Below are 57,671 nucleotides of genomic sequence, written 5' to 3' on the forward strand. Positions count from 1 at the left end.
TGTGTGATGCTTCTGTTATACTACCTGTTCGCTCACAATAGGAGAGAACTTTTTTACGAAAATCTATTGAATATGCCATAAGAAGATTATACCACATTATGTACTGTTTTAGGTTCATTTTACTATATTATGAAGATAAATAGTGAATTACAAACTGATATTTCATTTTTTGAATTCTATAATAATTCTTCAATCAAAAAAATTTGTGAGCTAATTTGTAAGAAAAAAGAAAATTCTGATTCTAAAAAATCTGATTTTTGCGAATTAATCAAATTGAATGATATTAAAGATCATAAAAAAATATTTTTTATTCATGGGGGAAATGCAAGAATAAGTACTTATTTAGAACTTGTTAAATCGAATTTTATTAATTGGGAAATGTTTGGAATTGAACTATATAGGGGATGGAAGCTTACAAATAATGAAATTGTTTGTTCAGACCTTGCATCGAGTTATGTAGAGTTGATTAAAAATAAACAAAAATCAGGTCCCTATCACATTTTTGGAACATGTATTGGAGGAACGATTTCTTTTGAGGTTGCTAGACAGTTAGAAAAAGTTTATAAAGAAAAAGTCTTTCTTTATTTAGCCAGTTCGGAAGCTCCAGAAAAGCAACCTGAAGATTGGAGTTATAAGAATGAGCTCTCATCTTATTTGAATCAAACTTTTACCAAGTTTAATTTAACTCCTAATGATGGTTGGGCGAAACTAGAAGTATATCTTGAGAACAATGGAGAAAGTTTGGAAAAGTTAGCGAAAGATTTGGAACATGATATTCATAATCTTGAAAAAAATACCATCAGTGAGTTACTTTACAGAAAAAATTTAACATTTGATTTATTACAGATGAGAAAGAGCTACTACCCTAATGATGTATTGGAATCTAAAGTTATATATTTCAATGCTATTGAGCAACCTATTGATAATAGAAAAAACTGGAGTAAACATTGTAAAAATATTTATTATATAGATGTTGATGGAAACCATGATTCAATGTTTCAAGCAGATTATTGTAAGAGTATAGGTTTAAAACTAAAAGAAGAATTGCAAGAAAATGAGGTTATATAGTGAGAAAAGCTTTGTTATTTCTATATGATTATCCACTAATGAATGATGCCGTAAGAGTTTATAAAGAAAAATTTGAATGCATCTTAGTATTACAAAGAGATGAAATAAATTCTGATGTAGATGAGCTAAAAAAAAATTATAGTAAATGCGTTTTTGTTGATTCTTTAATTAATTATGACAATTTAAGATATGAAATTGAACAATTAATGGAAGAATACGATGTGTATCGAATAATTACGGTATACGAACCAATGGTTGAAATTGCTGGCAGACTAAGAAGTGACTTTCATATTCCAGGTTTGAGTTACGAACAAGCTATCTTAGTTAGAAATAAGTTCGAAATGAAAAAATTTTTATCTAAGCAGGGTATTAGATGTGCCAATGTTGAAAAAGTCAATTCTAATAAAGATTACGATTATTTTTTTAATAAAAACGGATTTCCAATTATATTTAAACCTATTGATGGTGCAGCGACTGGTCGTACACATACAGTATATTCTAAAAATCAACTCATTGAAATAATAACTAAATATGACCAAGGTGATTATATCATTGAAGAGTTTATTGATGGAGAGGAATATCATGTAGACGCTATAATCCAAGATAATAAAGTAGTTTTGAACTCAGTCGGGAAATACAGTGACAATGTTCTAAACTGCATTGAGGGAGATTCAAAAGTTGGTTCAGTGATTTTTTCTAAAAATACTCAATCTGAATTGATTGATAAACTTAAGAATACTCACATTGAGGTAATTAAATTATTAAATCTAAATAATTGTATTTGTCATTCAGAATTTTTTGTAACAAAAAGTGGTGAAATTATTTTTAGTGAGATTGCTGCTAGAATTGGGGGAGGAAAACTAATCGGACCGGCAATTAAATACATTTATGGCATAGATGTTTTTCAAGCAGCAATTGATTTAGAAATTGGGGAAAAAATAAGTAAAACTTTGGATCATCCTGATGATTTTTGTGGCTTTACAACATTTGATATAACAAATATAAACGGAAAAATAGTAAGGATTGCTACGAGTGATGATTTTAAAATTAAGGATATAATTGAATTAAAAATAATAAATAAAGTTGGAGATTTAGCTCATAAAGCAGTAAATTCAGCTCAGCGATTAGGATATATAATATTTAGTGGAAAGAGTTTCAGAGATATTGTACAAAAAATTGATAGTGCACAATTTATTTTTAACTGTAATACGGAGATTATTGAGAAGGAAGACAAAAAATGAGACAGATTAAGCTAAGGTTACTATTAAATTTTATAAGTAAATTAGCCTTGTTTACAATATTACCGTTTACAACACTTTATTATTCAATAAATTTCGGACTTCAAATTGCAGGGATACTAGTTATCATTTCTACTATTTTTCAAGTTATCGGAACAATTTATGGTGGTTTTTTTAGTAGTAAATATAATAGGACAAGTATTATCAAAATCGGAGAAGTGTTAAAATTAATTTTTTTCATTTTATTATTCTTTTTCGACAATTCTATAGTTTTTACAATTTTTATTATTCTTGTAAATATAATTCAGGGTATCCTTAATCCTTCAAATGATTCTATACTATTAGATTTAACTAAAGAAGATAACGCAACAAAGATTGCCTCGTTTAACTATTGGTTAAATAATATTGCAATTCTTTTAGGTACAATTATTGGTGGTAGTTTATATCATACAAATATTAGAGTACTGAAATTAGGGCTAGTTATGAGCTCAGTGATTATTTGCATTCTATTGCAGTGGTCGAAAGAAGTAAGTAAGCAAAATAATTCTCTGAATATTATTCAGAGTTACGGACAAGCAGTTCGTAACAAAAAATATTTTGCTTACCTGATTGCTATTATATTTATATATGCTGTTGAACTTCAGCGTAATAATTACATCTTAACTGTTTTACCGCAAAAGTCGATTTTTCTTAATTATGTTTTTTCAAATACCACGCTTTTAAGTTTTTTAACAACGATAAATACAATTATGGTTATTACTTTATTACCAATAACGATTAAAATGTATAACAGCGATAAGTTAAAAAAATATCTTAATATTGGAGTTGTTACATTTTCTTTGGGGTATACTGTTTTATCTTACTCTGACAATATGCTTGTTCTAGTGATGGCATCTGTTTTTATTGCAAGTGGTGAGATTTTATTTACTCCTGCATCTCAAAATTTGTTTTTGAATTCCACTGCTTCTGAAGACAAAGGTAGGTATGTCGCACTAAATAATATAAGTGTTCAAATTGCCCAAATGATTTCAGGATTTTATCTAGTTATTGCAGTTTATTTACCTGAAATAGTGAATTCATTATTGATTTTTGTAATGGGAATCATTGGGTTAATTATGATGAATAAAAGTAATGAAAGGAGCAGATATGAAAAAAACTAATTTTTTAAAACTTATTATTATACTATTTTTCTTTCTTATGGATATTCCAATTTGGTAAATTATTTTGATTTTTTGTGAGAGTTGCTTTAACTTACAAATACTAAATAAAGATGCTGGGACAAAAAGATTTTGATTTTAGTAATTCTTTATTATAAATTGTTAAAATTGATAGATTAGACAAAAAAGCGAACAAGACAGTATTCTGGGTGTCAGATAACTTGTTTTGTTCGCTTTTTATATTTAAGGTTAGACTTTTGTCCCAGACTCTTTTAATATATCTTATTGTAATTGAGATTGATCTGGTAGGTAAGAACCACCGAGATAAGTTTTGCTGAGTTTTTCAAGGGTTCCATCTTGGTAGAGTTCTTTGAGAACCTTGTCAAATTGTTCTTTAAATTCTTTTTCGTCGCTTGAGAAGATGATGTAGTTGTTTGGATTGTCATTGCTTTCCAAGTCGACTAGGTTCAAGTCTAAACCTCGGTCTTGGATAATTTTTTGAACAGAGATTTTATCAAAGATTAGGAAATCAAATTCACCGTTGGCGAGATCAGTCAGACGCTTAGCCACATCTTCGCCAGAATATTGGATGGTAGCAGGATTGTCGGAGTGGCTTTGATTCCAGTCGGTAACAACCTTGGCAGTAGAAGTTCCAGTGTCATCCTGGGTTGTTTTACCAGCGATATCTTGAAGAGAGGTAAGAGCTTTGTCTTTTCTGCTCACAAGAACCAAAGGATTTTTTGCGATAGGTAGCGAGTAGAGGTATTTGTCTGCTCTTTCTTTGGAGTAGCTCAAGTTGTTGGCAGCAACTTGGTAACGGCCAGCATCCACTCCAGGGAAGATACTTTCCCAAGCTGTTTTTTGAAATTCAATCTTGTATTGATCCAGTTTTTCATCGACTGCTTTTAAAACCTCAACATCATATCCGGTCAAATTACCATCTTGTTCAAAGTCAAAAGGTGGGATGTCTCCGGCAGTGGCTACGACAATGGTTTTAGGACTAGTAGTGGCAGTAGAAGTGCTATCTTGTTTGGCTTGTCCACAGGCTACCAACAAGGGACTGATGGCTAATAATAAGAATAATTTTTTCATAAGATAATGGTATCTAGTTTACCAGACAATCAATCAGATATCTAATATATATTTTTTATGGAGATGATAGAGAAACATTATAATTTTAAAACGGAGCCTAGAACTGACAGTTGAATTTGGGAAAGATAATTTGTTTCACTAATGAAAAATCTCTGCAAGCTCTTTCAGAATGTGGTAAAATGGAAGCAGTAGAAATAGAAAAGGAAATCAATTATGAAATTTCTTGAGTTAAATAAAAAACGTCATGCGACTAAGCATTTTATTGATAAACCAGTTGATCCCAAGGATGTTCGAACAGCTATTGAAATCGCAACCTTGGCACCGAGTGCTCACAACAGTCAGCCTTGGAAGTTTGTTGTGGTTCGCGAGAAAAATGCTGAACTAGCAAAATTGGCTTACGGTTCAAACTTTGAGCAAGTAGCATCTGCCCCTGTAACCATTGCCTTGTTTACAGATACTGACCTAGCTAAACGAGCTCGCAAGATTGCCCGTGTTGGTGGAGCAAAGAATTTCTCAGAAGAACAACTTCAGTACTTTATGAAAAATCTTCCAGCAGAATTTGCACGTTATAACGAACAGCAAGTCAGTGACTACTTGGCTCTTAATGCTGGGCTTGTAGCTATGAACTTGGTCCTTGCATTGACTGACCAAGGAATCGGATCAAATATTATCCTTGGTTTTGACAAATCAAAAGTCAACGAAGTCTTGGAAATCGAAGAACGCTTCCGTCCAGAGCTCTTGATCACAGTAGGATACACAGACGAGAAGTTAGAACCAAGTTACCGCTTGCCAGTAGATGAAATTATCGAAAAAAGATAGGAAGAAAAAATGACAGTTATTAATTTTACAGCAGAAGTAGAAAAACGTAAAGAAGACCTCTTGGCTGACTTGTTTAGCCTTTTGGAAATCAACTCAGAACGCGATGACAGCAAGGCAGATGCGCAACATCCTTTTGGACCTGGTCCAGTAAAAGCCTTGGAGAAATTCCTTGAAATCGCAGACCGCGATGGCTACCCAACAAAAAATGTCGACAACTATGCAGGACATTTTGAGTTTGGTGAAGGGGAAGAAGTTCTCGGTATCTTTGCCCACATGGATGTGGTACCTGCAGGTAGCGGATGGGATACTGATCCTTACACTCCAACTATCAAAGATGGTCGTCTCTATGCGCGTGGTGCTTCTGACGATAAGGGACCGACAACAGCATGTTACTATGGTTTGAAAATCATCAAAGAATTGGGACTTCCAACTTCTAAAAAAGTTCGTTTTATCGTCGGAACTGATGAAGAATCAGGTTGGGCAGATATGGACTACTACTTTGAGCATGTAGGACTTGCGAAGCCAGACTTTGGCTTCTCTCCAGATGCTGAATTCCCTATCATCAATGGTGAAAAAGGAAATATCACAGAATACCTCCACTTTGCAGGTGAAAATACTGGTGCAGCTCGTCTTCATAGCTTTACAGGTGGCTTGCGTGAAAACATGGTACCTGAGTCAGCAACGGCAGTTGTTTCAGGTGACTTGGCTGACTTGCAAGCTAAACTAGATGCCTTCGTTGCAGAACACAAGCTTAGAGGAGACATTCAAGAAGAGAATGGTAAGTACAAGGTTACGATTATCGGTAAATCAGCTCATGGTGCTATGCCTGCTTCAGGTGTCAATGGTGCAACTTACCTTGCTCTTTTCCTCAGCCAATTTGCTTTTGAAGGACCTGCAAAAGACTTCCTTGACATTGCTGGAAAGATTCTCTTAAATGACCATGAAGGCAAAAACTTGAAAGTGGCTCATGTTGATGAAAAGATGGGTGCCCTTTCTATGAATGCTGGAGTCTTCCGCTTTGATGAAACAAGTGCTGACAATACCATTGCCCTTAACTTCCGTTATCCAAAAGGAACAAGCCCTGAGCAAATCAAATCAGTTCTTGAAAACTTACCAGTTGTTTCAGTTAGCTTGTCTGAACACGGACATACACCTCATTATGTTCCAATGGAAGATCCACTTGTACAAACCTTGTTGAGCGTGTATGAAAAACAAACAGGCCTTCAAGGCCACGAGCAAGTTATCGGTGGTGGAACATTTGGACGTCTCTTAGAACGTGGTGTAGCTTACGGTGCTATGTTCCCAGACTCTATCGACACTATGCACCAAGCCAATGAATTTATCGCCTTGGATGATCTCTTCCGTGCAGCAGCCATCTACGCTGAAGCTATCTATGAATTGATCAAATAATGCTATAGAAGTCTGAGATTTTATGCTTAGACTTCTTTTTGGAGGGAAAATAGATGTCTCAGATCGAAAGAATCAAGCAAGCCATCATGGCTGATCCACAAAATCAACATTATACTGATCAAGGTATCGAGCCTCTTTTTGCAGTACCAAAAACGGCTCGTATCAATATCATTGGTCAAGCGCCTGGTCTCAAAACCCAAGAAGCTGGGCTTTACTGGAAGGATAAAAGCGGAGATCGCTTGCGAGAGTGGTTGGGCGTGGATGAAGATACTTTTTACAAGTCAGGTTATTTTGCAGTCATGCCCATGGATTTCTATTTTCCAGGACATGGCAAGTCGGGTGACCTGCCCCCTCGTCCAGGTTTTGCAGAAAAATGGCACCCTAAACTTTTGAAAGAATTACCAGATATTCAATTGACGCTCTTGATTGGTCAGTATGCCCAAGCCTACTATCTACATGAGAAAGTTAGTGGCAAGGTGACAGACCGTGTGCATCGATTTAAAGATTATTTGCCTGATTATTTCCCTCTGGTACACCCATCACCACGTAATCAAATTTGGATGAAAAAAAATCCTTGGTTTGAGGAAGAAGTGGTTCCAGATTTGAAAAAAAGAATTAAAATTATTTTAGGAGAAAAAGAATGAACGAAATTACTTTTGACGATTTTTATCAGCTTTATCAGAGAGAGTCGCTTTCTGTATTGGATGTGAGAGAAGTAGAGGAATTTGAGGCTCTTCATTTAGAAGGTGCTCTTAATTCCCCTCTGAGTCAACTGGCAGATACTTATGAGCAACTAGATAAAACCCAGCCTTACTACGTGATCTGTAAGTCAGGAATGCGTTCAGCACGCGCTTGTCAATTTTTAGCAGAACAAGGATATGAGGTTATCAATGTCCAAGGTGGCATGGATGCCTTAGAATAAGAAAATCTCCCTTTGAGACCGAAAATAAGAAAGGTTTTAAAGGGAGTTTATTTGCTGTAAAAATCAGAAAATTGAAAACATTTTAGAATTATTTTGTGATAGCCTTTTCATGCTTTTAATCATGGTATACTAAGAAAGTATTTTATTTTTATAAGGAGAGTTTATGGCTAAAAAAGGTGCTTTAACAGGGTTACTCCTGTTTGGAATATTTTTTGGTGCGGGTAACTTGATTTTCCCCCCTACCCTAGGTGCTCAATCTGGAGACCACTTTCTCCCTGCCATTGCAGGATTTGTACTTTCAGGTGTCGGGCTTGCCGTCTTGACATTGATCATCGGAACCTTGAATCCTAAGGGATATATCTATGAGATTTCTAAGAAAATTTCTCCATGGTTTGCGACAGTTTATCTAGCAGTTTTGTACTTGTCGATTGGTCCATTCTTTGCGATTCCACGTACAGCGACAACTTCTTTTGCAGTAGGGATTAGTCCACTCTTGGCCGAAGCAGATAAGGGATTAGGCTTGATTGTCTTCACCATTCTCTACTTTGTAGCTGCCTACCTAATCTCGTTGAATCCTTCAAAAATCTTGGATCGTATCGGTCGAGTCTTGACTCCAGTTTTTGCCATCTTAATTGTTATTCTGGTTATTCTTGGAGCTTTCAAGTATGGCGGGAACGCACCACAAGCAGCGTCAGGAGCTTATCAAGCATCAGCCTTTGGTGCAGGTTTCCTTGAAGGATACAATACGCTTGATGCGCTTGCATCGGTTGCCTTCAGTGTTATTGCAGTACAAACCTTGAAACAACTTGGTTTCTCAAGTAAGAAAGAGTACATTTCAACCATTTGGGTTGTTGGAATCGTTGTAGCACTCGGATTTAGTGCTCTCTACATCGGTCTAGGTTTCTTGGGCAATCATTTCCCAGTAACAGAAGAAGCAATGAAGAGTGGAACTCCTGGAGTTTATATCTTGTCTCAAGCGACTCAAGAAATCTTTGGTTCTACTGCTCAGCTTTTCCTTGCGGCTATGGTAACCGTTACTTGCTTTACAACGACTGTAGGGTTGATTGTATCAACTGCCGAGTTCTTTAACGGACGTTTCCCACAAGTCAGCTACAAGGTTTATGCGACAGTCTTTACCTTGATTGGTTTTGCCATTGCAAATCTTGGTTTGAGTGCTATTATTAAGTACTCTGTACCAGTTCTCGTTATTTTGTACCCAATTACGATTGCCATTGTCATGATTGTGATTGTGAACAAGTTTGTTGCTCTTTCAAAACCAGGAATGCAATTAACGGTTGGTATTGTCACAGCCATTGCTATTGCAAGTGTTTTAGGATCTACTTTTAAAGTTGAGGTCCTTGCAAATATCGTGAACGCTCTACCATTTGCGGAGGCTTCTCTGCCATGGTTGGTACCAGCTATTATCGGTATTCTGCTTTCTCTTGTTCTTCCAAATAAACAAGAAAGTGAAGCTTTTGAAATGGAATAATCACTAAAATCACTTTTGTAGCTAAGTCTACAGGAGTGATTTTCTTTTTTTATCCGATGATAAATGTGTTATAATAGGTAGCAAAAGAGGTGAAGAAATGAATCAAACTGTAGAATATATCAAAGAACTAACTGCTATTGCGTCACCAACAGGTTTTACGCGTGAAATTACGAATTATTTAGTTGAGACGCTTGAAAAACTAGGCTATCAACCTATTCGTACTGCTAAAGGTGGAGTGAATGTTACCATTAAAGGTAAAAATAATGAGCAACATCGCTATGTAACTGCCCATGTGGATACCCTGGGAGCTATCGTTCGCGCTGTTAAACCAGATGGTCGTCTCAAAATGGACCGTATCGGTGGTTATCCTTGGAATATGATTGAGGGTGAAAACTGTACGGTCCATGTAGCTAATACAGGGAAAACTATTTCAGGTACGATTTTGATCCACCAAACTTCTTGTCACGTTTACAAAGATGCGGGAACAGCGGAACGTACACAGGACAATATGGAAGTTCGTTTGGATGAAAAAGTGACCAATGAAAAAGAAACACGCGCACTCGGTATCGAGGTTGGTGATTTTATCAGCTTTGACCCACGAACTGTCGTGACTGAGACAGGCTTTATCAAGTCTCGTCATTTGGATGACAAGGTCAGCGCAGCTATTCTCCTTAATCTCCTCAAAGTCTACAAAGAAGAAGGAATTGAACTTCCTGTCACTACGCATTTTGCCTTTTCAGTCTTTGAAGAAGTGGGGCATGGTGCTAACTCAAGCATCCCTAGTCAAGTTGTCGAATATCTAGCTGTGGATATGGGAGCAATGGGAGATGATCAGCAGACAGACGATTACACAGTCTCTATCTGTGTCAAGGATGCTTCAGGTCCTTATCACTATGAATTCCGTCAACACTTGGTTGCCCTTGCAAAAGAGCAAGACATTCCATTCAAACTAGATATCTATCCATTTTATGGTTCTGATGCTTCTGCAGCGATGTCAGCTGGAGCAGAGGTTAAGCACGCTCTTCTAGGAGCAGGTATTGAGTCAAGTCACTCATACGAGCGTACTCATACTGATTCTGTAGTGGCTACTGAGCGTATGGTGGATGCTTATCTCAAGAGTGGGTTGGTGGACTAAGATGTGCTTGATTTGTGATCGAATTGAACTCATCAAGACTGGTGACAATCCCTACTTTGTAAAAGAACTGGAAACAGGATATGTTGTCATTGGTGACCACCAGTATTTTGAAGGTTACACTCTGTTTTTAGCAAAGGAACATGTCACAGAACTACATCATCTAGATCCAAGTGTTAAACTTCGTTTTTTAGAGGAAATGAGTATGGTTCAGGAAGCTGTCTCTAAAGCCTTCTCTGCTGAAAAGATGAATGTAGAGTTGCTTGGAAATGAGGATGCCCATGCCCACTGGCATATTTTTCCGAGACGTGAGGGTGATATGAAGGGGCACGGTCTTAATGGTCGTGGTCCAGTCTGGTGGGTTCCTTGGGAAGAAATGGCAGCAGAAGATTGCCAAGTGCAACCGAAACAATTAGAAAACTTAATCCAAACTTTATCCGTTGAATTGGATAAAGTTATCATATGAAAGGATAAATCATGAAAAAAAGATACCTTATCTTGTCTGGACTACTAGCCCTAACATTGGCGGCTTGTTCGCAAGAAAAACCAGCAACTTCTGACGCAAAAGCTTCTTCAGAGCAAAAGACTGTACAAGAAGGAACCGCGGGAAGTAAATCTCAGGAAGCTAGTCAAAAGAAAGCGGAAGTGGTCAATAAGGGAGATTACTATAGCATTCAAGGCAAGTACGATGAAATTGTTATCGCTAATAAACACTATCCCTTATCTAAAGATTATAATCCAGGAGAAAATCCTACCGCTAAGGCAGAACTGTTGAAGCTTATTGCTGCTATGCAGGAAGCAGGTTTCCCAATCAGCGACCACTATAGTGGTTTCAGAAGTTATGAAACTCAAACTCAACTTTATCAGGACTATGTCAACAAAGACGGAAAGGCAGAGGCTGACCGCTATTCTGCTCGGCCTGGATATAGTGAACACCAAACTGGACTAGCATTTGATCTTATCGGTACAGATGGAGATTTAGTGACAGAAGAAAAAGCTGCCCAATGGCTTTTAGATCATGCTGCAGACTATGGTTTTGTCGTTCGCTATCTCAAAGGTAAGGAAAAAGAAACAGGCTATATGGCTGAAGAATGGCACCTTCGCTACGTCGGAAAAGAAGCCAAGGACATCGCTGCAAGTGGTCTCAGCTTGGAAGAGTATTACGGCTTTGAAGGTGGGGACTATGTTGATTAGTCGCAAAATATCTTGCAAGAATGCTTGAAATTTGATAAAATGAATAATAATTAAATAGGAATCTGCAAGACTAGTATCTCAGGGGAAGTATATCAGGGAGGAGAGCCGTGACTGAAAGCTCTCTATATGAAAGCTGGGTGAATTCACTTGCCTATGGATTCAGAAATAAAGGTCTGACTTGTCAGATAAAAACGGATGGTACCGCGTGTCAACGCTCCGAGTGTGGAGTTTTTGGCATGTGGTTTTCTTTTTATCTACGAGAGACTGATGGAGGAATTATGTCAACTATTGGAGAACAATTAAAAGCGCTTCGTGAAGAAACGCTAGCTAGCTTGAAGCAGATTTCTGCTGAAAATGAAAAAGAGCTGCAAGAATTGCGCGTCTCTGTCCTTGGTAAAAAAGGTTCCCTTACTGAAATCCTGAAAGGGATGAAAGATGTTTCTGCAGAAATGCGTCCAATTATCGGGAAACACGTCAATGAAGCGCGTGATGTTTTGACAGCTGCATTTGAAGAATCAGCTAAGCTCTTGGAAGAAAAGAAAGTTGAAGCTCAACTAGCAAGTGAGAGCATTGATGTTACGCTTCCAGGTCGTCCAGTTGCGACTGGTCACCGTCACGTCCTCACACAAACCAGTGAGGAAATCGAAGACATTTTCATCGGTATGGGTTACCAAGTCGTGGATGGATTTGAAGTGGAGCAAGACTACTACAACTTTGAACGTATGAACCTTCCAAAGGATCACCCAGCTCGTGATATGCAGGATACTTTCTATATCACAGAAGAAATCTTGCTTCGTACTCACACGTCTCCAGTTCAGGCGCGTGCTATGGATGCCCATGATTTTTCAAAAGGTCCTTTGAAGATGATCTCACCAGGGCGTGTATTCCGTCGTGATACGGACGATGCAACCCACAGTCACCAGTTCCACCAAATCGAAGGCTTGGTTGTCGGGAAAAACATCTCTATGGCTGACCTTCAAGGAACACTTCAGTTGATTGTGCAAAAAATGTTTGGTGAAGAGCGTCAAATCCGTTTGCGTCCATCATACTTCCCATTCACAGAGCCTTCTGTTGAGGTCGATGTTTCATGCTTTAAATGTGGTGGAGACGGCTGTAACGTATGTAAGAAAACTGGTTGGATTGAAATCATGGGTGCTGGTATGGTTCACCCACGTGTCCTTGAGATGAGTGGTATCGATGCGACTGTTTACTCTGGTTTTGCCTTTGGTCTTGGTCAAGAGCGTGTAGCCATGCTTCGCTACGGAATCAATGATATTCGTGGATTCTACCAAGGAGATGTCCGTTTCTCAGAACAGTTTAAATAAGATTGAAAGCTGAAACACAATCCTATACAGTTCTAGTCATTTCCTCTCGGTGAGAAATGGCAAGAGCTTACTCGAAGAAAAAGAAAGGAATTGAAAAGGTCTCGATTGATGAGATCTTACGATCAGAATTATGTTAGTATCATACAAATGGTTAAAAGAATTGGTGGGCATTGATGTGCCATCGCAAGAGTTGGCTGAAAAAATGTCAACTACAGGGATTGAAGTGGAAGGTGTAGAATCACCTGCTGCTGGTCTCTCAAAAATTGTTGTCGGAGAAGTCTTGTCTTGCGAAGATGTGCCAGAAACTCACCTCCATGTTTGTCAGGTTAACGTTGGCGAAGAAGAAGCCCGTCAAATCGTCTGTGGAGCACCAAATGTGCGTGCAGGCATCAAGGTTATGGTGGCACTTCCGGGAGCTCGTATCGCTGACAATTACAAAATCAAAAAAGGGAAAATCCGTGGTTTAGAATCTCTCGGAATGATCTGTTCACTTGGTGAATTGGGTATTTCTGACTCAGTTGTACCAAAGGAATTCGCAGATGGCATCCAAATCTTGCCTCAAGATGCCGTTCCAGGTGAGGAAGTCTTCTCATACCTAGACTTGGATGATGAAATCATCGAGCTTTCTATTACACCAAACCGTGCGGACGCTCTTTCTATGCGTGGAGTAGCGCACGAAGTGGCAGCCATCTATGACAAGGCAGTTAACTTTAAAGAATTTGCTCTTTCAGAAACAGACCAAGCTACAGCCGATGCTCTTTCTGTCAGCATTGAGACAGACAAGGCGCCTTACTATGCCGCTCGTATCTTGGACAATGTGACCATCGCACCAAGTCCACAATGGCTGCAAAATCTTCTCATGAATGAAGGCATCCGTCCAATCAATAACGTGGTGGACGTGACCAACTATATCCTTCTTTACTTTGGTCAGCCTATGCATGCCTTTGACTTAGATACCTTTGAAGGAAGCGAGATCCGTGTGCGTGAAGCGCGTGCTGGTGAAAAATTGGTAACTTTGGACGGTGAAGAACGTGAGTTGGAAACAAATGACTTAGTCATCGCTGTTGCTGATAAACCAGTAGCCCTTGCTGGTGTTATGGGTGGTCAAGCTACAGAAATCTCTGAAAAATCTACTCGTGTCGTCCTTGAAGCTGCTGTTTTCAATGGCAAATCTATCCGTAAGACTAGTGGTCGCCTCAACCTTCGTTCAGAATCTTCTTCTCGCTTTGAAAAAGGCATCAACGTGGCAACTGTCAATGAAGCCCTTGATGCGGCAGCGAGCATGATTGCAGAGCTTTCAGGAGCAACTGTTCGTAAGGGGATCGTTTCAGCAGGTGAGCTTGACACTTCTGATGTGGAAGTTTCTTCAACTCTTGTTGACGTCAACCGTGTCCTCGGTACAGAGCTTTCCTACGCCGATGTAGAAGATGTCTTCCGTCGCCTTGGATTTGGCCTTTCTGGAAATGCAGAAAGCTTTACAGTGAGCGTTCCACGTCGCCGTTGGGATATCACTATTGAAGCTGATCTCTTTGAAGAAATTGCGCGTATCTATGGTTATGACCACTTGCCAACTAGTCTTCCAAAAGACGATGGGACAGCTGGTGAATTGACTGCGACACAAAAGCTCCGTCGTCAGGTTCGTACCATTGCTGAAGGTGCTGGATTGACAGAAATCATCACCTACGCTCTAACAACTCCTGAAAAAGCGGTTGAATTTACGATTCAGCCAAGTCATTTGACAGAATTGATGTGGCCAATGACTGTGGATCGTTCAGTCCTTCGTCAAAATATGGTTTCAGGTATTTTGGATACAGTTGCCTACAACGTAGCACGTAAGAATAAAAACTTGGCTCTTTATGAGATTGGAAAAGTCTTCGAGCAAACTGGTAATCCAAAAGAAGAATTGCCAAATGAAATTAATAGCTTTGCCTTTGCCTTGACTGGCTTAGTCGCTGAAAAAGACTTCCAAACTGCGGCAGTTCCTGTTGACTTCTTCTATGCCAAGGGAATCCTTGAAGCCCTCTTTGCTCGCTTGGGTCTTGAAGTGACTTATACAGCAACTTCTGAAATTGCTAGTCTTCACCCAGGACGTACAGCCTTGATCTCACTCGGTGACCAAGTCCTTGGTTTCCTCGGTCAAGTACATCCTGTTACAGCCAAGGCTTACGATATTCCAGAAACTTATGTAGCAGAGCTCAACCTTTCAGCTATTGAGACAGCTCTTCAACCAGCCGCTCCATTTGTGGAAATCACCAAATTCCCAGCGGTGAGCCGTGATATCGCCCTTCTCCTCAAGGCAGAAGTCACTCACCAAGAAGTTGTAGATGCTATCCAGGCTGCAGGCGTGAAACGATTGACAGATATCAAACTCTTTGACGTTTTCTCAGGCGAAAAATTGGGACTAGGTATGAAGTCTATGGCATATAGCTTGACCTTCCAAAATCCAGAAGATAGCTTGACTGATGAAGAAGTCGCACGCTACATGGAAAAAATTCAAGCATCACTTGAAGAAAAAGTGAATGCAGAAGTGCGTTAACAGTCTAAAATCCATCCTTAGGGATGGATTTTTTAGTAGAAAAAATCATCAAGCTTTAGCCTGATGATTGAATCAAATTGACGGGGAAACAACTCCTTTTTAATACTGTTACAAGATGATTAGACATCGGTATTTTTTGTCATCCAATCAGCTATGAAGTGATAGGTATCGTTTCGATTGTTCTCGTTTAGAATTTCGTGACGAGCCTCTTCAACTAATCGGAGGCTTACTTTCGAATGTGAAGCCTTTAGGAGTTTTACAAATCTCTCTATACCTTTGCCATTTTCACCTAGAGGGTCTTCTTGTCCCGAAATCACAAGAATTGGGAGTTGGGTTGGAATCTCTTCGATCACTTGTTTACTCGCTACTTGGTTAGAGAAGTAAAAAATAGATCTGTACATAGGAATAGTAGGTATGAATTGACAGAATGGATCCTTCAGATAAGCTTGGTTGGATTCTTCATTTTTTGAGAGCCAATCGACAGATGTTTTAGGATTTTTAATAGTTCGATTAAAGCTATCAGTTGATAGATAAGTCAAGAGTTTACTACGGTGTTTATTCCCTTTTATAAGTCGGATGCATTCTGTTAGGATGAGAGCAAACCGAGTTAGAAACTGAGGTTGTTGACCAGTCGCCATGATAATTAAGGCATTGATAGGTGGTTTTCGCTTAGCTACATAATAGCGACACATAAGAGAACCCATAGAATGCCCTAGAAGGACGATTGGAAGTTCTGGATAGCTTTCTTGAATAAAAGAGGACACTCTTTCAATATCATCGATGAGTTCCTCGGGAGATTCAGGAAATACTCCGAGTTGACTTGGATTCTGAGCAGTATAGCCGTGGCCGAGATGATCATGGCCGATAACAGTAAAGGCTTCGTTATTCATGGCTAGAGCAAATTCTTCATATCGTTCCACGTATTCTACCATGCCATGTACAAGCTGAAGAACGGCTTTTGGCTGTTCAGCTTCCCAAATGATTAAGTTATTGTTGTTTGGTTCGAGTTTAAGTCTTTTTTTCATATCAGATTCCTTGCTTATGATAATCTATAGTCTATCAAAAATATACCATAAAATAGCACGATAAGCTAGGCAGAATGATGAAGATTAGTAGTAACAATTCAGGACTGAAAATGAACATTTGAGGACATAGCCAACGGATTTATCAAGAAATGAGTATAATAAATTTATCACTTAAAATCTGGAGGACTAAAATGCTTGGTGATAAGCTAATAAAGTTCCTATCCAGTAAATATCCTTCTTGAAATTAAAATTTAAAAATGTACATAAATCATTGTAAATGCTATCAAAAAGGAGTATAATGAGTGCAATAAATTTCGGAGGTGGATGATGCTCGAAGTAAGAAATCTAGAGAAAAGTTTTGGGCCTAAGCAAGTTTTGTTTGGTGTTGCCTTTCAAGCACGACCAGGGCGTATTTTGGGACTAGTCGGGAAAAATGGAGCTGGGAAAACAACTATTTTTCACAGTATTTTGAAATTTTTAGACTATCAAGGGGAGATTGAGCTTGATGGTCAAGACATTCGTCAGGAGACCTATGCTCGCATTGGTTATCTCCCTGAAGAACGCAGTCTTATGCCTAAATTGACAGTCCTTGAACAAGTTCGTTATTTGGCGACTTTAAAAGGAATGGACGCTAAGGAAATCAAAGAAAAACTCCCTCAATGGATGGAAAAACTGGAAGTCAAGGGGAAACTGACGGACAAGATTAAGAGTCTCTCAAAAGGAAATCAACAGAAGATTCAGTTGATTATCACTTTGATTCATGAACCAGATTTGATTATCCTAGATGAGCCTTTTAGTGGCTTGGATCCAGTTAATACCGAACTTCTTAAGCGGGTTATCTTGAAAGAAAAAGAACGTGGCGCGACCATTATCTTTTCTGACCATGTCATGACCAATGTCGAAGAACTTTGTGATGATATCCTCATGATTCGTGATGGGCGTGTGGTCTTGCATGGACCGGTTCAAGAGGTCCGCAATCAATATGGCAAAACACGACTTTTTGTTTCAAGTGAACGAAGCAAGGAAGAACTGGAGAGCCTTCCTCATGTCAAACAGGTTAGCTTGACCAAGCAAGGTAGTTGGAAGTTGATTTTAGATGATGAAAGTGCAGGTAGAGAACTCTTCCCAATCTTGACTCAAGGTCAATATATCGCGACGTTTGATCAACAAGCTCCAACAATCGATGAAATCTTTAAATTAGAATCAGGGGTGGAAGTATGAGAAATATGTGGGTTGTAATCAAAGAAACCTATCTAAGACATGTCAAGTCTTGGAGTTTCTTCTTTATGGTGATTTCGCCTTTCCTCTTTTTAGGTCTATCTGGAGGAATTGGTGTTCTCCAAGGTTCTTCCTTGGCTCAAAATAGTAAGGTAGCAGTAGTTAGTTCTGTTTCTCTTGTTACAGAAGAACTTAAATCGACCAATGGTCTTAACTTTGACTATAAGGATGAAGCAAGTGCCCAAGCCGCTATCAAAGATGATAAAATAAAAGGTTATCTAACCATTGACCAGGAGAATAGTGTCCTCAAGGCAGTCTATCATGGTGAGACTTCACTAGAGAGTGGCATTAAGTTAGCAGTGACCGCTAAGTTGAATGAACTTCAATCCCAACTCAACCGTTCAGAAGCAAATTTGTCTCAGGAACAGGAAAAACGCTTGGCTCAAACGGTTCAATTTACAGAACAGATTGATGAAGCCAAGGAAAATAAAAAGATGGTCCAAACCTTTGCGGCTGCAGGACTAGGTTTCTTCCTTTATATGATTTTGATTACTTATGCTAGTGTCACTGCTCAAGAGGTAGCTAGTGAAAAAGGAACCAAAATCATGGAAGTGGTCTTCTCAAGCATTCGTGCTAGCCATTATTTCTACGCCCGCATGATTGCCTTACTTCTAGTCATTTTGACTCATATTGGTATTTATGTTGTGGGTGGTCTTGGAGCTATTTTCTTCTTTAAGGATATGCCTATATTGGCAAATTCAGGTATTCTAAATTACTTGGGAGAAGCCTTCTCGCTTAACACCTTATTATTTATCTTAGTCAGTCTCTTTATGTATGTGGTCTTGGCTGCCTTCTTAGGTTCTATGGTTTCTCGACCTGAAGATTCTGGTAAGGCCTTATCGCCTTTGATGCTTTTGATTATGGTAGGTTTCATTGGGGTAACAGTATTAGGAACTTCTGGTGATAATTTAATCTTGAAAATCGGTTCTTACATCCCATTCGTTTCAACCTTCTTTATGCCTTTCAGAGCTATCAATGGTTACGCAAATGGACTAGAAGCATGGATTTCGCTTGCTATAACGGTTATTTTTGCAGTTACTGCAACAGCTTTTATTGGACGTATGTATGCTAGTTTGGTTCTTCAAACGGATGATTTGGGGATCTGGAAAACCTTTAAACGAGCTTTAAGTTATAAATAAAGTATCGGACCTGTGGGTGTATCTCCCAGGTCTTTTATACTCTTCGAAAATCTCTTCAAACCATGTCAGCTTCCATCTGCAACCTCAAAACAGTGTTTTGAGCAGCCTGTGGCTAGCTTCCTAGTTTGCTTTTTGATTTTCATTGAGTATTAATTAGCTGAAATATTTCACATTTATTTCTCCTAAACCTTTGACTATTAGGCAAAATTATCGTACAATAAAGAGTACATGATAAAATGAGATCAGAGTTTATCCACTCTGGCGTTAGTAGTAAAAAATGAGGAGAAACGCTTTGGAATTAGAAGTATTTGCTGGGCAAGAAAAAAGTGAACTATCTATGATTGAGGTGGCTCGTGCCATCTTGGAACTCCGTGGTCGTGATCACGAAATGCATTTTAGTGATTTGGTTAATGAAATCCAAAACTATCTCGGTACCTCTAATAGCGATATTCGTGAAGCTTTGCCTTTGTTCTACACAGAGTTGAACTTTGACGGTAGCTTTATCTCCCTTGGGGATAACAAATGGGGCCTTCGTTCATGGTATGGAGTCGATGAAATCGATGAGGAAATCATTGCTCTTGAAGAAAGTGATGATGAAGAAGTAACACCTAAGGCTAAGAAAAAACGTGTCAACGCCTTTATGGATGGTGATGCAGATGCTATTGATTACAGTGCAGATGATCCAGAAGATGAGGATGCATACGAAGAAGATCCAGCTCTTTCTTATGATGATGAAAATCCAGATGATGAGAAGAATGAAGTGGAAGCCTACGATGCTGAAATCAATGAAATCGCCCCAGATGATCTAGATGAAGAAGTCGATCTTAATGAAGAGGACGACGAAGACTCTGAAGAAGAGGAAGAATAAAAATAAAAAGGAGTTGGAGCTGGAATCGGTCTATCAAGTCTCGATTTCCTAGTCCAGCTTTTTTGTATTAGTCTGAACTAGTTTTGTAAGCTGGAATGGCAAGTCAACGATTTGTTCTATTTGACAAATGCTTCATTTTGAGGTAATATATTGTTCGGGCACCTCTTTTAGAGGTCGGAGCTCCCTAGTTATTAGGGAGCTATTTTTGTTTTTTCCAGGAAGCTTTTCTTCTTGGGGTGTAGTTATTGATGAAGGTCTTGTTTTCTCAATCCCCTATTAGTGAACAAGACCTTGAGCATTTTAGAAAGAGGAATCTATGTCTACGAAATATATTTTTGTCACTGGTGGTGTGGTATCGTCAATTGGGAAAGGGATCGTTGCAGCGAGCCTTGGGCGTCTTTTGAAAAACCGTGGTTTGAAGGTGACCATTCAAAAATTTGACCCTTATATCAATATTGACCCAGGAACCATGAGCCCTTACCAGCACGGAGAAGTATTTGTAACAGATGATGGGGCTGAGACAGATTTGGACTTGGGTCACTATGAGCGTTTTATTGATATTAACCTTAATAAATACTCAAACGTGACAACTGGTAAAATCTACAGCGAAGTTCTTCGTAAGGAACGCCGTGGAGAGTACCTTGGAGCAACTGTCCAAGTTATTCCTCATATTACAGATGCCTTGAAAGAAAAAATCAAGCGTGCTGCTCTAACGACTGACTCTGATGTCATTATTACAGAGGTTGGTGGAACAGTCGGGGATATCGAGTCACTTCCATTCTTAGAAGCTCTTCGTCAGATGAAGGCAGATGTGGGTGCAGATAATGTCATGTATATCCATACGACCTTGCTTCCTTACCTCAAGGCAGCTGGTGAAATGAAAACCAAACCAACTCAACACTCTGTCAAAGAATTGCGTGGTCTGGGAATCCAGCCTAATATGTTGGTCATCCGTACTGAAAAGCCAGCTGGACAAGGAATTAAAAATAAACTAGCCCAGTTCTGTGATGTGGCACCAGAAGCTGTCATCGAGTCATTAGATGTCGATCATCTTTACCAAATCCCACTTAATCTGCAAGCACAAGGTATGGATCAAATCGTTTGTGACCATTTGAAAATAGATGCACCTGCAGCAGATATGACAGAGTGGTCAGCTATGGTTGATAAGGTCATGAACCTCAAAAAACAAGTCAAGATTGCCCTTGTTGGTAAGTATGTTGAGTTGCAAGATGCCTACATTTCTGTCGTAGAGGCCTTGAAACACTCTGGTTATGCCAATGATGCAGAAGTGAAGATTGATTGGGTCAATGCTAACGATGTGACAGCTGACAATGTGGCAGAACTCCTATCTGATGCTGACGGAATCATCGTGCCAGGTGGTTTTGGTCAACGCGGAACAGAAGGTAAGATTGAAGCGATTCGCTATGCGCGTGAAAATGATGTACCAATGCTGGGAGTCTGCTTGGGTATGCAGTTGACCTGTATCGAATTTGCCCGTAATGTCTTAGGTCTTGAAGGAGCTAATTCAGCAGAGCTAAATCCTGATACCAAATACCCTATCATCGATATCATGCGTGATCAGATTGATGTTGAGGACATGGGTGGTACCCTTCGTTTGGGACTTTATCCTTCTAAGTTAAAACGTGGTTCTAAGGCAGCGGCAGCTTATCATAACAAAGAGGTGGTGCAACGCCGTCACCGTCACCGTTATGAATTTAACAATGCCTTCCGTGAACAGTTTGAAGGAGCAGGTTTTGTCTTTTCAGGCGTTTCACCAGACAACCGCTTGGTAGAAATTGTGGAAATTCCAGAAAACAAATTCTTTGTGGCTTGTCAGTACCACCCAGAGCTTTCAAGTCGTCCAAACCGCCCAGAAGAACTCTACACTGCTTTTGTAACAGCAGCGGTTGAGAACAGCAATTAGCAAAATCAGAACCTTTGAGAACAATCTCAGAGGTTTTAATTTGTTTTCACTATCATGAAAATCTGGAAAAAGGACATTATTTTTGGTAAGATAAGGGTATGGATTTTGAAAAAATTGAACAAGCCTATACCTATTTACTAGAAAATGTCCAAATCATTCAAAACGATTTGGCGACAAATTTTTACGATGCCTTGATTGAACAAAATGGGATTTACCTAGATGGCCAAACCAATTTGGAGCAAGTCAAAAAAAATAACCAGGCCTTAAAACGATTAGCCCTTCGAAAAGAGGAGTGGCTACGGTCCTACCAATTCCTATTGATGAAAGCTTCGCAAACAGAACCTCTTCAGGCTAATCACCAGTTTACACCAGACGCCATTGGTCACTTGATGATTTTTCTCATCGAGCAGCTTTGGCCAACTAAAGCCTTGAGTCTGTTAGAATTGGGTTCTGGGATGGGAATTCTGGGTGCTAATTTCTTGACATCTATGAACAAAAAAGTAGACTACCTGGGGATTGAGATAGACGACCTCTTGATTGATCTGGCGGCAAGTATGGCAGAAGTTATGGATATTCAAGCAGCCTTTGTACAAGGAGATGCTGTGCGGCCGCAGGTCCTCAAAGAAAGTGATGTCATTGTGAGTGACCTACCGATTGGCTACTATCCAGATGATCAAATAGCCTCACGTTACCAAGTGGCAGCTAAGGATGAACACACTTACGCTCACCATTTGATGATGGAGCAATCTCTCAAGTATCTTAAGACGGGAGGGTTCGCGATTTTCCTTGCTCCTAGCAATCTCTTGACGAGTCCTCAAAGTGACCTCTTGAAATCCTGGCTGACTGAACAGGCTCAACTAGTAGCTATCGTAGCTTTACCAGAGGATCTCTTCGCTCAAGGAGCCCAGTCTAAGACCATTTTTGTTCTGCAAAAGAAGCTAGTACAGGATATCGAGCCATTTGTTTATCCACTTGCCAGTCTTCGAGACCCTGAAATTTTGATGGAATTTAAGGAAAATTTTCAAAATTGGTGTCAAGAACATGAAATCTAGTATAAATTTTGATATAATAGTTGAAAACGCTTAAAAAAGGGGAATAAATTATGACAAAAACCATTGCAATTAACGCTGGGAGCTCTAGCTTAAAATGGCAACTGTACCAAATGCCAGAAGAAAAGGTACTTGCAAAAGGTTTGATTGAGCGGATTGGATTGAATGATTCAGTTTCCACAGTTAAGTTTGATGGTCGTTCAGAGCAGCAAGTTCTTGATATTGAAAACCATACCTTGGCTGTAAAAATCTTGCTTGATGACTTGATTCGTTTTGAAATTATTAAAGCTTATGATGAAATTACTGGTGTTGGACACCGCGTCGTTGCAGGTGGAGAATACTTTAAAGAATCTACAGTTGTTGAAGGGGATGTTCTAGAAAAAATCGAAGAACTAGGTCTTCTAGCACCTTTGCATAACCCTGCAAATGCTGCGGGTATTCGTGCCTTCAAAGAATTGTTGCCAGATATTACGAGTGTCGTTGTTTTTGATACTTCCTTCCATACAAGTATGCCAGAGAAAGCTTATCGCTATCCTCTACCAACAAAATATTACACAGAAAACAAGGTTCGTAAGTACGGAGCGCACGGTACAAGCCATCAGTACGTTGCTCAAGAAGCAGCAAAACTCTTGGGACGTCCACTTGAAGAGTTGAAGTTAATCACTTGTCACATCGGTAATGGTGCCTCTATTACAGCTGTTAAGGGTGGGAAATCTGTCGATACCTCAATGGGATTCACTCCACTTGGTGGTGTAATGATGGGAACTCGTACAGGGGATATTGACCCAGCCATCATTCCTTATTTAATGCAATATACAGAGGACTTTAACAAGCCTGAGGACATCAGTCGTATCCTCAATCGTGAGTCAGGGTTGATGGGTGTTTCTGGTAAATCTAGTGACATGCGTGATGTAATTGCTGCTATGGAGGCAGGAGATCATGATGCTACTTTGGCTTATGAAATGTATGTTGACCGTATCCAAAAACATATTGGTCAATACCTTGCAGTCCTAAATGGAGCAGATGCTATTATTTTCACAGCAGGTATCGGTGAAAATTCTACTAATGTACGTGAAGATGTTATTTCAGGGATTTCTTGGTTCGGTTGCGATGTAGATCCAGAGAAAAATGTCTTTGGTGCAACCGGAGATATTTCGACAGATGCAGCAAGTGTACGTGTACTGGTAATTCCAACGGACGAGGAATTGGTCATTGCGCGTGACGTTGAACGTTTGAAAAAATAACAGATCAAAAAATCGACCTTCAATAATAAAGGTCGATTTTTTTGATCTAGGAAAACTACCATTTAGTCAGCGAAACTTCACCACTATTGAGCCAAATCTTTTTCCCCTTGGCTAATTCTATCTGCAGTTGTCCTTGGTCAGAGATGTCACAGGCTTTTCCTGAAATAGTTTGGTGATCTTGCTTAAAAGAGACTTCTTTTCCTAAAACGATAGAGTGCTTTTTATAGAGGTAGAGGAGTTCATCGGCTTCTGTTTCATAGAAACATTTCCAGATTTCAGCAATCAATTCATTGCGAGTAATGGGAGTATGTTGAGAAAATAAGCTTCCAGCTTTAGTTTGTAGATTCTTGGGAAATTCAGCGATCGAAAAGTTGATTCCGACCCCAATGATAACATCTGTAACGAGTCCAGTTTCGACAGAGGTAATGGCTTCTGTTAGAATACCAGCAATTTTTTTCTGGTTCAGATAAATGTCATTGACCCACTTGATATCGACGTCGATTAAACTAAGGTTTTTGATAGCCTTGTAGATAGCTCCAGCTGTCAGAAGTGTATAGGCTGGAAGATTCTGATAAGGGAGATTGGGTTGTAGGTGAAGGGACATGTAAATTCCCCCCTTGTCTGGAGAATAATAGGGACGTTGAAAACGACCGCGTCCCATAGTTTGGCTAGTGGAAAGGTAGAGTTTATCCCCTTTGGCACCAGCTTCCATAGCCTCTTTAGCATCGGTTTGGGTAGATTTTGTTGAGGGTTTAAACTGGACAGTAATGGGACTATTCGCTTCGATTTCCTGAGGCAAGATAAGGTCTCCGTCCAGAAGTTTATACCCACGATTTTTGATACTGTCAATCTCCAGTCCCTCTTGCTGGAGACGTTGGATCGCCTTCCATACTGAAGTTCGAGATAGGTTTAATCTCTCAGCTATTTTTTCTCCGCTTAGATAATCAGTCTCAGTAACTAGTATTTTATAGACTTCTTGGTAGGATTTCATGCTAGACCCTTTCTGGAATAATTAGATTTATTGTACCATATTTTTAAAAAAGGGATAGCGTTTTTTAGAGTAATCTTAGCTAACTATAAAATTTTACCCAGTTTTAGTTAGGATGATAGAGGCAAAGAGGTTTTCAAATCGCTTGAAAAATGGTAAAATGTTTTAATAGCTTATTTATCTGAATGTGATATTCAGAAGGAAAGGATCTGTTGTGAAATCAATAGGTGTCATTGAAAAGTTAAAAAGTTTATCGAAACAAGAAGGACTTCTTTTAGGAGTTATTCTGAGTATTTTTCTTCCTTTTTATCTTTTTGTTATTATTTTTATCTCTTACTTACTTTGGTTAGTATATACTGGGGAGATGAAGGGGATCTTGAAACGTTTGTCTCAACACCCTGTCTTGCTCTTTTTTATTGCTTATAGCACTGCAATTTCTCTTCTGGCACAAAATGTGATGGGAGTAGTTTCTTCGGTGGCCATGTTTCTGTTTGCCATCTTCTTTTACTACTATCAATCCCAGTTGACTCCTAAATTTTTCAGGTTGACGATTGAAGGAATATTAGCCTTAAGTGTCTTTGCAGCAGCCTTTGCAGCCTTGGAACATTTCCAAATTGTAAAGAAATTTGATTATACCTTCCTCTCACCACGAATGCAGGTTTGGCATCAAAATCGAGCGGAGGTTGCCTTCTTTAATCCCAATTACTATGGAATTATCTGTTGTTTCTGTATCATGATTGGTTTTTATCTGATTAGTACAACGAAGTTAAGGTGGTTACGAATCTTTTCTATGATTGCCATCTTTGCTAATTTATTCGGTTTAAACTTTACGCAGAATCGCACAGCTTTTCCAGCCATCATCTTTGGAGCGATTATTTATCTCTTCACAACTATTAAGAACTGGCGTGCCTTTTGGCTTAGTGTTGGAGTTTTTGGGGTTGGTTTAGCTTTTCTATTTTCAAGTGATTTGGGTGTTCGAATGGGAACCTTAGATTCATCTATGGAAGAGCGTGTTTCTATCTGGAATGCTGGGATGGCCTTGTTTAAGCAAAATCCATTCTGGGGTGAAGGACCGCTAACCTATATGCACTCTTTTCCTCGTATTGGAGCACCTTATCATGAACATGCTCATAGTATTTATATAGATACGATTTTGAGTTATGGAGTTGTTGGTACCGTTCTCTTGGGGATTGCTTCTTCCACTCCAGTACGAATGTTGATTGATATGAGTCAAGTACCTAGTAAGCGTCCTATCCTTGGACTTTACCTCTCTTTCTTGACAGTAGTAGCTGTGCACGGAATTTTTGATTTGGCTCTCTTTTGGATTCAATCTTCCTTTATTTTCCTTTTAGTGATGTGTAGTTTACCACTGAAACATAGTATGATTGATGAATTAGTTGATTAAGAAAAAGATAGTAGAAACTAACATTTTCTACTATCTTTCTTTTTTAATTCAATTATTGAATAGCTTGAACCAAGTCTTCAGCTTGTTGTTTTAGGGAAGAAGCAACACTGTCTTCAAGGACTAATTTGCCATCTGCCCAAGCAGAATCATTGACACGAGCTGCAGTGAATTCACCAACAACTTTTGTACGGATGAATGGCAAGAGGTCTTTGTAGATTGCAAAGAGTTGTTCATGACCAGCATTGGCTACAGATGATACTGTTACAATCTTATCTTGAAGAGCAGATGCTCCGCGTGTATCAGACAAGTCAATTGCGCGTGAAAGCCAGTCAAGCAAGTTTTTCACTGTACCAGGAATCGAGAAGTTGTAGACTGGAGAGAAGATCCAGATAGCATCAGCAGCAAGAACTGCCTCACGTGCAGCAGCAACAGCTGGAAGTGTAGGAACTTCAAGGTCTTGACTAAATAAAGGAATTGTAGAGTAGTCAAGGTAGCTAACCTCAGCTTTACCTGCAAGAGCTTTTTCAGCTTCTAGCGCCATTTGGTGGTTGAAAGAACCTTCACGAAGTGAACCAACGATAAATAATACTTTTTTAGACATAGGGAGTCTCCTTTAGATTTTAATCAGAGTTATCTCTGTTGTTATAAACAATGTTACAACAAAAGGGAATTATTTGCAAGAAATCTGCTCAGAAAATAAAAATCGATGATAGTCAAGATTATTTTTAGGAGTAGAGATTATGAAAAGTCTGTGAAATCAATGATTCAAGCGTCATATACTCCTGTCATAAGAGAAGTTCCGTGCTAAATCCTCCCCTTTATTCACTTGTAATTCACTAGGATAGATGGTAAAATAGACGAGTGAAAATGAGACAGAAAAAAGAAAAAAATTCCTTATTATTTCAGTACAGCATTGGCTTGACCCTGCTGGCTCTAGTTGTGACTTCTTCCTTTCTCTATTTGGTGTGGCTTAGCATGAAGCCTTATCAGACAGCAAAGGTAGAAGGGGAAAAACTTGCCAAGCAGTATGCGAATCTAGAAACGGTCAGCCAGGTTGATTTCTTTAATGGCTTAGAAAGCTATTATAGCGTTCTTGGTCAAGATAAGAATCAGAAACCAGTTGCTGTTTTAATAGAGAAAAGTAATAACAATATTTACGTATATCAACTAGAAAATGGTACTTCACAAGAAAAAGCAGAAGCAGTTGTTAGAGAAAAAGGAGCAACTGAAGTTGATACGGTTACCTTTGGACGCTATGCTGAAAAGCCTGTTTGGGAAATCAAGTCTGGAGGAGACTATTATCTAGTAGATTTTGAAACTGGTGCCCTAATCGAAAAGGAGAAGCTATGAAATTATCTAAACGTGTCTTAGAAATGGAAGAAAGTGTCACTCTGGCTAGTGATGCAAGAGCAAAGAAGTTAAAAGCTGAAGGAAAAGATGTTCTTTTCTTAACTTTAGGTCAGCCCGATTTTCATACTCCTGAAAATATTCAAGATGCCGCTGTTGCAGCCATTCGAGATGGACGTGCTTCTTTCTATACGGTAGCTTCAGGTTTGCCTGAGTTAAAAGCAGCAGTCAATACCTATTTTGAGCGTTATTATGGTTATTCCGTAGCGGCCAACGAAGTCACATTTGCTACCGGTGCTAAGTTCTCACTTTATACTTTCTTTATGGCTGTGGTTAATCCTGGAGATGAGGTTATCATTCCAACCCCTTACTGGGTCAGCTATGGTGACCAAGTTAAAATGGCTGGTGGTGTTCCAGTCTTTGTCCAAGCCAAAGAAGACAATCACTTTAAAGTAACAGTGGAGCAATTAGAAGCAGCTCGCACAGATAAGACCAAAGTCTTGGTACTAAACTCACCATCTAATCCGACTGGGATGATCTATTCTCGTGAGGAACTCTTGGCCATTGGAAATTGGGCTGTTGAACATGACATTCTCATCCTAGCAGATGATATTTATGGTCGTTTGGTCTATAATGGGAATGAGTTCGTCCCAATCTCAAGTCTGTCAGAAGCGATTCGCAAACAAACCATTGTTATCAATGGTGTGTCTAAGGCCTATGCCATGACAGGTTGGCGTGTAGGTTATGCAGTGGGTGATCCAGCAATCATCGCTGCTATGAGCAAATTGACTGGTCAAACGACTTCAAACCTGACTGCGGTATCTCAATATGCAACGATTGAAGCGCTAACTGGACCGCAAGATTCTGTGGAAGTCATGCGTCAAGCATTTGAAGAACGTTTGAATACCATCTATCCACTCTTGTGTGAAGTTCCTGGCTTTGAGGTTGTCAAACCACAAGGAGCTTTCTATCTCTTTCCAAATGTCAAAAAAGCGATGGAGATGAAAGGTTATACCGATGTAACAGCATTTACAACGGCCATCCTTGAAGAGGTGGGGCTAGCCTTGATAACAGGTGCTGGATTTGGAGCACCAGAAAATGTCCGTCTCAGCTATGCGACAGACTTGGAAACTCTTAAAGAAGCCATTCGTCGTTTGCACCAATTTATGGAAAAATAAGAAGTTAAACCTCCGTCCTTTTGGCGGAGGTTTTTGTAGCTAAAAACTTATGAATTTCTATCAAACTAGCTAGCTATCAGCCATTATTTGTGGTACAATAGTGGGTAATAATGTCTTTGGACAAGTTAAACGAAAAAAGGAAGATAAATGATGACAAAACGTGTAACAATTATCGAAGTAAAAGATTACGTTGGTCAAGAAGTCACTATCGGTGCTTGGGTTGCCAACAAATCAGGAAAAGGGAAAATTGCTTTCTTGCAATTGCGTGATGGAACAGCCTTTTTCCAAGGTGTAGCTTTTAAACCAAACTTTATCGAAAAATTTGGAGAAGAAGTAGGTCTTGAAAAATTTGACACCATCAAACGCCTAAGCCAAGAAACATCTGTTTTCGTGACAGGGATTGTTAAAGAAGACGAGCGCTCTAAATTTGGTTACGAATTGGATATTACAGACATCGAAGTGATCGGTGAATCTCAAGATTACCCAATCACTCCAAAAGAACATGGAACAGACTTCTTGATGGACAACCGTCACTTGTGGCTTCGTTCACGCAAACAAGTAGCTGTCATGCAAATCCGTAATGCTATCATCTATGCAACTTATGAGTTCTTTGATAAAAATGGCTTCATGAAGTTTGATAGCCCAATTCTTTCAGGAAATGCTGCAGAAGATTCTACAGAACTTTTTGAAACAGACTACTTCGGAACACCAGCATACTTGAGTCAATCTGGTCAACTTTACCTTGAAGCTGGTGCTATGGCTCTTGGTCGTGTCTTCGACTTTGGTCCAGTATTCCGTGCAGAGAAATCTAAGACTCGCCGTCACTTGACTGAATTCTGGATGATGGATGCAGAGTATTCATACTTGACACATGATGAGTCACTTGACTTGCAAGAAGCTTATGTTAAAGCTTTGCTTCAAGGTGTTCTTGACCGTGCGCCTCAAGCCTTGGAAACATTGGAGCGTGATACAGAACTCTTGAAACGCTATATTGCAGAGCCATTCAAACGCATCACTTACGATCAAGCCATTGACCTCTTGCAAGAGCATGAAAATGATGAAGATGCTGACTACGAGCATCTTGAACATGGTGATGACTTCGGTTCGCCACATGAAACTTGGATTTCAAACCACTTTGGTGTACCAACCTTCGTGATTAACTACCCAGCAGACATCAAGGCCTTCTACATGAAACCAGTTCCTGGTAACCCAGACCGCGTTCTTTGTGCAGACTTGCTCGCACCAGAAGGTTACGGAGAAATCATCGGTGGTTCAATGCGTGAGGAAGATTACGATGCCCTTGTAGCGAAGATGGAATCTCTTGGTATGGATCGTACAGAGTATGAATTTTACCTTGACCTTCGTAAATACGGTACAGTCCCACACGGTGGATTTGGTATCGGTATCGAACGTATGGTAACCTTCGCAGCTGGTACAAAACACATCCGTGAAGCCATTCCATTCCCACGTATGTTGCACCGTATCAAACCTTAATAACTATAAAAACGCTAATTGGCGTTTTTATACTCTTCGAAAATCTCTTCAAACTACGTCAGCTTCACTTTGCCGTATATATGTTACTGACTTCGTCAGTTCTATCCACAACCTCAAAACAGTGTTTTGAGCAGCCTGCGGCTAGCTTCCTAGTTTGCTCTTTGATTTTCATTGAGTATTACTTTAAACGAAAGAGGTGGAGAAAATGTAGGCAACTCTAAGTAAGTCTTTTAGAAAAACTCATATTATATATTGAAAGAGAGAAAACAATGTTTAAAAGAACTTACAAAGGCAATATTCCACTCCTAGCAGGTCTGGAATTCACTTCTTATTTTGGAATTACCAGTTTTTGGATTTTATTTTTCATTCAAAATGGTCTTTCCTTACTTCAAATTGGTCTATTAGAAAGTATCTTTCACGGTACAAGTCTCTTGTGTGAAATCCCATCTGGTATGTTGGCCGATCGATTTAGCTACAAGACCAATCTCTATTTGGCTCGCTTGGCTAGTATTGTGTCCTCTATCTTGATTTTGTTTGGTCAGGGGAATTTTTGGATTTATGCTTTTGCTATGATGGTCAACGCTTGGTCCTATAATTTTGATTCGGGGACCAGTACCGCTTTCTTATATGATTCTGCGGTAGAAGCGGGTCAAAAGGACCGATATCTTCAGATTTCTAGTTTTTTGTCTGGTGTGGCCGAAGTCACCCGAACCTTAGGTACAGTTGTGGCAGGCTTCTTTATTCACGGAGCATTGGCTTGGACCTATCTGATTGCTATTGGATTTTCATTTCTTTCTATAATCTTGATTTATTTTATGAAAGAACCAATGGCTAAGAGAGAGAAAAATCAAGGCTTAACCTTTAAAGCGATTGTCCTGCAAGTACGAAAAGAATGGCATGAAAAACCAGTACTCTTTTACTGGATGATGACTTATCAGCTAGTCGGGACACTCATGTGCATGTTTTACTTTTATTATCAGCAGAAAATAAGTGACTTAGCAGGGTGGCAGGTTTCGCTGGTCATGCTGATTGGTAGTGGCTTAAATCTTATAGCGGTTTATATAGCTAGTCAAATTGGTAAAAAATGGAATAGCAATCGAGTTTTTCCGACTCTTGTTGCACTAACGGGCTTGGCCTTACTATTGGTGTTTTCTGGAACTCCCTTTGCTTTTCTTCTCGTATATCTTTTGACCGATACACTTTATGCAGTTTATCAGCCGATCTATTTCAATGACTTACAAGGCTATTTACCGTCCAGTGTAAGAGCAACTATGCTTAGTATCAATTCCATGCTTTTTAGTCTTTCTATGATTGTCATTTTCCCGTTGACAGGTTGGTTAATCGATCGTTGGGGTCTTATAGCTGTCTTTTTAGTTCTAGGTCTTATCTTGCTTTTAACCTGTCCTATCCTAATAATCAGTCTGACAAGGATGGGCAAGCTATTAGAGAAGGACTTAAAAACTGAGTAAAGCACGAAAACCTATTTGCCCAAAGGATCATCCTGTGGTACAATAGCAAGAGGAAAAGGAGAAGAGTATGATCGATGTAGAAGAAATTCTAAGTAAGATGAATCCCAATCAAAAGATCAACTATGACCGTGTCATGCAAAAGATGCTTCAAGTTTGGGAAAGAAATGAAGAGAGACCAACCATTCTCATGCACGTCTGTTGTGCTCCTTGTAGCACCTATACTTTAGAGTATTTGACCGAGTATGCAGATGTAACCATTTATTTTGCTAATTCAAATATCCATCCTAAAGCTGAGTATCATAAGCGTGCCTATGTGACAAAAAAATTTGTCAGTGATTTTAATGAACGAACTGGCAACAAGGTTCAATATCTAGAAGCACCCTATGAACCCAACGAATACCGTCAGCTAGTCAGAGGTTTGGAAGAAGAACCTGAAGGTGGCGATCGTTGCAAGGTTTGTTTTGACTATCGTCTGGATAAGACAGCACAGGTGGCCATGGACTTGGGCTTTGATTACTTTGGCTCAGCCCTAACCATCAGTCCTCACAAAAATTCACAAACCATCAATAGTATCGGGATTGATGTGCAGAAAATCTACACAACTCATTATCTTCCGAGCGACTTTAAGAAAAATCAAGGCTATAAACGCTCTGTAGAAATGTGTGAAGAGTATGACATTTATCGCCAATGCTACTGTGGCTGTGTCTATGCCGCTCAAGCCCAAAATATTGACTTGGTACAGGTCAAGAAGGATGCAACCGCCTTTATGGTAGATAAGGATATCGAAAAAGACTATTCGCATATCAAGTTCACTGTTACAAAATTAGATATTTAGACGAAAACCTGCCACATTAGGCAGGTTTTTTACTAGGGAAAAGTGATAGCCAGAAATTGATGGACTAATCTATAAATTCCTAGTCCTAGAATCTCAATCCTTTAATAAATCAGTGCATCTTAAAACATGTGGATGAAAAATGAAATTTTGCTCAAAGGAGCTTTTTGGAATTTAGAAGGCTGATAAACAGTTCAATTAGTCGCCACTTAAAGGCTCGTTGAAAATCAAAAAACGAGGTCAGGATTTTAATCCTGACCTCTGACAACTTTACCGATTCTTTAGTTCTACGTAGCGTTTGTACCAAATGTTGACATAGGCTTCTGAGAAAGGACCTCGCTCATTGTTAATCCAATTAACAAGAATCTTAACATGCTCTTTCAGAATATAGTCTAGATCAGAAGAATACTTCATTTTTCGCTTGTGTCGTTCATACTCCTCAACGTCCAAGAGGCGTTTTTCACCATCTGTAAAAACTTTAACATCCAAATCATAGTCAATGTATTTTAAAGCTTCTTCATCCAGATAGTAAGGACTTGCCATATTGCAGTAGTAGGAGATACCATTTTCACGAATCATAGCGATAATATTAAACCAATATTTCTTGTGAAAGTAAACAATAGCCGGTTCTCGAGTCACCCAACGACGACCGTCACTTTCGGTAACAAGTGTGTGGTCGTTGACGCCGATAATAGCGTTCTCTGTTGTTTTTAGTACCATGGTGTCTCGCCAAGTGCGGTGGAGACTCCCATCATGCTTATAACTTTGAATTGTAATAAAGTCGCCTTCTTTTGGAAGTTTCATAACTAACCAACTTTCTACAATTTATAAGTTTATCGTTTACTATTGTATCACATTTTTGTTTAAAGTTCTTAGTTTTTTCATGAAAAAATTAAAGATATTCTCTGAGAGCGCTGGCTATATCCGAAAAATCATAACCTTTTCTAGCTAAAACTTGGGTCAAACGTTGTTTCAGTTCGTATCCTTCATACTTTCGTGAATATTTCCGATACTGCTTGTCTAACTCTTTAAAAATAAGTTCCTGAACGGTTTCTTCTTCGACCTGACTATCCAATTGGTCAAAGGCAGTTTTGGCTCCTGTGTAGGAAAATCCTTTATTGGTTAGGCTTTGGATAATCTTATCTTGTAGAGCACGGGCAGGTAATTTCCCCTGGTATTTTTTCAATAGTTTTTCAGCTGTGCGCTCTGCGACTTCCGTCATATCAAATTCTTGTAAGACTTCTTGGATAATAGATTTGGCAACGCCTTTTTGAGAAATCTTCTGCATCAGCATATAGCTTCCCTTATCTCCTGAAAGCTGATTGGAATTGATGATGGCATAAGCATATTGGCGATCATTAATCCAATTATCATCTTTTAAAGACTGGATAACTTTGGGGATGATTTTCTCATCAATTTCATGTTTGGCAAGATAATCTCTAACTTCTTTTTCAGTACGGGCCTTGAGGGATAAGTGGTAAAGAGCTAGATTTTTACTGTAGGAAAATTGCGCAAAGGATTTAATCTCAGTTAGTTCTTCGGCTGAAATCTCTTTCCCTTTAGTCAACATAAAGCGAACAATGGTATCCTCTGTAATGTAGCAGGTTTGGTCGCTATCAAGCTCAAGTAGAAAGAGTCTTTTTTTCTTTTCAAGTTTTGTGATTTTCATGGTTTACCTCTTATCCAAATGCTTCGAAGGCAGCAACGAGTCGAAGTTTGTTGCTATCAATCAGCTCTCTCCCGTAATAGTCGAGAAATAGTTCAGCATATTTGGGATCTTTTAAGTTGTAGTTGAGGGACCAAACTGCCCAAAAGAGATCGATATGCCGGTCACTGAAATCAGCCAAACCAAGATCAATAAAACAAGAGAAGTGGTCAGCATCTTTTAGAATAAAGTTTGGTAGACAGGCATCACCGTGAATAAAGGCATCTGTTTCTAAAAGGTGCCCTTGTTCTTGGATGAGTTGGAAGGCCTCTTCGCGACTGTTAATCTGGAATTGGGGTAGGAGCGCCTTGGCATAGAACTTCCCTTTTTCATAGTTTTTAAAGGCTCTTTCTTTATAGGCTTTTAAATGATTTTCTGATGGAAAATTTTGTGGGTTTAAGCTGTGAAGCTTTTTAAGAGCCTCTGCCATGGTTCGGCAGATTTGTTCTGGTTTGTCTAAAAAAGCGAGTGCATCATGCCCAATAGCCTCTTTAGTCAGGAGGTAGTCTTTATCTGTAGATAGATAGTGAATGACTGGTGTTCCTATTCCCTCTTGTTCAAACCAACTTGCAATGCTAGCTTCTCGCTCTAAACTTCCCTTTCGATCTATTTTCAAGTAGTAACCTGAGTCAAGATATAGAACTCTTGCTCCTGAATGAGAAGAGCTGTCAGAAAGTGTTGCCCCCTCTATATAAGTTCGTAATTGCTCAGGAAAATCCAATGAGGAAAAAGATATCTTTGTATTCATGGTTTTATTGTAACATATTCTTAATCATTGAGAAACTACGTGGTATAATAGACTTATGAATCTAAAAGTCAAACAAAAAATTCCATTAAAAATCAAGCGTATGGGGATTAACGGGGAAGGAATTGGTTTTTTCCAGAAAACCCTCGTTTTTGTTCCAGGAGCCCTCAAGGGAGAAGATATCTATTGTCAGGTGACTTCGGTTAAGCGTAACTACGTTGAGGCTAAACTGCTTGAGGTCAATAAAAAATCTAAGTTTCGAGTAGTTCCAGACTGTACTATTTATAATGAGTGTGGTGGCTGTCAGATCATGCACCTTCATTATGACAAGCAGTTAGAATTCAAGACGGATCTCCTCCATCAAGCTCTGAAGAAATTTGCACCTGCTGGCTATGAAAATTTTGAAATCAGACCAACCATTGGTATGCAGAAACCCAAGTATTATCGGGCTAAACTGCAATTCCAAACGCGAAAGTTTAAAGGTCAAGTCAAGGCAGGTTTGTATGCTCAGAATTCCCATTATTTGGTCGAGTTAAAGGACTGTCTTGTTCAAGACAAGGAGACACAAGCGATTGCCAATCGCATTGCCGAACTCTTGACCTACCATCAAATTCCGATTACGGATGAACGGAAAATTCTTGGAGTTCGGACTATCATGGTTCGTCGAGCACGGAAAACTGGGCAAGTCCAGATTATCATTGTGACCAATCGTCAATTGAATCTGACTCAATTTGTGAAAGACTTAGTCAAGGATTATCCTGAAGTAGTGACTGTCGCAGTCAATACCAATACTGCTAAAACTAGTGAGATTTATGGGGATAAGACAGAGATTATTTGGGGGCAGGATAGTATAGGCGAGGGTGTATTAGACTATGAATTTTCTCTTTCGCCTCGAGCTTTTTACCAGCTTAATCCTGAACAGACAGAAATTCTCTACAATGAAGCGGTTAAGGCCTTGGACGTGACTGAGGACGACCATCTGATTGATGCTTATTGTGGTGTTGGGACCATTGGTTTTGCCTTTGCGAAAAAAGTCAAAAGTTTGAGAGGGATGGATATTATCCCAGAAGCTATTGAGGATGCCAAAGAAAATGCTAAGCGTATGGGTTATACCAATACTCACTATGAAGCAGGAACTGCAGAAGAAATTATTCCTCGTTGGTACAAGGAAGGCTATCGTGCAGATGCTTTGATTGTGGATCCGCCGCGTACTGGTTTAGATGATAAGCTCTTGGATACCATTGTCAAATACGCTCCTGAAAAGATGGTCTATGTTTCCTGCAATGTGTCTACCTTGGCGCGTGATTTAGTCCGATTGCTAGAGGTTTATGACCTGCATTATATCCAGTCCGTTGACATGTTTCCACACACGGCTAGAACAGAAGCAGTGGTCAAATTAACGAGGCGCAAGCCAGCTTTTAAATAAAAATGGCAACTGGAAAGTTTTTGAAAATAAGGCTTCTAGTTACAGAGTAAGATTTGCAAGCTATCTATAAATATGATAAAATAATAGAAAATAAAATGAAAAAAGAGGTATGTGAAATGTCACGTAAACCATTTATCGCTGGTAACTGGAAAATGAACAAAAATCCAGAAGAAGCTAAAGCATTTGTTGAAGCAGTTGCATCAAAACTTCCTTCATCAGATCTTGTTGAAGCAGGTATCGCTGCTCCAGCTCTTGATTTGACAGCTGTTCTTGCTGCTGCTAAAGGTTCAAACCTTAAAGTTGCTGCTCAAAACTGCTACTTTGAAAATGCAGGTGCTTTCACTGGTGAAACTAGCCCACAAGTTTTGAAAGAAATCGGTACTGACTACGTTGTTATCGGTCACTCAGAACGTCGTGACTACTTCCATGAAACTGACGAAGATATCAACAAAAAAGCAAAAGCAATCTTTGCAAACGGTATGCTTCCAATTATCTGTTGTGGTGAGTCACTTGAAACTTACGAAGCTGGTAAAGCTGCTGAATTCGTAGGTGCTCAAGTATCTGCTGCTTTGGCTGGATTGACTGCTGAACAAGTTGCTGCATCAGTTATCGCTTACGAGCCAATCTGGGCTATCGGTACTGGTAAATCAGCTTCACAAGACGACGCACAAAAAATGTGTAAAGTTGTTCGTGACGTTGTAGCTGCTGACTTTGGTCAAGAAGTTGCAGACAAAGTTCGTGTTCAATACGGTGGTTCTGTTAAACCTGAAAACGTTGCTTCATACATGGCTTGCCCAGACGTTGACGGTGCCCTTGTAGGTGGTGCGTCACTTGAAGCAGAAAGCTTCTTGGCTTTGCTTGACTTTGTAAAATAAGCTTCAAATATCTGAGACAGACAGTTCCCTCCCTCGAGGTTAAGACTGCCTGTCTTCTTTTTAGTAAAAAGGCGTGCGTAAGCACGCTCTTTTCTGCATTTTGAATGAAAAAGAAAGGAGAATTATGCTTTATATTTGGTCTTATCTCAAACGTTATCCCAAGTGGTTAGTGTTAGACTTCTTCGGAGCTATTTTCTTTGTTATTGTCAATCTTGGGCTACCGACTGTTCTTGCTCGCATGATTGACCAGGGGATTAATCAAGGTAATGAAGAAAAACTCTATTTTTGGGCCATGGTCATGTTGGTTATTATCGTCTTGGGCACATTTGGAAGGATAGTTCTGTCTTATGCTGCGAGTAAACTGACCACCAATATGGTTAAGGACATGCGAAATGATGTTTATGCTAAATTACAAGAGTATTCTCATCACGAATATGAACAAATTGGTGTTTCTTCATTGGTGACTCGTATTACTAGTGATGCCTTTGTTCTCATGCAGTTTGCAGAGCAGACGCTTAAGTTGGGTGTTATCACTCCCATGATGATGCTGTCGAGTATTCTTATGATTTTCTTGACCAGCCCTTCACTAGCTTGGATTGTCGCTTTTTCCGTTCCTTTCCTAGCTGTAGTAGTCCTTTATGTGGCGGTGAAAACGCGCCCCTTATCTGAAAAACAACAGAAAACTTTGGATAAGATTAACCAGTATGTCCGTGAAAATTTGATGGGGCTACGAGTGATTCGTGCCTTTGCTCGTGAAGATTTCCAAGAAAAACGTTTCGAAGAGAAAAATGCAATCTATGCAGATAATTCGAATCGCTTGTTCAAATTGACTGGTTTGACAGAGCCACTGTTTGTGCAAATCATTATTGCCATGATAGTAGCTATCGTTTGGTTTGCTTTAGATCCTCTCAAGCAAGGAAGTTTGCGGATTGGGGATTTGGTAGCCTTTATCGAGTATAGTTTCCACGCTCTCTTGTCCTTCCTTTTCTTGTCAAACCTCTTTACCATGTACCCTAGAACGGCTGTATCTAGTGAACGCTTGAAGGAAATCATGGATATGCCGATTTCCATTGATCCAAATGAGGACGGAATTCAAGAAACAGAAACCCATGGTTATCTAGAATTTGATAATGTAACCTTTGCCTATCCTGGGGAAACAGAAAGCTCTGTTTTGCATAACATTTCCTTTACTGCTAAACCGGGAGAAACCATTGCTTTTATCGGCTCAACTGGTTCAGGTAAGTCTACTCTAGTTCAATTGATTCCTCGTTTCTACGATGTTACGCTAGGGAAAATTAAGGTCGATGGTGTTGATGTCCGGGATTACCGTCTCAAATCACTCCGCCAGAAAATTGGATTTATTCCACAAAAAGCCTTGCTCTTTACAGGGACTATCGCAGATAATCTCCGTTACGGAAAAGAGGACGCCAGTCATGAGGACTTGCACCAAGCAGCTGATGTAGCCCAAGCCAAAGACTTTATCGAAAGTCGAGAAGAAGGTTTTGCAACTCATCTGGCTGAAGGGGGAAGCAATCTATCAGGTGGTCAAAAGCAACGCTTGTCGATTGCCCGCGCAGTCATCAAGGGTCCAGATATCTATATCTTTGATGATTCCTTCTCAGCCTTGGACTACCGTACAGATGCTATCTTGCGTCGTCGTCTCAAGGAAGTGACTCAAGATGCAACGGTCTTAATTGTTGCCCAGCGGGTTGGGACCATTATGGACGCTGATCAGATTATCGTCCTTGATAAGGGGGAAATTGTTGCTCGTGGCCGTCATGAAGAATTGATGGAAACCAATGACATCTATCGAGAAATTGCTGAGTCGCAGTTGAAAAATGCGTCTCTGACAGAAGAATAGGAGGTAAAGGATGAAACAACAATCTAGTCTAGCTCGTCTATGGAGCTATTTAAAAGCCTACCGTTTCTCTGTTTTCTTTGCTGTCTTCTTGAAAATAGTCAGCGTCATTATGAGTGTTATCGAGCCTTTCGTATTGGGACTTGCTATCACTGAGTTAACCAGCAATCTTCTTGCCATGGCAAATGGTGTTGCAGGAGCAGGGATTAATACCAGCTATATCGCAGTGATTCTGGTGATCTATCTCTTGCGTGGTCTTTTTTATGAGTTGGGGTCTTATTACTCAAACTACTTCATGACCAATGCGGTACAGTCCATGATACAGGATTTGCGAAATGAAATGAGCGAAAAAATCAACCGCATCCCTGTGTCTTACTTTGACAAGCACCAATTTGGGGATTTGCTGGGACGTTTTACTAGTGATGTAGAGACCGTATCTAATGCACTCCAACAATCATTCTTACAGATTGTTAATGCAGTCTTTACCATTATTTTTGTTATGGGAATGGTCCTCTATCTAAATCTTCAGTTGGCTATCATTGTTATCTTGTCGATTCCGATTACTTATTTTGGTGCTAAAACGATTCTAAATCGTTCGCAGCCGTACTTTAAACAGCAGGCAGCTATATTGGGACGTATGAATGGATTTGTACAGGAAAACTTAACAGGTTTCAATGTTTTAAAACTTTTCGGACGCGAAGAAAACTCTCAAGAGAGATTTGAAAAGATTACGGATGAATTGCAACAAGTCGGATTTAAGGCGAGCTTTATTTCAGGATTGATGATGCCTGCCCTTCATATCGTGTCTGATTTAACCTACCTGATTGTTGCAGTCTTAGGTGGATTGCAGGTTATTGCAGGGCGCTTGACGATTGGTAATATGCAAGCTTTCGTTCAGTATGTGTGGCAAGTTAGCCAGCCGATCCAAAATATCACTCAGTTAGCAGGACAAATGCAAAGTGCTAAGTCTTCGCTTGATCGTGTCTTTGAAGTTTTGGATGAACAGGAAGAAGTTCAAAGTGAGGAAGTAAAAGACTTGGCACCATTGACAGGTCAAGTTAGTTTCAAAAACGTCGATTTCCAATATGTGGAAAACAAACCATTGATTCGCAATTTCAACCTAGATGTTGAACCTGGAGAGATGGTAGCTATCGTTGGACCTACTGGAGCAGGGAAAACAACCTTGATTAACCTTCTCATGCGTTTTTACGATGTGACAGCTGGTGCCATTTTAGTGGATGGCCAAGATATTCGTGACCTGTCTCGTCAGGACTATCGTCGACAGTTTGGGATGGTCCTACAGGATGCCTGGCTCTATGAAGGCAGTATCAAGGAAAATCTTCGCTTTGGAAATCTTGAGGCAACAGATGAAGAAATCGTTGAAGCTGCCAAGGCGGCCAATGTTGACCACTTTATCCGCACTCTTCCAGGTGGTTATAATATGGAAATGAATCAGGAGTCTAGCAATATCTCTCTTGGTCAGAAACAGCTTTTAACCATCGCGCGTGCCCTCTTAGCGGATCCAAAAATTCTAATCCTTGATGAAGCGACCTCATCAGTCGATACTCGTCTAGAGCTCTTGATTCAAAAGGCCATGAAACGTTTGATGAAGGGGAGAACAAGCTTTGTCATTGCCCATCGACTTTCGACTATTCAGGAAGCTGATAAGATTTTGGTGCTGAAAGATGGACAGATTATTGAACAAGGAAATCATGAAAGTCTCCTAGCTGCAAAAGGTTTCTATTATGATCTTTATCAAAGTCAATTTTCTAGTAAAAACAGAGAAAATAGCTAGGATAAATAGCCACTCATTTTCTTAAATTATCAGTCAATTACAACTTTTTTAATATGAGTTAATTTCCTTGCTTTTGTCTACTTGGAGTAGTATACTGAGATAGTAATCAATAAATATGGTTGCAAAAATAATATTATGAGGTGAGAAAAATGGTAGAATTGAAAAAAGATGCATTAAAAGACGTAACAACATTATCTAAGACAGCTCCTGAAACGCTAGTAAAAACGAAAGAAGTCTTGAATCAAGCCGTAGCAGACTTGTATGTAGCGCATATCGCTCTTCATCAAGTACACTGGTACATGCGTGGACGTGGTTTTATGGTATGGCATCCTAAGATGGATGAATATATGGATAGCCTTGATGGTTACCTTGATGAAATCAGCGAACGCTTGATCACTCTTGGTGGCAAACCTTACTCTACTTTGACAGAATTCCTTCAACACAGTGAAATCGAAGAAGAAGTTGGAGAATTCCGTAACGTAGAAGAAAGTTTAGAGCGTGTTCTATCTATTTATCGTTACCTCATCACACTCTTCCAAAAAGCATTGGATGTAACAGATGAAGAAGGTGATGATGTAACCAATGATATCTTTGTTGGTGCTAAGGCAGACCTTGAAAAAACTGTCTGGATGCTTGCAGCAGAATTAGGACAAGTACCTGGTTTGTAAGATACTCTATTTTGTCAAAAATCCGTAGAAGTTTTCTACGGATTTTTTCTATTTCGTAGGGCGTTCCAAAACAGTCTTTTTTCAAGATTTTTGATAAAATAGAACTATCAATAAAAAGGATGAAAGCATGATAAAGAAAATCGTAGCCATCTGGGCACAAGATGAAAAGGGTGTAATCGGAAAAGAGGATCACTTACCATGGCATTTGCCAGCAGAGTTAAAACATTTTAAAGAAACAACCTTGAATCATGCCATCTTGATGGGACGTGTCACCTTTGATGGGATGGGACGACGTTTGCTTCCAGGACGTGAGACTCTGATTTTGACGCGCAATCCTGAAGAGTCAATTGAGGGTGCTCTGGTTTTCCAAAATGTTGAGGACGTTTTAGACTGGTATCAGAACCAGGATAAAAATCTCTATATTATTGGAGGCAAGCAGATTTTTCAGCTTTTTGAACCATATCTCGATGAGATTATTGTGACACAAATCCACACTCAAGTTGAAGGGGATACTTATTTCCCGGAAGATTTTGACTTGACTGTTTTTGAGACTCTTGCAAGCAAATCTTATAGCAAAGATGAGAAAAATGCCTATGATTTTACCATCGAATATAGAAAGAGAAAGGAAGTCTAATGGAACGTAGTATATTTGGTTTTTTCACAGCTTTGTTGTGTTTGGTCTGTTTGCTTGCTGGAGCACAGGCTTTTCGTAAAAAGCGCTTTGGACTTGCTACTCTACTCTGGCTTAATGCCTTTACAAACTTGGTGAATAGCATTCATGCTTTTTATATGACCTTATTTTAGATAGAAAAATCATTTAGAACGGAAGGGAATCATGCCTACAAATAGGAAAAATGATATGATGGTTTATTGCTCATTTTGTGGCAAAAGCCAAGAAGAAGTTAAAAAAATAATCGCTGGGAACAACGCCTTTATCTGTAATGAATGTGTGGAGTTGGCCCAGGAAATCATTCGTGAGGAATTGGCAGAGGAAGTCCTAGCAGACTTGTCTGAAGTGCCAAAACCAATCGAACTCTTAAACATCTTGAACCACTATGTGATTGGTCAAGATCGTGCCAAACGTGCCTTGGCAGTAGCTGTGTATAACCACTACAAACGCATCAATTTCCATGACACTCGTGAAGAGTCAGAAGATGTGGATTTGCAAAAATCAAACATTTTGATGATTGGCCCAACTGGTTCAGGGAAGACTTTCCTTGCTCAAACACTTGCTAGAAGTTTGAATGTACCTTTTGCCATTGCAGATGCAACAGCTCTTACTGAGGCTGGTTATGTAGGTGAGGACGTGGAAAATATTCTCCTCAAACTCTTGCAAGCAGCTGACTTCAATATCGAGCGTGCAGAGCGTGGAATTATCTACGTAGACGAAATCGACAAGATTGCTAAGAAGAGTGAGAACGTTTCTATCACACGTGATGTATCTGGTGAAGGTGTGCAACAAGCTCTCCTCAAGATTATCGAGGGAACTGTAGCCAGCGTACCACCTCAAGGTGGACGTAAACATCCACAACAAGAAATGATTCAAGTGGACACTAAGAATATCCTCTTTATCGTGGGTGGAGCCTTCGATGGCATCGAAGAAATCGTCAAACAGCGTTTGGGAGAAAAAGTCATCGGTTTTGGACAAAATAACAAGGCTATTGACGAAAACAGCTCTTACATGCAAGAAATCATCGCAGAAGATATTCAAAAATTCGGAATTATTCCTGAGTTGATTGGACGCTTGCCTGTCTTTGCAGCCTTGGAGCAGTTGACTGTGGATGATTTGGTTCGCATCTTGAAGGAGCCAAGAAATGCCTTGGTCAAACAATACCAGACCTTGCTTTCTTATGATGATGTAGAACTTGAATTTGACGACGAAGCTCTCCAGGAAATTGCAAATAAAGCCATCGAACGTAAAACTGGTGCGCGTGGACTTCGTTCAATCATCGAAGAAACCATGCTAGACGTTATGTTTGAAGTTCCAAGTCAAGAAAATGTGAAAACAGTTCGTATCACAAAAGAAGCGGTTGACGGAACGGCTAAGCCAATTCTAGAGACAGCCTAGAGGTGACTATGGAAATCAATACACACAATGCTGAGATTTTACTGAGTGCTGCCAATAAGTCCCACTATCCGCAGGATGAACTTCCTGAAATTGCTCTTGCAGGACGCTCAAATGTTGGGAAATCAAGCTTCATCAACACCATGCTCAATCGTAAGAATCTAGCTCGTACTTCTGGGAAACCAGGAAAAACACAACTACTCAATTTCTTTAATATTGATGACAAGATGCGTTTTGTGGATGTGCCTGGCTATGGTTATGCCCGTGTTTCCAAAAAGGAACGCGAAAAATGGGGACGCATGATTGAGGAATATTTAACTACTCGAGAAAATCTTCGAGCGGTTGTCAGTCTCGTTGACCTTCGCCATGATCCGACGGCTGATGATGTGCAGATGTACGAATTCCTTAAATATTACGAAATTCCTGTCATCATTGTGGCGACCAAGGCAGACAAGATTCCGCGTGGGAAATGGAACAAGCACGAATCAGCTATTAAAAAGAAATTAAACTTTGATCCAAGTGATGATTTTATCCTCTTTTCTTCAGTGACAAAAGCAGGAATGGACCAAGCTTGGGATGCTATTTTAGAAAAATTGTGAGGAATACAAATGGCAAAAACAATTCATACAGATAAAGCTCCAAAGGCAATCGGACCTTACGTTCAAGGAAAAATCGTTGGCAATCTGTTGTTTGCTAGCGGTCAAGTTCCATTATCTCCTGAAACTGGAGAAATCGTAGGAGAAACGATCCAAGAACAGACTGAACAAGTCTTGAAAAATATTGGAGCTATTTTAGCAGAAGCAGGTACAGATTTTGACCATGTTGTTAAAACAACTTGCTTTTTGAGTGATATGAACGACTTTGTACCTTTCAATGAGGTATACCAAACAGCCTTTAACAAGGAATTTCCAGCTCGTTCAGCTGTAGAAGTAGCTCGTCTTCCTCGCGATGTAAAAGTCGAAATTGAAGTCATCGCAGAGATTGGATAAGCGAGTTGAAGTTTGGTTCTTCCAAACTTCTTTTGATATAAGGAGACAAAGATGACAAAGAAACAACTTCACCTGGTGATTGTAACAGGGATGAGTGGTGCAGGAAAAACTGTAGCTATTCAATCCTTTGAAGATTTAGGATATTTTACCATTGATAATATGCCACCTGCCCTCTTGCCAAAGTTCTTGCAGTTGGTTGAGACCAAGGATGATGACCACAAGTTGGCCCTAGTGGTTGATATGCGTAGTCGTTCTTTCTTCTCAGAGATTCAGGCTGTCTTGGATGAATTGGAAAATCAAGATGATTTAGACTTTAAAATCCTCTTTTTGGATGCGGCGGATAAGGAATTGGTGGCACGCTATAAGGAAACAAGAAGAAGTCACCCACTAGCAGCAGATGGTCGTATCTTGGACGGAATCAAGTTGGAACGCGAACTCTTGGCTCCATTAAAAAATATGAGCCAAAACGTGGTAGACACAACAGAGTTAACCCCTCGTGAACTTCGTAAAACGATTGCTGAACAATTTTCAGATCAAGAACAGGCTCAGTCTTTCCGTATTGAGGTTATGTCTTTCGGGTTTAAATATGGCATTCCTATTGATGCTGACTTGGTATTTGATGTTCGTTTCCTCCCAAATCCTTACTATCTACCAGAACTTCGCAATCAGACAGGTGAAGACCAGGCCGTTTATGACTATGTTATGAATCATGAAGAATCTGAAGATTTCTACCGCCATTTGTTGGCCTTGATCGAACCAATCCTACCTGGCTACAAAAAAGAAGGAAAATCTGTTTTAACCATTGCAGTAGGTTGTACAGGAGGACAACACCGGAGTGTTGCCTTTGCCAAACGATTAGCCAATGATTTGTTTAAGAATTGGCCTGTAAATGAAAGCCATCGTGATAAAGACCGAAGAAAGGAAACGGTAAACCGTTCATGAGAAAACCAAAAATTACGGTGATTGGTGGAGGAACCGGAATCCCTGTTATTTTAAATAGTTTAAGGGAAAAGGATGTGGAAATTGCAGCCATTGTAACCGTTGCGGATGATGGCGGTTCTTCAGGCGAATTGCGTAAAAATATTCAACAGTTGACACCTCCAGGGGATTTACGTAATGTCCTTGTGGCCATGTCAGATATGCCAAAATTCTATGAAAAGGTCTTTCAATACCGTTTTTCTGAGGATGCAGGTGCTTTTGCTGGTCATCCATTAGGAAACATTATCATAGCTGGCTTATCTGAAATGCAGGGTTCAACCTATAATGCTATGCAATTACTGAGTAAATTTTTCCATACGACAGGAAAGATTTATCCATCTAGTGACCATCCTTTGACACTCCATGCCGTCTTTAAAGATGGAACAGAAGTAGCTGGAGAAAGTCACATTGCAGACCATCCAGGCATGATTGACCATGTTTATGTCACCAACACTCTAGACGATGAGAAACCGCAGGCTAGCCGCCGAGTTGTCAATACCATTCTTGAGAGTGATATGATTGTCTTGGGTCCAGGCTCCCTCTTTACTTCGATTTTGCCGAATATCGTCATTGAGGAGATTGGTCAGGCTCTTCTGGAAACCAAGGCTGAAATTGCCTATGTCTGCAACATCATGACTCAGCGCGGAGAGACAGAACATTTCTCAGATAGTGATCACGTAGCAGTCTTGCATCGTCATTTGGGTAGACCATTTATTGATACAGTACTTGTTAATATCGAGAAGGTACCTAGAGATTATATGGATACCAATCGTTTTGATGAGTATTTAGTACAGGTTGAGCATGATTTTGACGGTTTGCATCAACAAGTTCCCCGTGTCATTTCATCCAACTTCCTACGTTTGGAAAATGGTGGTGCCTTCCATGATGGGGATTTAATCGTGGATGAATTAATGCGTATCATACAGGTGAGAAAATGAGTTTCACAGTAGCAGTAAAAGAAGAAATCCTAGGTCAACACCACCTGAGTCGCTATGAGTTATCAGCTATTATCAAGATGTCTGGAAGCGTAGGTTTGTCTAGTTCTGGCTTGACCTTGTCCGTTGTTACAGAGAGTGCCAAGCTTGCCCGCCATCTCTATGAATCGTTTTTACACTTTTATGGTATTAAGTCGGAGATTCGTCATCATCAGAGAAGCAATCTTCGTAAAAATCGGGTCTATACTGTGTTTACAGATGAACAAGTCCAAGAACTTTTAGCGGATTTGCGTTTGGCTGATTCTTTCTTTGGTCTGGAGACGGGAATTGATCCGGATATTTTAGGAGATGAAGAAGCAGGTCGTGCCTATCTTTGTGGTGCATTTTTAGCAAATGGGAGTATTCGGGATCCCGAGTCAGGCAAGTATCAGCTGGAAATTAGTTCAGTTTATCTGGACCATGCCCAAGGGATCGCTTCGCTCTTGCAGCAGTTCTTGTTAGATGCCAAGGTGATTGAACGAAAAAAAGGTGCAGTGACCTATCTCCAGCGAGCAGAAGATATTATGGATTTCCTGATTTTAGTAGGAGCTATGGAGGCACGTGATACTTTTGAAGGTGTCAAGATTCTCCGAGAAACTCGAAATGACCTCAATCGTGCCAATAATGCAGAGACGGCAAATATTGCTCGTACGGTTTCTGCAAGCATGAAAACCATTAATAATATCAGTAAAATCAAAGATAGAATTGGCTTGGATAATCTGCCAGCAGACTTGCAGGAAGTTGCCCGTCTGCGTATCCAGCATCCAGACTATTCTATTCAAAAGTTGGCAGATAGTCTGACAAATCCCTTAACCAAAAGTGGTGTCAATCATCGCCTGAGAAAGATCAACAAAATTGCAGAGGAACTGTAAAATATAATATATTGATGTTCAAAAAAGATATATCGAGATTGATGTTTAAAAATTTTTAAAATAACCTCAAATCATAACCACCCGTCTAACGGGTGGTTTGCACCAGGGCTATAAGCCCAAATTACCAGCCAGCGCCTAAAGACGCTGGCTTTCACGTTGTTCAAGCCGCATTGCTCTTGACTCGTCACTTGCCTCTTAAAGAGGCGTGAGTATTACTTGCCACTATCCCTAAAGGGATCCTCATATTCTTTTACACTTAATTTATCTAGTGCTATATCATGCTTTTCCTGACCTTGTATGTATTTCCTTATCGTGGCTTCATTAAGCCCTACTGTACTCACATAATAACCTTCTGCCCAGAAATGCCGATTCCCAAACTTATATTTCAAATTGGCGTGTTTGTCAAACATCATGAGTGCACTTTTACCCTTTAAATAACCCATGAAACTAGAAACACTTATCCTTGGTGGAATACTTACTAACATATGTACATGATCTGGCATCAAGTGTCCTTCGATAATTTCAACTCCTTTATAGCTACACAAACGATGAAATATTTTACCTAAACTACTCCGATATTGATTATAGATGACTTTTCGTCTATACTTAGGGGTGAACACAATGTGATACTTACAGTGCCACTTTGTGTGTGATAAACTATGAGACTTTTGTACCATGGTTTTCTCCTTTCGCTTTACAATTGGCTTGAACACCTTTATTGTATCGCGTTTGGAGTTTTTTTGGTATAACCTTCGACGCGCACCCGCATAGCGGGTGGTTTATTTGTCTCGCACCTCACGGAGCGAGACGGACTAATAGTCACATAAATTTAAAAAATTCTACTGAAGTTTCATTCAGTAGAATTTTCATTTTCAGAGGATTCGTTGTTTTAATAGATTAAGGTTCTAGATAGAATACTAAAAATTTCAAATTTTTATTTTTAATCTTCATTAAATTGCGTATTTATAGTTTATTTTTTAGATCAATAAAAGTTATGTATTTTCTTTATAAAATCTTTAAATTTATATTTTATTATTGAAGTGTAAATTTAAGGAGGATCAAAATGGAAAAAAATATTTTAGAGACACGGAATTTGTCAAAGAAATTTGGGAATCAACTTGTAGTGAATAATATTTCATTACAAGTGAAAGAGAATAGTATCTACGGATTACTTGGTCCAAATGGTGCTGGGAAATCAACTACACTAAAGATGATAACAGGAATGCTCCATAAATCGTCCGGAGATATTATATTTGATAATCATATATGGAGTAGAAAGGATCTCGAACAAATTGGTGCCTTGATAGAGTTACCTCCGTTGTATGAGAACTTAAGTGCAAGAGAAAATTTAAAAGTAAGAACAATGTTACTTGGATTACCCGAATCAAGAATTGATGAAGTTCTAAAAATCGTTGGTCTATCAAATACAGGTAAAAAAAGAAGTGGAAAATTTTCTTTGGGAATGAAACAACGATTAGGAATTGCAATAGCACTGTTAAATAATCCTAAATTATTAATTTTAGATGAGCCAACCAACGGCTTAGATCCATTGGGAATTCAAGAATTAAGGGAGATGATTCTTGGTTTTCCAAAACAAGGCATTACAGTAATTCTATCCAGCCATAATATTTCCGAAGTTGAGCAAGTTGCAGATTATATCGGAATAATATGTGAAGGTGAATTAAAATACCAAGATATAAAAAACTCTCAAGAAAGTTTAGAAAATTTATTTTTGGAAGTAGTAAAGAAGGGGAATTAAAAATGATAAATTATATCCTTAGTGATTATTTAAAATATAAAAGAACTTTTTTAAAAAAAATAATCTATATAATACCTATATCTTTGATAATTCTTTCTTATATACTGGCACCACCATATTTTACAGTAGATTCATATAATTGGTGGTATACTATAATTATGCCAATTACTTATGCACTGATTCTTGCTTTAATGAATCGATACGAAGATAAAAAAATAAAATATAGGGCAGTTTATCCTCTAAGTATTGATTTAAGAAAGATTTGGATATCAAAAATTATTGTAGCAAGCTGTTTGATTCTGATGACAAGTTTGGTTCATTTGATAGCAGTTTTAATTGTGCAATTTATTTTTGGAGAACAAATATTTTTAAGCTATAGCTTTAGTACTTTATTAGTTTCGAGTATAGCATTAGTGGTATCAAGCATATGGCAAATTCCATTTTGCCTACTATTAGCTAAAAAGTTTGGTTTTTCTATTAGTCTTATGATAAATGGTTTACTAGGTGTTGTACTTGGAATTATGTTTTCTGCTGGAGATTATTGGTTGTTTTCCCCATATAGTTGGAGTATAAGAGCTATGGTTCCAATGCTGAAAATTATGCCAAATGGACTACCAGCAGATGCAGGAAATATGATGTTAAACACATCCATTTTGCCTCCATGTATCTTCTCAATTCTGTTATTTCTTCTATTATCTTACTTATCATCTATTTGGTTTGCAAAACAGGAGGTGGGATAGTGATAAATATTTTAAAGTCTGAACTATATAAGATAAAACATACTTGGTTACCCTGGTTATATCTGTTTCTCCCAATACTATTTGTGATTATGATATATGCTGGTTTTAAATTTACGAGCCTAAGTAGGTATTCAATTGAGGATGTCACATTAAATTATTTGATTACGTTAGGTGCATTGTTCCCGATTATTATTGGTTTTATTACTGCAAAGGTAATAGAAATGGAAGCAGAAGCAGGTTGTTTTCAGATAATGTTAACTGGTTCGCAATCAAGAACTAGTATGTATATTGGTAAGTTATTATCCTTATTGTTGTGTGCATCTCTATCACTTGTTATACTCCAAAGTAGTTTTTTGATGTTTTTTAATTATCAAGAATTTTATGATTTGATATTGGAATCAGTCTTAATGATTATCGGAGTTGTTCCGTTATATTTAATACATCTGGTTATTAGCCTCAGATTTGGGAGTGGTGCCTCTATTGGTCTTGGTTTCTTTGAAACATTGATAGCTCTGCTTGCTGTTACAAGTATGGGGGATAAGATTTGGTATTACATACCAAGTTCTTGGTCTTCAAGACTTTGTGGTCTTTATTTTGTAGATAAAATATCTGGTGAAAACTTATTTTATTATGAATTTTTTAAATGGTCTTTAGTTGCAACACCAATGATAGTTGTAATTTTATTTGTAAGTTTGATTTGGTTTAGTAAATGGAACGGCAGAACTAATATGGAATAGAAATGAAGGTGGGAATAGGATGGTGAAAATATTAGCTATAGATGATGAAATGGATCTCTTAGTTTTAATCAAAAATATTTTAACGCAAAAATTATATCATGTAGATATTTTTCAAAATCCAACAGAGGTGCCTATTTCTAAATTATCAGAGTATGATTTAATTTTATTAGATATAATGATGCCAAAGATAGATGGTATATCTTATTGTAAATCTATTAGAGATAGAGTAGACTGTCCCATCTTATTTTTAACTGCAAAATCTTTGGAAAGTGACATTGTTTCTGGTTTATCAACAGGAGCTGATGATTACATTCTAAAACCTTTTGGGGTAAACGAATTAATTGCGAGAGTTGATGCTCATTTACGTCGAGAAAATCGAGAGAGACATTTAAGTTTAAATCTTGGAGAAATTAGATTTGATTTATCAGCGAATATAATTTATGTAAATGATAAGAAAATTCCTTTTACAAAATCTGAGTATCGAATTTGTGAACTTCTAGCACGTAGGCGTGGGCAAGTATTTTCAAGAGAACAGATTTATGAGATGATATTTGGATATGATGGAATAGGTAATTCTTCAGCTATTTCAGAACATATTAAGAATATTCGCGCAAAATTACAGAAGGAAGGTGTATCTCCAGTTGTAACTGTATGGGGAATTGGATATAAATGGGAATAAAATTAAAAGGGCGATCGCTAAAAATAATATTTTTAGAATATCTAATAAGTGTAGGAATTGTATTGATTCTTTCATTTGGTTTAGTAATTCTGATGTTCACCACCATGTATTCATTAGGATTTATTTTACCTGCTGATTACACAGAAAATCAGATTTATGAGAGGAAGAATGCGATAGCCAATACAGAGACCTTTGATAAAAATCTTATACCAGATAATGCCTCATATCTATTAATTTCAAAGGATGGAAATATCATTACTAGTTCAATGAGTAAAGATGAAGAAGATAGAGCAATTCGATACTATAATAATGAGAGAGTATATAATACCCCATCTTATAGCTATATAGAAATTTTACGAAATGACGGTTATTGTATTATTCAATATTCAGTAAAACCCTATTTTACAAATAAATTCATGGCAAAATATTTTCCTAATGTCAATGTAGTGTATGTCAGTATTCTTATTTTAGTTAGTTTACTAAATACATTGGTTGTTACAATAGTATGGGCTAAATATCTTGTGAAACAACTCTCACCTATATTTGCTGCTTCCGAAAAAATATCAGAACAAACTTTAGATTTTGACCTGCATTATTCAAGAGTCAAAGAATTTAATGAAGTTCTATTTAGTTTAGAGAAAATGAGAAATGCTTTGCAAGAGTCATTAATCAAAGAGTGGATACAGGAAGAAAACAAGCAAAAACAGATTTCTGCTTTGATACATGACTTGAAAACCCCAGTATCTATTGTTCAAGGAAATGCTGAGTTGCTTAAAAAGACATCTGTGACAGAGGACCAGAGTATTTATATAGATTATATACTGAGGAATAGCAATAGAATATCTGAATATATAAAAACACTTCTAATCATGAATAAGAATTCTAATGCCACTGAATACCAGCCACAATCGTTGGCAGTAAAAACTGTATCAGAACAATTGGTAACAGTTTCTAAAGAACTAATGTCAATTAATTCTAACAATCTAAAAACTAATGTAGTAGTTGAAGATGGTATAATGAGTGTAGACTTGAAACTCTTAGAGAGAGCATTGCAAAATGTCTTAGCGAATTCAATTGAAAATAATAATGGAATAGTTACATTGGAATTGAATTTAAAAACTGTAGATGAATTTTTAGAAATATCAGTATTAGATAACGGGAAAGGTTTTTCTGATATCGATTTAATTCACGCAAAAGAACAGTTCTATCGTGGAGATTATAGCAGGCATTCTGCAACCAATTATGGTATTGGATTATTTATTACTGAACAAATAATTAAATTACATGGTGGATCAGTAATCTTGAAAAATAGAGAAGCTTGTCGTGGTGCTGAAGTTAAATTTATATTACCGATACAGAATGATAAATGAGCCAGATTAACACTTAACTTATGTAATAATTAATCTAACAGCCACTAACATCAAACTTTATAACATGTTCATAACTGTATTTAACGTCAATTTGTAAATGTTAACTTCGAACTTTCACTACAAATTACACTAAGATAGAATATTATCTAGTATTACTCATACGGTACACAGAGTTTGTTAGTCTGAATATGTCGGAATGAGGGGAAATATTAAAAAACTAATCAATAAGTATTAAACTTTATATAAAAAGCAAATAAAGGTGGTTAGTGGAAAAGTTTTTAAAATCATAAAAACGCATAATAGCAAGTTCTTTAGATACTTGTTATTATGCGTTTTATCATGAAATTTCACTTGATTTTTTAATAAAATTGTAATTTTGACATTATAGACTTGTAGAGTGTTTTGGTTGTACTTTTTGTTCGGGGTCAATGTAGTTGATAGCATTATTAACGGCAGTTGGTGCTTCACCTAGACCGGTTGCAATCAAGTCAATCTTACCTTCATAGTAGCAGCAGTCACCGATAGCATAAATTCCAGCTTGGCTTGACTCCTGCTTGCTATTGACGATAATCTTGTGGCGGTTAAGGTCTAATCCCCACTTTTTAAGATTACCGACAGAAGATTTAAAGCCATAGTTGACAAAGAGATGATCTAGTTCAAGGTTTTCGGTCTCATCGGATTTAACTTTTGATATTTCAAGCTTGTCTAAAGTTTTTCCATCTCCAAGAAGCTGACTTGGCACAAATGGTGTTTTGATAGTCACAGAAGACTCTTGCAAGGCTTGTACGCTATGCTCAAGTGCACGGAAGTTATCGCGACGGTGAACAAGTGTAGTTGGAGCAATCTTTTCAAAAGCTAAAGCCCAGTCAACGGCTGAGTCACCACCACCCAGGATGGTTACCTTCTGACCAGCATATTGTTGAATATTAGAAACGTGGTAGTGGATATTGTCATAGCCTTCAACACCTTCTAATTCGAGTGGACGTGGTTTAAAAGCACCACCACCCATAGCAATAATAACGGTTTTAGAAGTATGATTTCCCTTATTAGTTGTAATCTTAAAAACACCATCCTCTTTTTCAATCTCAAGAACAGTTTCATTGAGGTGAACAGGTGTCTCAAACCCTTCAAGTTGTTCCAAAAGGCGGTTAGTCAATTCTTCCCCTGTGAGGTTTGGAAAACCTGGAACATCGAGAATTTGTTTTTCAGGATATAGGATGGCAGGTTGACCACCTAGTTGAGGAAGAGAATCAATGATTTGTACTTTGGCTTGACGAAGGTGAGCATAAAAGGCTGCGAAAAGACCGACAGGTCCACCTCCTACAATGGTAATATCATATAGTTCAGACATGGTTTCTCCTTAATTCATTTCTATCATTTTATTCTATCATATTTTCTACCAATTTAAAATGAAGTAGGGGGAAGAAAATTTTCATATAAAATGATATAATGAAGAGTAGCTTTTTTATGGAGAGGAGGCCTAGAATGAATTTTCAGCAATTATCTAATCTTCAATACTGGTCTAGTTTATTTTCCAGTCCTTGGAGTATTCTGATAAATGTGATTGATATTCTTATCGTTGCCTATATCTTATACCAATTTACAAAATCAATTGCAGGAACCAAGATTATGATCCTGGTTCGAGGTGTTTTAGTGTTTATCTTAGCTCAGATAGCAGCAAATACCCTGGGCTTGACGACTATTTCTTGGTTGATCAATCAATTGATTACTTACGGTGTTATCGCAGCAGTTGTTATTTTCTCTCCAGAAATTCGGACAGGTTTAGAGCGATTAGGACGTGCGACTGATTTCTTTTCAAGTACACCAATGAGTTCAGAAGAACAGATGATTCAGGCCTTTGTTAAGGCAGTTGAATATATGAGCCCGCGAAAAATTGGAGCACTTGTATCAGTTCAGCGTGTCAGAACCTTGCAGGAATATATTTCCACGGGGATTCCTTTAGATGCTAAGATTTCTGCAGAACTCTTAATCAATATCTTCATTCCAAACACACCTTTACATGATGGTGCAGTCATTATAAAAGGTGATCGAATAGCTGTAACATCTGCTTATCTTCCACTTACTGAAGACACTGGTATTTCTAAGGAGTTTGGAACGCGACACCGTGCAGCCATTGGTTTATCTGAGGTTTCTGATGCTCTCACTTTTGTGGTATCAGAGGAAACTGGAGGTATTTCCATTACCTATAATGGTGTCTTTAAGCATGATTTAACGATGGAAGAATTTGAGGAAGAGCTACGTCGTATACTGATTCCGGAAAATTCACAAGAGCCAAGCTTAACAGAGCGTATATTAGGAGGCTGGAAGAATGAAAAAAAATAGTTTATATATCATCTCCTCACTCCTCTTTGCTTGCGTTTTATTTATCTACGCTACCTCTATTAATTACCAAAATAATAATAATGCAAGACCGGCTCGAACAGAAACCTATACCAATACGGTCGTAAATGTACCGATTGATATTCAGTACGATAGTGAGCAGTATTTTATTAGCGGTTTTAGTTCAGAAGTAACAGTATTTTTGACTGGATCCAATCGAGTAACCTTGGCTAGTGAGATGCAAGAAAGCACTCGTAAATTTAAGGTTACTGCAGATTTAACACAAGCGACAGAAGGAACCGTTGAGGTTCCCTTGACCATTGAGAATCTACCGAGCGGTTTAACAGCCCTAGCAACACCGCAGAAAATCACCGTTAAAATTGGGAAGAAGGCAACACGGGATAATTTACCAGTCACTCCACAGATTGACTCTGGTAAGGTTGATGAACGAATTCTCATCGATAGTGTGACTGTTTCAGATGAACGCGTTTCGGTTACTAGTGATGCTGATACCTTATCCAAGATTGATAAGATTGTGGCTGTTTTACCAACTAGTGAAAAAATTACAGGAAATTATACGGGTTCAGTTCCTCTACAAGCTATTGATAAGAATGGAACAGTTTTACCAACGGTGATTAAACCGTATGAAACAACCATGAAGATAACAACGAAACAAGTTCGATCAGCAAGTAGTTCTAGCTCATCAACGACAAGCTCATCTTCGGGCAGTTCGTCTTCAACTGGTTCTGAAACCAAGCCAGACTCTTCAAAAAAAGATTAATAAAACAATAGAAAAGGATAAAAAATGGGTAAATATTTTGGAACGGACGGAGTCCGTGGAGAAGCAAACGTAGAATTAACGCCAGAATTAGCTTTTAAATTGGGACGTTTTGGAGGTTATGTCCTCAGTCAACATACGACTGAAGCACCGAAAGTGTTTGTAGGACGTGACACTCGTATCTCAGGTCAAATGCTTGAAGCAGCGTTGATTGCTGGTCTCCTTTCAGTCGGAATTCACGTTTATAAGCTTGGAGTTCTTGCAACACCAGCAGTAGCTTACTTGGTGAAAACTGAGGGAGCGAGTGCAGGTGTCATGATTTCAGCAAGTCACAACCCAGCTCTTGATAACGGAATTAAATTCTTTGGTGGTGACGGCTTTAAACTAGACGATGACAAAGAAGCAGAAATCGAAGCCTTGCTTGATGCAAGTGAAGATACTCTTCCACGTCCAAGTGCAGAGGGCTTAGGTACGGTTGTAGACTACCCAGAAGGTTTGCGTAAATATGAAGCCTACCTCGTTTCAACTGGAACTCCTCTTGAAGGGATGAAGGTTGCCTTGGACACTGCTAACGGAGCAGCTGCAACAAGTGCTCGTCAAATTTTTGCAGACCTAGGTGCTCAATTAACAGTTATTGGTGAAACACCAGATGGTCTTAACATCAACTTGAACGTTGGTTCAACTCATCCAGAAGCCTTACAAGAACTTGTGAAAGAAAGCCAGTCTGCCATTGGTTTAGCCTTTGATGGTGATAGCGACCGTTTGATTGCTGTAGATGAAAATGGCGAAATTGTCGATGGTGACAAGATTATGTACATTATTGGTAAATACCTTTCTGAAAAAGGTCAGTTGGCCCAAAACACCATCGTAACAACAGTTATGTCCAACCTTGGTTTCCATAAGGCCTTGGATCGTGAGGGTATCAATAAAGCAGTCACTGCTGTTGGAGACCGCTATGTCGTTGAAGAAATGAGAAAATCTGGTTACAATCTCGGTGGTGAGCAATCAGGTCACGTTATCTTGATGGACTATAATACTACTGGTGATGGTCAGCTTTCAGCAGTTCAATTGACCAAGATCATGCAAGAAACAGGTAAGAGTTTGTCTCAATTGGCCTCAGAAGTGACCATTTACCCACAAAAATTAGTCAATATCCGTGTGGAAAATTCCATGAAAGAAAAAGCTATGGAAGTGCCAGCTATCAAGGCTATTATCGAGAAGATGGAAGCAGAAATGGCAGGCAATGGTCGTATCCTCGTTCGCCCAAGTGGAACGGAGCCACTCTTGCGTGTCATGGCTGAAGCCCCAACCACTGAGGAAGTAGACTACTATGTAGACACTATTGCCCAAGTTGTTAAAACTGAGATTGGTATTTAGTAAATCTAGCAGAAAATAAAAAAATATGGTACAATGGCAACTATATTGTACCAATGGAGATGAAAATGAATTTAAAACGTGAACAAGAATTTGTTAGTCAGTATCACTTTGATGCGCGTAACTTTGAATGGGAAAATGAAAATGGAGCACCTGAAACTAAGGTAGATGTAAACTTCCAGTTGCTTCAGCATGATCAAGAAAATCAAGTTACCTCTTTAGTAGTTGTTTTGAGCTTTATGATTGTCTTTGATAGATTTGTCATTAGTGGAACGATTTCTCAAGTCAACCATGTTGAAGGTCGTATTATCGACCAACCAAG

The 57,671-nt window shown here is 38.8% G+C and carries 57 protein-coding genes (1 of these 57 running past the window's edge); 47 read left to right on the forward strand and 10 right to left on the reverse strand.

All coding sequences use genetic code 11. The annotated features are described in order from the left end of the window. A partial coding sequence (locus QM917_RS01625; protein WP_137995624.1) for an IS630 transposase-related protein occupies nucleotides 1–79 on the reverse strand: 79 nt, incomplete at its 3' end. 50 nt (nucleotides 80–129) lie between these two features. On the opposite strand from QM917_RS01625, the gene QM917_RS01630 reads away from it, so the two are divergent. The 3 genes from QM917_RS01630 to QM917_RS01640 are packed head-to-tail and all read left to right on the forward strand — an operon-like array spanning nucleotide 130 to nucleotide 3,466. Continuing rightward, on the forward strand, nucleotides 130–1,068 hold the full coding sequence (locus QM917_RS01630) for a thioesterase domain-containing protein (protein WP_414284511.1): 939 nt from the start codon (nucleotides 130–132) through the stop codon (nucleotides 1,066–1,068). Next, nucleotides 1,068–2,309, forward strand: coding sequence for an ATP-grasp domain-containing protein (locus tag QM917_RS01635; protein ID WP_414284512.1), 1,242 nt, complete (start codon nucleotides 1,068–1,070; stop codon nucleotides 2,307–2,309). Before QM917_RS01630 ends, QM917_RS01635 begins: the two co-directional genes overlap by 1 nt. Continuing rightward, nucleotides 2,306–3,466, forward strand: a complete 1,161-nt coding sequence (locus tag QM917_RS01640; protein ID WP_414284513.1) for an MFS transporter — start codon at nucleotides 2,306–2,308, stop codon at nucleotides 3,464–3,466. The genes QM917_RS01635 and QM917_RS01640 overlap by 4 nt, the downstream gene beginning before the upstream one ends. Before the next feature lie 279 nt (nucleotides 3,467–3,745). On the opposite strand, the gene QM917_RS01645 is transcribed toward QM917_RS01640, so the two are convergent. Continuing rightward, nucleotides 3,746–4,555, reverse strand: a complete 810-nt coding sequence (locus QM917_RS01645) for an amino acid ABC transporter substrate-binding protein (protein WP_414284514.1) — start codon at nucleotides 4,553–4,555, stop codon at nucleotides 3,746–3,748. Nucleotides 4,556–4,768: 213 nt separating this feature from the next. Between QM917_RS01645 and QM917_RS01650 the strand changes: the two genes are divergently transcribed. From QM917_RS01650 to pheT, 10 genes are all read left to right on the forward strand, one after another. Then, nucleotides 4,769–5,374, forward strand: coding sequence for a nitroreductase family protein (locus QM917_RS01650; RefSeq protein WP_371620470.1), 606 nt, complete (start codon nucleotides 4,769–4,771; stop codon nucleotides 5,372–5,374). A gap of 9 nt (nucleotides 5,375–5,383) precedes the next feature. Continuing rightward, complete coding sequence (gene pepV / locus QM917_RS01655) at nucleotides 5,384–6,784, forward strand: dipeptidase PepV (protein ID WP_414284515.1); 1,401 nt, start codon at nucleotides 5,384–5,386, stop codon at nucleotides 6,782–6,784. Between the two features lie 53 nt (nucleotides 6,785–6,837). Then, complete coding sequence (locus QM917_RS01660) at nucleotides 6,838–7,428, forward strand: uracil-DNA glycosylase family protein (protein WP_414284516.1); 591 nt, start codon at nucleotides 6,838–6,840, stop codon at nucleotides 7,426–7,428. Beyond that, nucleotides 7,425–7,706, forward strand: coding sequence for a rhodanese-like domain-containing protein (locus QM917_RS01665; protein WP_075232144.1), 282 nt, complete (start codon nucleotides 7,425–7,427; stop codon nucleotides 7,704–7,706). Before QM917_RS01660 ends, QM917_RS01665 begins: the two co-directional genes overlap by 4 nt. Nucleotides 7,707–7,869: 163 nt before the next feature. Further along, nucleotides 7,870–9,195: a branched-chain amino acid transport system II carrier protein gene (gene brnQ / locus QM917_RS01670; protein ID WP_414284517.1), complete on the forward strand. Its 1,326-nt coding sequence runs from the start codon at nucleotides 7,870–7,872 to the stop codon at nucleotides 9,193–9,195. A gap of 97 nt (nucleotides 9,196–9,292) precedes the next feature. Then, complete coding sequence (locus QM917_RS01675) at nucleotides 9,293–10,330, forward strand: M42 family metallopeptidase (protein ID WP_414284518.1); 1,038 nt, start codon at nucleotides 9,293–9,295, stop codon at nucleotides 10,328–10,330. 1 nt (nucleotide 10,331) lies between these two features. Then, nucleotides 10,332–10,793, forward strand: a complete 462-nt coding sequence (locus tag QM917_RS01680) for an HIT family protein (RefSeq protein ID WP_414284519.1) — start codon at nucleotides 10,332–10,334, stop codon at nucleotides 10,791–10,793. A gap of 11 nt (nucleotides 10,794–10,804) precedes the next feature. Next, nucleotides 10,805–11,521, forward strand: coding sequence for an LD-carboxypeptidase LdcB/DacB (gene ldcB / locus QM917_RS01685; protein ID WP_414284520.1), 717 nt, complete (start codon nucleotides 10,805–10,807; stop codon nucleotides 11,519–11,521). Nucleotides 11,522–11,799: 278 nt separating this feature from the next. Continuing rightward, nucleotides 11,800–12,846, forward strand: a complete 1,047-nt coding sequence (gene pheS / locus QM917_RS01690) for a phenylalanine--tRNA ligase subunit alpha (RefSeq protein WP_414284521.1) — start codon at nucleotides 11,800–11,802, stop codon at nucleotides 12,844–12,846. Nucleotides 12,847–12,976: 130 nt separating this feature from the next. Further along, on the forward strand, nucleotides 12,977–15,382 hold the full coding sequence (gene pheT, locus QM917_RS01695) for a phenylalanine--tRNA ligase subunit beta (RefSeq protein WP_414284522.1): 2,406 nt from the start codon (nucleotides 12,977–12,979) through the stop codon (nucleotides 15,380–15,382). Between the two features lie 119 nt (nucleotides 15,383–15,501). Here the strand turns inward: pheT and QM917_RS01700 are convergent, their stop codons facing one another. After that, nucleotides 15,502–16,407: an alpha/beta fold hydrolase gene (locus QM917_RS01700; RefSeq protein ID WP_414284523.1), complete on the reverse strand. Its 906-nt coding sequence runs from the start codon at nucleotides 16,405–16,407 to the stop codon at nucleotides 15,502–15,504. A gap of 327 nt (nucleotides 16,408–16,734) precedes the next feature. Here QM917_RS01700 and QM917_RS01705 point away from each other — a divergent pair, with 327 nt between their 5' ends. The 6 genes from QM917_RS01705 (at nucleotide 16,735) to QM917_RS01730 (ending at nucleotide 23,909) form a co-directional block, all read left to right on the forward strand. Beyond that, a complete protein-coding gene (locus tag QM917_RS01705) occupies nucleotides 16,735–17,628 on the forward strand; it encodes an ABC transporter ATP-binding protein (protein WP_075232136.1) in 894 nt (297 codons plus the stop codon). Then, nucleotides 17,625–18,824 (forward strand): ABC transporter permease, encoded by a 1,200-nt coding sequence (locus QM917_RS01710; protein WP_075232135.1) that lies wholly within the window; start codon nucleotides 17,625–17,627, stop codon nucleotides 18,822–18,824. Before QM917_RS01705 ends, QM917_RS01710 begins: the two co-directional genes overlap by 4 nt. A gap of 292 nt (nucleotides 18,825–19,116) precedes the next feature. Next, nucleotides 19,117–19,692 (forward strand): DNA-directed RNA polymerase subunit delta, encoded by a 576-nt coding sequence (gene rpoE / locus QM917_RS01715; protein ID WP_075232134.1) that lies wholly within the window; start codon nucleotides 19,117–19,119, stop codon nucleotides 19,690–19,692. A gap of 316 nt (nucleotides 19,693–20,008) precedes the next feature. Next, nucleotides 20,009–21,616, forward strand: coding sequence for a CTP synthase (locus QM917_RS01720; RefSeq protein WP_414284524.1), 1,608 nt, complete (start codon nucleotides 20,009–20,011; stop codon nucleotides 21,614–21,616). Between the two features lie 98 nt (nucleotides 21,617–21,714). Beyond that, a complete protein-coding gene (locus QM917_RS01725; RefSeq protein ID WP_414284525.1) occupies nucleotides 21,715–22,668 on the forward strand; it encodes a class I SAM-dependent methyltransferase in 954 nt (317 codons plus the stop codon). Nucleotides 22,669–22,718: 50 nt separating this feature from the next. Continuing rightward, nucleotides 22,719–23,909 carry an acetate kinase gene (locus QM917_RS01730; protein WP_414284526.1) on the forward strand — a complete coding sequence of 397 codons (1,191 nt, stop codon included), beginning with the start codon at nucleotides 22,719–22,721 and terminating at the stop codon, nucleotides 23,907–23,909. A gap of 55 nt (nucleotides 23,910–23,964) precedes the next feature. Here QM917_RS01730 and birA read toward each other — a convergent pair whose 3' ends face one another. Continuing rightward, nucleotides 23,965–24,900: a bifunctional biotin--[acetyl-CoA-carboxylase] ligase/biotin operon repressor BirA gene (gene birA, locus QM917_RS01735; protein WP_414284527.1), complete on the reverse strand. Its 936-nt coding sequence runs from the start codon at nucleotides 24,898–24,900 to the stop codon at nucleotides 23,965–23,967. Between the two features lie 211 nt (nucleotides 24,901–25,111). Between birA and QM917_RS01740 the strand changes: the two genes are divergently transcribed. Next, entirely contained in the window at nucleotides 25,112–26,302 is a 1,191-nt protein-coding gene (locus QM917_RS01740) for an O-antigen ligase (protein WP_315639487.1), read from the forward strand. 52 nt (nucleotides 26,303–26,354) lie between these two features. Here the strand turns inward: QM917_RS01740 and QM917_RS01745 are convergent, their stop codons facing one another. Further along, nucleotides 26,355–26,903, reverse strand: a complete 549-nt coding sequence (locus QM917_RS01745; RefSeq protein WP_414284528.1) for an NADPH-dependent FMN reductase — start codon at nucleotides 26,901–26,903, stop codon at nucleotides 26,355–26,357. Nucleotides 26,904–27,163: 260 nt separating this feature from the next. On the opposite strand from QM917_RS01745, the gene QM917_RS01750 reads away from it, so the two are divergent. The 5 genes from QM917_RS01750 (at nucleotide 27,164) to QM917_RS01770 (ending at nucleotide 32,625) form a co-directional block, all read left to right on the forward strand. Further along, nucleotides 27,164–27,652, forward strand: coding sequence for a DUF5590 domain-containing protein (locus tag QM917_RS01750; protein ID WP_414284529.1), 489 nt, complete (start codon nucleotides 27,164–27,166; stop codon nucleotides 27,650–27,652). Further along, on the forward strand, nucleotides 27,649–28,827 hold the full coding sequence (locus QM917_RS01755) for a pyridoxal phosphate-dependent aminotransferase (protein ID WP_414284530.1): 1,179 nt from the start codon (nucleotides 27,649–27,651) through the stop codon (nucleotides 28,825–28,827). Before QM917_RS01750 ends, QM917_RS01755 begins: the two co-directional genes overlap by 4 nt. 150 nt (nucleotides 28,828–28,977) lie before the next feature. Further along, a complete protein-coding gene (gene asnS / locus QM917_RS01760; protein WP_045763626.1) occupies nucleotides 28,978–30,321 on the forward strand; it encodes an asparagine--tRNA ligase in 1,344 nt (447 codons plus the stop codon). A gap of 269 nt (nucleotides 30,322–30,590) precedes the next feature. Beyond that, nucleotides 30,591–31,790, forward strand: a complete 1,200-nt coding sequence (locus QM917_RS01765; RefSeq protein WP_414284531.1) for an MFS transporter — start codon at nucleotides 30,591–30,593, stop codon at nucleotides 31,788–31,790. Nucleotides 31,791–31,857: 67 nt separating this feature from the next. Next, on the forward strand, nucleotides 31,858–32,625 hold the full coding sequence (locus QM917_RS01770) for an epoxyqueuosine reductase QueH (RefSeq protein ID WP_414284532.1): 768 nt from the start codon (nucleotides 31,858–31,860) through the stop codon (nucleotides 32,623–32,625). 267 nt (nucleotides 32,626–32,892) lie between these two features. Here the strand turns inward: QM917_RS01770 and QM917_RS01775 are convergent, their stop codons facing one another. The 3 genes from QM917_RS01775 to QM917_RS01785 all read right to left on the reverse strand — a co-directional run bounded on the left by QM917_RS01775 (nucleotide 32,893) and on the right by QM917_RS01785 (nucleotide 35,075). Then, complete coding sequence (locus tag QM917_RS01775; protein WP_414284533.1) at nucleotides 32,893–33,426, reverse strand: DUF402 domain-containing protein; 534 nt, start codon at nucleotides 33,424–33,426, stop codon at nucleotides 32,893–32,895. 88 nt (nucleotides 33,427–33,514) lie between these two features. Continuing rightward, nucleotides 33,515–34,291, reverse strand: a complete 777-nt coding sequence (gene recX, locus QM917_RS01780) for a recombination regulator RecX (RefSeq protein ID WP_414284534.1) — start codon at nucleotides 34,289–34,291, stop codon at nucleotides 33,515–33,517. 10 nt (nucleotides 34,292–34,301) lie between these two features. Continuing rightward, nucleotides 34,302–35,075, reverse strand: coding sequence for an aminoglycoside 3'-phosphotransferase (locus QM917_RS01785; RefSeq protein WP_414284535.1), 774 nt, complete (start codon nucleotides 35,073–35,075; stop codon nucleotides 34,302–34,304). 55 nt (nucleotides 35,076–35,130) lie between these two features. Here QM917_RS01785 and rlmD point away from each other — a divergent pair, with 55 nt between their 5' ends. The 13 genes from rlmD to whiA all read left to right on the forward strand — a co-directional run bounded on the left by rlmD (nucleotide 35,131) and on the right by whiA (nucleotide 47,572). Continuing rightward, nucleotides 35,131–36,498 carry a 23S rRNA (uracil(1939)-C(5))-methyltransferase RlmD gene (gene rlmD / locus QM917_RS01790; protein ID WP_414284537.1) on the forward strand — a complete coding sequence of 456 codons (1,368 nt, stop codon included), beginning with the start codon at nucleotides 35,131–35,133 and terminating at the stop codon, nucleotides 36,496–36,498. A gap of 116 nt (nucleotides 36,499–36,614) precedes the next feature. Beyond that, nucleotides 36,615–37,373, forward strand: coding sequence for a triose-phosphate isomerase (gene tpiA, locus QM917_RS01795; RefSeq protein ID WP_000087891.1), 759 nt, complete (start codon nucleotides 36,615–36,617; stop codon nucleotides 37,371–37,373). Between the two features lie 124 nt (nucleotides 37,374–37,497). Further along, nucleotides 37,498–39,234, forward strand: coding sequence for an ABC transporter ATP-binding protein (locus QM917_RS01800; protein ID WP_414284538.1), 1,737 nt, complete (start codon nucleotides 37,498–37,500; stop codon nucleotides 39,232–39,234). A gap of 10 nt (nucleotides 39,235–39,244) precedes the next feature. Then, entirely contained in the window at nucleotides 39,245–41,026 is a 1,782-nt protein-coding gene (locus QM917_RS01805) for an ABC transporter ATP-binding protein (protein ID WP_248035730.1), read from the forward strand. A 149-nt stretch (nucleotides 41,027–41,175) separates the two neighbouring features. After that, entirely contained in the window at nucleotides 41,176–41,694 is a 519-nt protein-coding gene (locus tag QM917_RS01810; RefSeq protein ID WP_315639473.1) for a Dps family protein, read from the forward strand. Nucleotides 41,695–41,821: 127 nt separating this feature from the next. After that, nucleotides 41,822–42,328, forward strand: coding sequence for a dihydrofolate reductase (locus tag QM917_RS01815; protein WP_315639472.1), 507 nt, complete (start codon nucleotides 41,822–41,824; stop codon nucleotides 42,326–42,328). Next, a complete protein-coding gene (locus QM917_RS01820; RefSeq protein ID WP_315639470.1) occupies nucleotides 42,328–42,498 on the forward strand; it encodes a hypothetical protein in 171 nt (56 codons plus the stop codon). Before QM917_RS01815 ends, QM917_RS01820 begins: the two co-directional genes overlap by 1 nt. 31 nt (nucleotides 42,499–42,529) lie before the next feature. Beyond that, entirely contained in the window at nucleotides 42,530–43,762 is a 1,233-nt protein-coding gene (clpX, locus tag QM917_RS01825; protein WP_006145154.1) for an ATP-dependent Clp protease ATP-binding subunit ClpX, read from the forward strand. An 8-nt stretch (nucleotides 43,763–43,770) separates the two neighbouring features. Continuing rightward, nucleotides 43,771–44,358 carry a ribosome biogenesis GTP-binding protein YihA/YsxC gene (gene yihA / locus QM917_RS01830; protein ID WP_006148034.1) on the forward strand — a complete coding sequence of 196 codons (588 nt, stop codon included), beginning with the start codon at nucleotides 43,771–43,773 and terminating at the stop codon, nucleotides 44,356–44,358. Nucleotides 44,359–44,367: 9 nt separating this feature from the next. After that, nucleotides 44,368–44,748: a RidA family protein gene (locus tag QM917_RS01835; RefSeq protein ID WP_001140424.1), complete on the forward strand. Its 381-nt coding sequence runs from the start codon at nucleotides 44,368–44,370 to the stop codon at nucleotides 44,746–44,748. A 51-nt stretch (nucleotides 44,749–44,799) separates the two neighbouring features. After that, nucleotides 44,800–45,690, forward strand: coding sequence for an RNase adapter RapZ (gene rapZ, locus QM917_RS01840; protein WP_153225750.1), 891 nt, complete (start codon nucleotides 44,800–44,802; stop codon nucleotides 45,688–45,690). Then, nucleotides 45,687–46,664, forward strand: a complete 978-nt coding sequence (locus QM917_RS01845; RefSeq protein WP_153225749.1) for a YvcK family protein — start codon at nucleotides 45,687–45,689, stop codon at nucleotides 46,662–46,664. Before rapZ ends, QM917_RS01845 begins: the two co-directional genes overlap by 4 nt. Beyond that, complete coding sequence (whiA, locus tag QM917_RS01850) at nucleotides 46,661–47,572, forward strand: DNA-binding protein WhiA (protein WP_153225748.1); 912 nt, start codon at nucleotides 46,661–46,663, stop codon at nucleotides 47,570–47,572. Before QM917_RS01845 ends, whiA begins: the two co-directional genes overlap by 4 nt. A gap of 212 nt (nucleotides 47,573–47,784) precedes the next feature. On the opposite strand, the gene tnpA is transcribed toward whiA, so the two are convergent. Next, nucleotides 47,785–48,249 carry an IS200/IS605 family transposase gene (gene tnpA, locus QM917_RS01855; protein ID WP_248035372.1) on the reverse strand — a complete coding sequence of 155 codons (465 nt, stop codon included), beginning with the start codon at nucleotides 48,247–48,249 and terminating at the stop codon, nucleotides 47,785–47,787. A 386-nt stretch (nucleotides 48,250–48,635) separates the two neighbouring features. On the opposite strand from tnpA, the gene QM917_RS01860 reads away from it, so the two are divergent. From QM917_RS01860 to QM917_RS01880, 5 genes are read left to right on the forward strand one after another with little or no spacing between them, the layout of a single operon-like run. After that, the gene (locus QM917_RS01860) at nucleotides 48,636–49,331 is read left to right on the forward strand and encodes a lantibiotic protection ABC transporter ATP-binding protein (RefSeq protein ID WP_153224926.1); all 696 of its coding nucleotides are present in this window, start codon (nucleotides 48,636–48,638) and stop codon (nucleotides 49,329–49,331) included. A gap of 2 nt (nucleotides 49,332–49,333) precedes the next feature. Continuing rightward, complete coding sequence (locus QM917_RS01865) at nucleotides 49,334–50,071, forward strand: lantibiotic immunity ABC transporter MutE/EpiE family permease subunit (RefSeq protein WP_153224927.1); 738 nt, start codon at nucleotides 49,334–49,336, stop codon at nucleotides 50,069–50,071. Then, complete coding sequence (locus tag QM917_RS01870) at nucleotides 50,071–50,808, forward strand: lantibiotic immunity ABC transporter MutG family permease subunit (RefSeq protein ID WP_315639468.1); 738 nt, start codon at nucleotides 50,071–50,073, stop codon at nucleotides 50,806–50,808. The genes QM917_RS01865 and QM917_RS01870 overlap by 1 nt, the downstream gene beginning before the upstream one ends. A 19-nt stretch (nucleotides 50,809–50,827) precedes the next feature. Then, complete coding sequence (locus QM917_RS01875; RefSeq protein ID WP_315639467.1) at nucleotides 50,828–51,487, forward strand: response regulator transcription factor; 660 nt, start codon at nucleotides 50,828–50,830, stop codon at nucleotides 51,485–51,487. Further along, nucleotides 51,478–52,857, forward strand: coding sequence for a HAMP domain-containing sensor histidine kinase (locus QM917_RS01880; RefSeq protein WP_315639466.1), 1,380 nt, complete (start codon nucleotides 51,478–51,480; stop codon nucleotides 52,855–52,857). Before QM917_RS01875 ends, QM917_RS01880 begins: the two co-directional genes overlap by 10 nt. Nucleotides 52,858–53,239: 382 nt before the next feature. Here the strand turns inward: QM917_RS01880 and QM917_RS01885 are convergent, their stop codons facing one another. Further along, on the reverse strand, nucleotides 53,240–54,208 hold the full coding sequence (locus QM917_RS01885; RefSeq protein ID WP_414284544.1) for an NAD(P)/FAD-dependent oxidoreductase: 969 nt from the start codon (nucleotides 54,206–54,208) through the stop codon (nucleotides 53,240–53,242). 134 nt (nucleotides 54,209–54,342) lie between these two features. Between QM917_RS01885 and cdaA the strand changes: the two genes are divergently transcribed. From cdaA to QM917_RS01905, 4 genes are all read left to right on the forward strand, one after another. Then, nucleotides 54,343–55,200 carry a diadenylate cyclase CdaA gene (cdaA, locus tag QM917_RS01890; RefSeq protein ID WP_045763531.1) on the forward strand — a complete coding sequence of 286 codons (858 nt, stop codon included), beginning with the start codon at nucleotides 54,343–54,345 and terminating at the stop codon, nucleotides 55,198–55,200. Next, nucleotides 55,187–55,978 carry a YbbR-like domain-containing protein gene (locus tag QM917_RS01895; RefSeq protein WP_153224932.1) on the forward strand — a complete coding sequence of 264 codons (792 nt, stop codon included), beginning with the start codon at nucleotides 55,187–55,189 and terminating at the stop codon, nucleotides 55,976–55,978. Before cdaA ends, QM917_RS01895 begins: the two co-directional genes overlap by 14 nt. A 24-nt stretch (nucleotides 55,979–56,002) precedes the next feature. Continuing rightward, nucleotides 56,003–57,352 carry a phosphoglucosamine mutase gene (gene glmM / locus QM917_RS01900; protein WP_414284546.1) on the forward strand — a complete coding sequence of 450 codons (1,350 nt, stop codon included), beginning with the start codon at nucleotides 56,003–56,005 and terminating at the stop codon, nucleotides 57,350–57,352. Between the two features lie 65 nt (nucleotides 57,353–57,417). After that, a protein-coding gene (locus QM917_RS01905; RefSeq protein WP_153224934.1) for a DUF1149 family protein crosses the window boundary here: on the forward strand, nucleotides 57,418–57,671 show its 5' portion. Its footprint extends 121 nt past the window's final position; 254 of the gene's 375 nt are visible here — the first part of the coding sequence; the start codon lies at nucleotides 57,418–57,420; its stop codon lies beyond the right edge, outside the window.

Source organism: Streptococcus infantis (genome assembly GCF_047460685.1).
Taxonomy (GTDB): Bacteria; Bacillota; Bacilli; order Lactobacillales; family Streptococcaceae; genus Streptococcus; species Streptococcus infantis_AD.

Coding starts and splice junctions, on each gene's coding strand:
- QM917_RS01745 (WP_414284528.1), bottom strand. CDS start 26,903: ATGTCTAAAAAAGTATTATTTATCGTTGGTTCACTTCGTGAAGGTTCT.
- recX (WP_414284534.1), bottom strand. CDS start 34,291: ATGAAAATCACAAAACTTGAAAAGAAAAAAAGACTCTTTCTACTTGAG.
- QM917_RS01660 (WP_414284516.1), top strand. CDS start 6,838: ATGTCTCAGATCGAAAGAATCAAGCAAGCCATCATGGCTGATCCACAA.
- clpX (WP_006145154.1), top strand. CDS start 42,530: ATGCCTACAAATAGGAAAAATGATATGATGGTTTATTGCTCATTTTGT.
- QM917_RS01775 (WP_414284533.1), bottom strand. CDS start 33,426: ATGAAACTTCCAAAAGAAGGCGACTTTATTACAATTCAAAGTTATAAG.
- QM917_RS01805 (WP_248035730.1), top strand. CDS start 39,245: ATGAAACAACAATCTAGTCTAGCTCGTCTATGGAGCTATTTAAAAGCC.
- QM917_RS01710 (WP_075232135.1), top strand. CDS start 17,625: ATGAGAAATATGTGGGTTGTAATCAAAGAAACCTATCTAAGACATGTC.
- QM917_RS01835 (WP_001140424.1), top strand. CDS start 44,368: ATGGCAAAAACAATTCATACAGATAAAGCTCCAAAGGCAATCGGACCT.
- asnS (WP_045763626.1), top strand. CDS start 28,978: ATGACAAAACGTGTAACAATTATCGAAGTAAAAGATTACGTTGGTCAA.
- birA (WP_414284527.1), bottom strand. CDS start 24,900: ATGAAATCCTACCAAGAAGTCTATAAAATACTAGTTACTGAGACTGAT.
- tpiA (WP_000087891.1), top strand. CDS start 36,615: ATGTCACGTAAACCATTTATCGCTGGTAACTGGAAAATGAACAAAAAT.
- QM917_RS01725 (WP_414284525.1), top strand. CDS start 21,715: ATGGATTTTGAAAAAATTGAACAAGCCTATACCTATTTACTAGAAAAT.
- QM917_RS01630 (WP_414284511.1), top strand. CDS start 130: ATGAAGATAAATAGTGAATTACAAACTGATATTTCATTTTTTGAATTC.
- QM917_RS01885 (WP_414284544.1), bottom strand. CDS start 54,208: ATGTCTGAACTATATGATATTACCATTGTAGGAGGTGGACCTGTCGGT.
- QM917_RS01755 (WP_414284530.1), top strand. CDS start 27,649: ATGAAATTATCTAAACGTGTCTTAGAAATGGAAGAAAGTGTCACTCTG.
- QM917_RS01810 (WP_315639473.1), top strand. CDS start 41,176: ATGGTAGAATTGAAAAAAGATGCATTAAAAGACGTAACAACATTATCT.
- whiA (WP_153225748.1), top strand. CDS start 46,661: ATGAGTTTCACAGTAGCAGTAAAAGAAGAAATCCTAGGTCAACACCAC.
- glmM (WP_414284546.1), top strand. CDS start 56,003: ATGGGTAAATATTTTGGAACGGACGGAGTCCGTGGAGAAGCAAACGTA.
- QM917_RS01800 (WP_414284538.1), top strand. CDS start 37,498: ATGCTTTATATTTGGTCTTATCTCAAACGTTATCCCAAGTGGTTAGTG.
- QM917_RS01820 (WP_315639470.1), top strand. CDS start 42,328: ATGGAACGTAGTATATTTGGTTTTTTCACAGCTTTGTTGTGTTTGGTC.
- QM917_RS01770 (WP_414284532.1), top strand. CDS start 31,858: ATGATCGATGTAGAAGAAATTCTAAGTAAGATGAATCCCAATCAAAAG.
- QM917_RS01815 (WP_315639472.1), top strand. CDS start 41,822: ATGATAAAGAAAATCGTAGCCATCTGGGCACAAGATGAAAAGGGTGTA.
- QM917_RS01650 (WP_371620470.1), top strand. CDS start 4,769: ATGAAATTTCTTGAGTTAAATAAAAAACGTCATGCGACTAAGCATTTT.
- QM917_RS01895 (WP_153224932.1), top strand. CDS start 55,187: ATGAAAAAAAATAGTTTATATATCATCTCCTCACTCCTCTTTGCTTGC.
- QM917_RS01865 (WP_153224927.1), top strand. CDS start 49,334: ATGATAAATTATATCCTTAGTGATTATTTAAAATATAAAAGAACTTTT.
- QM917_RS01875 (WP_315639467.1), top strand. CDS start 50,828: ATGGTGAAAATATTAGCTATAGATGATGAAATGGATCTCTTAGTTTTA.
- brnQ (WP_414284517.1), top strand. CDS start 7,870: ATGGCTAAAAAAGGTGCTTTAACAGGGTTACTCCTGTTTGGAATATTT.
- QM917_RS01880 (WP_315639466.1), top strand. CDS start 51,478: ATGGGAATAAAATTAAAAGGGCGATCGCTAAAAATAATATTTTTAGAA.
- rapZ (WP_153225750.1), top strand. CDS start 44,800: ATGACAAAGAAACAACTTCACCTGGTGATTGTAACAGGGATGAGTGGT.
- QM917_RS01700 (WP_414284523.1), bottom strand. CDS start 16,407: ATGAAAAAAAGACTTAAACTCGAACCAAACAACAATAACTTAATCATT.
- yihA (WP_006148034.1), top strand. CDS start 43,771: ATGGAAATCAATACACACAATGCTGAGATTTTACTGAGTGCTGCCAAT.
- QM917_RS01785 (WP_414284535.1), bottom strand. CDS start 35,075: ATGAATACAAAGATATCTTTTTCCTCATTGGATTTTCCTGAGCAATTA.
- QM917_RS01645 (WP_414284514.1), bottom strand. CDS start 4,555: ATGAAAAAATTATTCTTATTATTAGCCATCAGTCCCTTGTTGGTAGCC.
- tnpA (WP_248035372.1), bottom strand. CDS start 48,249: ATGGTACAAAAGTCTCATAGTTTATCACACACAAAGTGGCACTGTAAG.
- QM917_RS01675 (WP_414284518.1), top strand. CDS start 9,293: ATGAATCAAACTGTAGAATATATCAAAGAACTAACTGCTATTGCGTCA.
- QM917_RS01730 (WP_414284526.1), top strand. CDS start 22,719: ATGACAAAAACCATTGCAATTAACGCTGGGAGCTCTAGCTTAAAATGG.
- pheT (WP_414284522.1), top strand. CDS start 12,977: ATGTTAGTATCATACAAATGGTTAAAAGAATTGGTGGGCATTGATGTG.
- QM917_RS01860 (WP_153224926.1), top strand. CDS start 48,636: ATGGAAAAAAATATTTTAGAGACACGGAATTTGTCAAAGAAATTTGGG.
- QM917_RS01720 (WP_414284524.1), top strand. CDS start 20,009: ATGTCTACGAAATATATTTTTGTCACTGGTGGTGTGGTATCGTCAATT.
- rlmD (WP_414284537.1), top strand. CDS start 35,131: ATGAATCTAAAAGTCAAACAAAAAATTCCATTAAAAATCAAGCGTATG.
- cdaA (WP_045763531.1), top strand. CDS start 54,343: ATGAATTTTCAGCAATTATCTAATCTTCAATACTGGTCTAGTTTATTT.
- ldcB (WP_414284520.1), top strand. CDS start 10,805: ATGAAAAAAAGATACCTTATCTTGTCTGGACTACTAGCCCTAACATTG.
- pepV (WP_414284515.1), top strand. CDS start 5,384: ATGACAGTTATTAATTTTACAGCAGAAGTAGAAAAACGTAAAGAAGAC.
- QM917_RS01705 (WP_075232136.1), top strand. CDS start 16,735: ATGCTCGAAGTAAGAAATCTAGAGAAAAGTTTTGGGCCTAAGCAAGTT.
- QM917_RS01845 (WP_153225749.1), top strand. CDS start 45,687: ATGAGAAAACCAAAAATTACGGTGATTGGTGGAGGAACCGGAATCCCT.
- pheS (WP_414284521.1), top strand. CDS start 11,800: ATGTCAACTATTGGAGAACAATTAAAAGCGCTTCGTGAAGAAACGCTA.
- QM917_RS01680 (WP_414284519.1), top strand. CDS start 10,332: ATGTGCTTGATTTGTGATCGAATTGAACTCATCAAGACTGGTGACAAT.
- QM917_RS01640 (WP_414284513.1), top strand. CDS start 2,306: ATGAGACAGATTAAGCTAAGGTTACTATTAAATTTTATAAGTAAATTA.
- QM917_RS01765 (WP_414284531.1), top strand. CDS start 30,591: ATGTTTAAAAGAACTTACAAAGGCAATATTCCACTCCTAGCAGGTCTG.
- QM917_RS01665 (WP_075232144.1), top strand. CDS start 7,425: ATGAACGAAATTACTTTTGACGATTTTTATCAGCTTTATCAGAGAGAG.